40 protein-coding genes are annotated in these 42,469 nt (G+C 65.0%); 23 read left to right on the plus strand and 17 right to left on the minus strand.

Going from position 1 to position 42,469, the window contains the following annotated elements; all coding sequences use genetic code 11:
* Positions 1 to 133: 133 nt before the first annotated feature.
* On the minus strand, positions 134 to 505 hold the full coding sequence (locus QMG52_RS11590) for a hypothetical protein (protein WP_283560559.1): 372 nt from the start codon (positions 503 to 505) through the stop codon (positions 134 to 136).
* A gap of 1,084 nt (positions 506 to 1,589) precedes the next feature.
* On the opposite strand from QMG52_RS11590, the gene QMG52_RS11595 reads away from it, so the two are divergent.
* A complete protein-coding gene (locus tag QMG52_RS11595; RefSeq protein ID WP_283560560.1) occupies positions 1,590 to 3,155 on the plus strand; it encodes a class I adenylate-forming enzyme family protein in 1,566 nt (521 codons plus the stop codon).
* 1 nt (position 3,156) lies between these two features.
* Positions 3,157 to 4,320, plus strand: a complete 1,164-nt coding sequence (locus QMG52_RS11600) for a thiolase family protein (RefSeq protein ID WP_283560561.1) — start codon at positions 3,157 to 3,159, stop codon at positions 4,318 to 4,320.
* Here QMG52_RS11600 and QMG52_RS11605 read toward each other — a convergent pair.
* The 3 genes from QMG52_RS11605 to QMG52_RS11615 all read right to left on the minus strand — a co-directional run bounded on the left by QMG52_RS11605 (position 4,317) and on the right by QMG52_RS11615 (position 6,517).
* Entirely contained in the window at positions 4,317 to 4,964 is a 648-nt protein-coding gene (locus QMG52_RS11605) for an energy-coupling factor transporter transmembrane component T family protein (RefSeq protein ID WP_283560562.1), read from the minus strand. The two genes, QMG52_RS11600 and QMG52_RS11605, sit on opposite strands and share 4 nt — an antisense overlap.
* A gap of 78 nt (positions 4,965 to 5,042) precedes the next feature.
* Entirely contained in the window at positions 5,043 to 5,738 is a 696-nt protein-coding gene (locus QMG52_RS11610; protein WP_283560563.1) for an energy-coupling factor ABC transporter ATP-binding protein, read from the minus strand.
* The gene (locus QMG52_RS11615) at positions 5,735 to 6,517 is read right to left on the minus strand and encodes a biotin transporter BioY (protein WP_283560564.1); all 783 of its coding nucleotides are present in this window, start codon (positions 6,515 to 6,517) and stop codon (positions 5,735 to 5,737) included. Before QMG52_RS11615 ends, QMG52_RS11610 begins: the two co-directional genes overlap by 4 nt.
* 307 nt (positions 6,518 to 6,824) lie before the next feature.
* Between QMG52_RS11615 and QMG52_RS11620 the strand changes: the two genes are divergently transcribed.
* Positions 6,825 to 8,423, plus strand: coding sequence for an ABC-F family ATP-binding cassette domain-containing protein (locus tag QMG52_RS11620; protein WP_283560565.1), 1,599 nt, complete (start codon positions 6,825 to 6,827; stop codon positions 8,421 to 8,423).
* 33 nt (positions 8,424 to 8,456) lie between these two features.
* Here QMG52_RS11620 and QMG52_RS11625 read toward each other — a convergent pair whose 3' ends face one another.
* Genes QMG52_RS11625 through QMG52_RS11635 form a run of 3 tightly spaced genes read right to left on the minus strand, consistent with a single transcriptional unit; the run spans position 8,457 to position 10,123 of the window.
* The gene (locus QMG52_RS11625) at positions 8,457 to 9,353 is read right to left on the minus strand and encodes an SURF1 family cytochrome oxidase biogenesis protein (RefSeq protein WP_283560566.1); all 897 of its coding nucleotides are present in this window, start codon (positions 9,351 to 9,353) and stop codon (positions 8,457 to 8,459) included.
* Positions 9,354 to 9,362: 9 nt separating this feature from the next.
* The gene (locus QMG52_RS11630; RefSeq protein WP_283560567.1) at positions 9,363 to 9,635 is read right to left on the minus strand and encodes a hypothetical protein; all 273 of its coding nucleotides are present in this window, start codon (positions 9,633 to 9,635) and stop codon (positions 9,363 to 9,365) included.
* On the minus strand, positions 9,632 to 10,123 hold the full coding sequence (locus QMG52_RS11635; protein ID WP_283560568.1) for a DUF3099 domain-containing protein: 492 nt from the start codon (positions 10,121 to 10,123) through the stop codon (positions 9,632 to 9,634). The genes QMG52_RS11630 and QMG52_RS11635 overlap by 4 nt, the downstream gene beginning before the upstream one ends.
* A 172-nt stretch (positions 10,124 to 10,295) precedes the next feature.
* Between QMG52_RS11635 and QMG52_RS11640 the strand changes: the two genes are divergently transcribed.
* Together QMG52_RS11640 and QMG52_RS11645 are read left to right on the plus strand one after the other, a co-directional pair.
* A complete protein-coding gene (locus QMG52_RS11640; protein ID WP_283560569.1) occupies positions 10,296 to 11,060 on the plus strand; it encodes a beta-ketoacyl-ACP reductase in 765 nt (254 codons plus the stop codon).
* A 97-nt stretch (positions 11,061 to 11,157) separates the two neighbouring features.
* Positions 11,158 to 11,913 (plus strand): SDR family oxidoreductase, encoded by a 756-nt coding sequence (locus QMG52_RS11645; RefSeq protein WP_283560570.1) that lies wholly within the window; start codon positions 11,158 to 11,160, stop codon positions 11,911 to 11,913.
* Positions 11,914 to 12,074: 161 nt separating this feature from the next.
* On the opposite strand, the gene serB is transcribed toward QMG52_RS11645, so the two are convergent.
* Entirely contained in the window at positions 12,075 to 13,085 is a 1,011-nt protein-coding gene (serB, locus tag QMG52_RS11650; protein ID WP_283560571.1) for a phosphoserine phosphatase SerB, read from the minus strand.
* Positions 13,086 to 13,162: 77 nt separating this feature from the next.
* Here serB and QMG52_RS11655 point away from each other — a divergent pair, with 77 nt between their 5' ends.
* The 6 genes from QMG52_RS11655 to QMG52_RS11680 all read left to right on the plus strand — a co-directional run bounded on the left by QMG52_RS11655 (position 13,163) and on the right by QMG52_RS11680 (position 18,369).
* Complete coding sequence (locus QMG52_RS11655) at positions 13,163 to 13,945, plus strand: ABC transporter ATP-binding protein (RefSeq protein ID WP_283560572.1); 783 nt, start codon at positions 13,163 to 13,165, stop codon at positions 13,943 to 13,945.
* 115 nt (positions 13,946 to 14,060) lie between these two features.
* Positions 14,061 to 14,849, plus strand: a complete 789-nt coding sequence (locus tag QMG52_RS11660; protein ID WP_283560573.1) for a sulfite exporter TauE/SafE family protein — start codon at positions 14,061 to 14,063, stop codon at positions 14,847 to 14,849.
* A 25-nt stretch (positions 14,850 to 14,874) separates the two neighbouring features.
* Positions 14,875 to 15,681, plus strand: a complete 807-nt coding sequence (locus tag QMG52_RS11665) for a TrmH family RNA methyltransferase (RefSeq protein WP_283560574.1) — start codon at positions 14,875 to 14,877, stop codon at positions 15,679 to 15,681.
* Between the two features lie 109 nt (positions 15,682 to 15,790).
* Positions 15,791 to 16,045, plus strand: a complete 255-nt coding sequence (locus QMG52_RS11670; protein ID WP_196396553.1) for a type B 50S ribosomal protein L31 — start codon at positions 15,791 to 15,793, stop codon at positions 16,043 to 16,045.
* A 123-nt stretch (positions 16,046 to 16,168) separates the two neighbouring features.
* On the plus strand, positions 16,169 to 17,230 hold the full coding sequence (gene lplAB / locus QMG52_RS11675) for a lipoate-protein ligase LplAB (RefSeq protein ID WP_283560575.1): 1,062 nt from the start codon (positions 16,169 to 16,171) through the stop codon (positions 17,228 to 17,230).
* A 59-nt stretch (positions 17,231 to 17,289) separates the two neighbouring features.
* Positions 17,290 to 18,369, plus strand: a complete 1,080-nt coding sequence (locus QMG52_RS11680) for a tellurite resistance/C4-dicarboxylate transporter family protein (RefSeq protein WP_283560576.1) — start codon at positions 17,290 to 17,292, stop codon at positions 18,367 to 18,369.
* Here QMG52_RS11680 and pepN read toward each other — a convergent pair.
* From pepN to glgC, 4 genes are all read right to left on the minus strand, one after another.
* A complete protein-coding gene (pepN, locus tag QMG52_RS11685; RefSeq protein WP_283560577.1) occupies positions 18,293 to 21,007 on the minus strand; it encodes an aminopeptidase N in 2,715 nt (904 codons plus the stop codon). The genes QMG52_RS11680 and pepN overlap by 77 nt on opposite strands.
* Before the next feature lie 91 nt (positions 21,008 to 21,098).
* Positions 21,099 to 22,232 (minus strand): YeiH family protein, encoded by a 1,134-nt coding sequence (locus QMG52_RS11690; protein ID WP_283560578.1) that lies wholly within the window; start codon positions 22,230 to 22,232, stop codon positions 21,099 to 21,101.
* 145 nt (positions 22,233 to 22,377) lie between these two features.
* Positions 22,378 to 23,817 carry an SDR family NAD(P)-dependent oxidoreductase gene (locus QMG52_RS11695; RefSeq protein ID WP_283560579.1) on the minus strand — a complete coding sequence of 480 codons (1,440 nt, stop codon included), beginning with the start codon at positions 23,815 to 23,817 and terminating at the stop codon, positions 22,378 to 22,380.
* A gap of 10 nt (positions 23,818 to 23,827) precedes the next feature.
* Positions 23,828 to 25,240: a glucose-1-phosphate adenylyltransferase gene (gene glgC / locus QMG52_RS11700; protein ID WP_283560580.1), complete on the minus strand. Its 1,413-nt coding sequence runs from the start codon at positions 25,238 to 25,240 to the stop codon at positions 23,828 to 23,830.
* 109 nt (positions 25,241 to 25,349) lie between these two features.
* Between glgC and glgA the strand changes: the two genes are divergently transcribed.
* Complete coding sequence (gene glgA / locus QMG52_RS11705; RefSeq protein ID WP_283560649.1) at positions 25,350 to 26,543, plus strand: glycogen synthase; 1,194 nt, start codon at positions 25,350 to 25,352, stop codon at positions 26,541 to 26,543.
* A gap of 60 nt (positions 26,544 to 26,603) precedes the next feature.
* Here glgA and QMG52_RS11710 read toward each other — a convergent pair whose 3' ends face one another.
* On the minus strand, positions 26,604 to 28,700 hold the full coding sequence (locus QMG52_RS11710; RefSeq protein ID WP_283560581.1) for an acyl-CoA dehydrogenase family protein: 2,097 nt from the start codon (positions 28,698 to 28,700) through the stop codon (positions 26,604 to 26,606).
* A 9-nt stretch (positions 28,701 to 28,709) separates the two neighbouring features.
* On the minus strand, positions 28,710 to 29,462 hold the full coding sequence (locus QMG52_RS11715) for a TetR/AcrR family transcriptional regulator (RefSeq protein ID WP_283560582.1): 753 nt from the start codon (positions 29,460 to 29,462) through the stop codon (positions 28,710 to 28,712).
* A gap of 65 nt (positions 29,463 to 29,527) precedes the next feature.
* Here QMG52_RS11715 and QMG52_RS11720 point away from each other — a divergent pair, with 65 nt between their 5' ends.
* The 7 genes from QMG52_RS11720 to QMG52_RS11750 all read left to right on the plus strand — a co-directional run bounded on the left by QMG52_RS11720 (position 29,528) and on the right by QMG52_RS11750 (position 36,314).
* The gene (locus QMG52_RS11720; protein ID WP_283560583.1) at positions 29,528 to 30,904 is read left to right on the plus strand and encodes an acetyl-CoA C-acetyltransferase; all 1,377 of its coding nucleotides are present in this window, start codon (positions 29,528 to 29,530) and stop codon (positions 30,902 to 30,904) included.
* Positions 30,905 to 30,909: 5 nt separating this feature from the next.
* Entirely contained in the window at positions 30,910 to 32,280 is a 1,371-nt protein-coding gene (locus QMG52_RS11725; protein ID WP_283560584.1) for a 3-oxoacyl-ACP reductase, read from the plus strand.
* Entirely contained in the window at positions 32,277 to 33,203 is a 927-nt protein-coding gene (locus tag QMG52_RS11730; RefSeq protein WP_283560585.1) for a MaoC family dehydratase, read from the plus strand. The genes QMG52_RS11725 and QMG52_RS11730 overlap by 4 nt, the downstream gene beginning before the upstream one ends.
* 81 nt (positions 33,204 to 33,284) lie before the next feature.
* A complete protein-coding gene (locus QMG52_RS11735; protein ID WP_283560586.1) occupies positions 33,285 to 34,532 on the plus strand; it encodes a kynureninase in 1,248 nt (415 codons plus the stop codon).
* A 71-nt stretch (positions 34,533 to 34,603) separates the two neighbouring features.
* Positions 34,604 to 35,476, plus strand: coding sequence for a universal stress protein (locus QMG52_RS11740; RefSeq protein ID WP_283560587.1), 873 nt, complete (start codon positions 34,604 to 34,606; stop codon positions 35,474 to 35,476).
* A gap of 137 nt (positions 35,477 to 35,613) precedes the next feature.
* A complete protein-coding gene (locus QMG52_RS11745) occupies positions 35,614 to 36,060 on the plus strand; it encodes a universal stress protein (RefSeq protein ID WP_283560588.1) in 447 nt (148 codons plus the stop codon).
* Between the two features lie 8 nt (positions 36,061 to 36,068).
* Positions 36,069 to 36,314: a hypothetical protein gene (locus QMG52_RS11750; protein ID WP_283560589.1), complete on the plus strand. Its 246-nt coding sequence runs from the start codon at positions 36,069 to 36,071 to the stop codon at positions 36,312 to 36,314.
* A 77-nt stretch (positions 36,315 to 36,391) separates the two neighbouring features.
* Here the strand turns inward: QMG52_RS11750 and QMG52_RS11755 are convergent, their stop codons facing one another.
* On the minus strand, positions 36,392 to 36,901 hold the full coding sequence (locus QMG52_RS11755; protein WP_283560590.1) for a DUF6328 family protein: 510 nt from the start codon (positions 36,899 to 36,901) through the stop codon (positions 36,392 to 36,394).
* A 408-nt stretch (positions 36,902 to 37,309) separates the two neighbouring features.
* On the opposite strand from QMG52_RS11755, the gene QMG52_RS11760 reads away from it, so the two are divergent.
* The 4 genes from QMG52_RS11760 (at position 37,310) to QMG52_RS11775 (ending at position 41,595) form a co-directional block, all read left to right on the plus strand.
* Complete coding sequence (locus tag QMG52_RS11760) at positions 37,310 to 37,825, plus strand: MarR family winged helix-turn-helix transcriptional regulator (RefSeq protein ID WP_283560591.1); 516 nt, start codon at positions 37,310 to 37,312, stop codon at positions 37,823 to 37,825.
* Positions 37,826 to 37,896: 71 nt separating this feature from the next.
* Complete coding sequence (locus QMG52_RS11765; protein WP_283560650.1) at positions 37,897 to 39,963, plus strand: MDR family MFS transporter; 2,067 nt, start codon at positions 37,897 to 37,899, stop codon at positions 39,961 to 39,963.
* A gap of 421 nt (positions 39,964 to 40,384) precedes the next feature.
* Complete coding sequence (locus QMG52_RS11770; protein WP_283560592.1) at positions 40,385 to 40,783, plus strand: ferritin family protein; 399 nt, start codon at positions 40,385 to 40,387, stop codon at positions 40,781 to 40,783.
* Positions 40,780 to 41,595, plus strand: coding sequence for a family 1 encapsulin nanocompartment shell protein (locus QMG52_RS11775; RefSeq protein WP_283560593.1), 816 nt, complete (start codon positions 40,780 to 40,782; stop codon positions 41,593 to 41,595). The genes QMG52_RS11770 and QMG52_RS11775 overlap by 4 nt, the downstream gene beginning before the upstream one ends.
* A 99-nt stretch (positions 41,596 to 41,694) precedes the next feature.
* Here the strand turns inward: QMG52_RS11775 and QMG52_RS11780 are convergent, their stop codons facing one another.
* Together QMG52_RS11780 and QMG52_RS11785 are read right to left on the minus strand one after the other, a co-directional pair.
* Positions 41,695 to 41,898: a cold-shock protein gene (locus QMG52_RS11780; protein ID WP_196396538.1), complete on the minus strand. Its 204-nt coding sequence runs from the start codon at positions 41,896 to 41,898 to the stop codon at positions 41,695 to 41,697.
* Between the two features lie 365 nt (positions 41,899 to 42,263).
* The gene (locus QMG52_RS11785; RefSeq protein ID WP_196396538.1) at positions 42,264 to 42,467 is read right to left on the minus strand and encodes a cold-shock protein; all 204 of its coding nucleotides are present in this window, start codon (positions 42,465 to 42,467) and stop codon (positions 42,264 to 42,266) included.
* Positions 42,468 to 42,469: the final 2 nt, after the last annotated feature.

The following is a 42,469-nucleotide window of genomic DNA, read 5'->3' on the forward strand; positions in this document are numbered from 1 at the left end:
CGGCGGCACCAATTTTTCCCTTAAAGGTGATTTTTTCTTTAAGGAAGAACTATTTTTTGATGGTGAATCCATGGGTGGTGCAACTCCCGATTAGTCGGGGGTGTTGCAACGATCGCTAGAACTCGCCGAACGGTCAATCCAAATTGCCGTCTGCGGTCAGTTTAGAGTTGCCGCTAACAGTCGTGGTCCGGGTTGTTCCGGCACTGGTCTGAGTGACCCCGTTCAGCAGCCCGGTTTCCGGGACGTAGGTCAGTGACGCCGCCCTCGCCCCATCCACACCCTTCGACGACTGCACCGAGGTCGGGGTTGTGCCGGTGTCGGCGATAGTCGTGGTGTTCCCGTTCCGGTCCGCCACCGAGGTCGGTTTGCCGTCCGCGTCCAGGATGATGACCTGCGCCGTCGTCCGCGACGTCAGCTTGTACCCGGCGGACGTTTTCACCAGGTCGGCCTTCACCCCCGCCGGGGCCGTGAACGCCGTCGATGACCCGGCCACCGGGGTGAACAAGGCCGTGTAGCCGTCTCCGGAGTGTAGAACAACCCCGGGCCGGGGTTGTCGACAACCAGCCCGCACCGCCAAGAGCGAGTTTCCACCCCGAATACTCATACGCCGAAAATGATCCGGAGGAGAGGACGTCGGCGGCGCGGGGAATTGAACACCATCCCCACACCCGTATCGTCGCTGATTCCCGGCAGAGAAAGAGCCCTCACCGTGAGCATCAGATTCCCGGTGCCGACATCCACCGACCCGGACACCTGGTCACTGATACCAATCGGCAGCCTCGTTGCGCCGGGCCGGGATCCCACACCCCTATCGATGCGGGGTCACCGGTTGGGAGCGCCGCGAATGAGGGGGAGGCAAAACCCACACTCGCCGAGAGGACGAGACCCAGGGTGAGCACCCCGGTCAACGACTTCCTGACAACGAATCGACCCCGGGGGCCTCGCTTGGAGGGGACGTGATCGCCCCGTGCAGGCATGGAATTGCGTTCACGCACAACAGAAAAAGACATCTTCGTCCCCCAAACCGAACCGATGAGATAACCGAAACCTATGCGAGTTTTTCGGCGAAAGTAATGGGTAAAGTACGAGCCAATTCCACCCATCCTGTTCTCTGCGACGATGTGACAGGCGAGTATCGGCCATGTCGAGACCAAAATCCGCGGCCGACCCTGGAAATGAGACAGGCACCAACGGCAATCAAACTGACCGGGGTGAGAGTACCGGTGATGGCAACGAGCCAACACTGGCTGCCGCCCGCCACGCCGGCGGTGATGAGTGCATCGCCGTGCAGATAGAAGCCCTGGCAGAAGATAGCTCCGCAACCGGAACCCAGACATCGCACGAATACAGACCACTTGAATAGCGGTCACTACCAGTAAGCCACCCCTAGATCCGAAAAATTTCACCGTCCAACGCCGGAATCCGCACCGATGCGCCCTAACGTGAATTTCCGTACCGATCCTCCTCAGACCCCGTGACGGCGGGGCTCGCCGGCTGATCGTCTGGAGGCCGGGCGGAGCCGGTCGCAGCCACTCGACCGCCGGCATTGACACGGACGCCTACCGCACCATCACCTAAGATTGAACCCGATGCCTTTTCTCAATCAGTTCCGACGCTGGGCCCGGGAGCAACCGGACCTGACCGCCGTCGGCGTGGGCACTGAGCGCCTCAGCTACGCCGAATTGGCCGCTCAAGCGGCGGCGCTGGTGCCCGGCACCGCGGGGACGACGGCGCTGTGCCTCGCCAATTCCCTCGACCTCGTGACACGTTTCGCGGCCGCGGTCGCGGGGGAACGACGCTGCGCTGTGCTGGACCCCCGCTGGCCGGAAACCCAGCGCTCGGCGGTGCATCAGCTGATGGGAACGGCCGGAAGCACCGGTGGCAATGATCTGGCCGACGGGCCCGGTGACTCAGGCTTCCTGATCGGGCTCACGTCCGGAACCAGCGGAACGCCCAAGGGGTTCATCCGCAGCCGCCGGTCCTGGCAGCTGTCCTTCGAGCGCAGCACCGAGTACTTTCGGCTCACCCGGCAGGACGCGACACTCGCCCCGGGCCCGCTCTCGGCAAGTCTGAATCTTTATGCCCTCTCGGAGTGCCTCTATGCGGGCGCCCCCTTCTTCACACTGCCATCCTTCAACCTAGCGGGGGTATTCCAGGCCATCCGGGAGCACGGCATCACCCGCCTGGTGGTGGTGCCCGCCATGCTGCGGATGATTGCGGAGCGCGCCAACGCCGCGGGGACCTCCGCGTCAGGTATTACGTGCATCATCAGCGCGGGGGCCAAGCTCGACGCCGTTACCGTGGCGGCCGCACGGGTCTGGGCACCGAAGGCCGCTATCTATGAATATTTCGGCGCATCGGAGCTTGGTTTCGTCGCAGCGGTGCTGCTGCCCCGGGACGAGGACAACGAAAACGGCCGGGACAGCTACAGCCCCCGCGGCGGTGGCCGGGCCGGCGACAGCTACAGCGACGGTGGCCGGGCCAGCTACGGCCCCAGGGACAGCTACAGCGCCGGCGACAGCTACAGCGCCGACGACAGCGGCCTGCCCCCTACCGCAGTCGGGCGCGCCTTTCCCGGCGTCCGGCTGAGCATCCGGGACGACGCCGGCAAGGAGCAGTTGGCGGGCTCGCCGGGAAATATCTATGTGCACAGTGAGCTGGTCAGCGGCGGATATCTGTGGGGCGACGACGGCCGCGCCTTCCACCGCGACGGCCGATGGTGCACGGTGCATGACCAGGGTTTTCTGGACGCCGATGGAACCTTGCACTATCTTGGCCGGCGCTCAGACATGATGGTCACGTCCGGGCACAATGTCTACCCGCAGGAGGTCGAGTTGGCGCTGCAGTCGTCGCCAGCGGTCGCGACCGTCGTCGTCACCGGGGTGCCTGACGGTTACCGGGGGCACCGGATCGTCGCGGCGGTCCTGGGCCCCGGTGGCGCCGGTGCAGACGCCCCAGCAGACCCCAAAACTGCTGACGCTCGAACCGCGGGCGCCTTGCGCCGCGCCGCGGAGTCCGCACTGGTGGGGTATAAGCGGCCTTCCGGATACTTTGTCCTCACCGAGCTGCCGTTGACCGCCGGCGGGAAAGTCAGCCGCAGCATACTCGCGGCCTGGATCGTGGCGGGGGACCCGCGTGTCCGGCGGCTGCACTGATATGCGCGGAGACAACCAGCCGGTGGTGATTGCCGCCCGCCGCACACCCATCGGACGCGCGGGTGGCGCCTACCGGGACGTCCCGGCACATGATTTGCTGGCGCCGGTGCTCCAGGCGCTGTTGGCCGACGGCCGGCTGCCGGGCAACGGTGTGGCCGACGTCATCATCGGCAACGCCACCGGCGGCGGCGGCAACATTGCCCGACTCGCCGCCCTGACCGCGGGCCTGCCCGTGGACGTGCCCGGTCTGACCGTGGACCGGCAGTGCGGCTCCGGGCTGGAGGCGGTGGTGCTGGCGTCCAGGCTAGTGGCCGCGGGGGCCGGTCGGGCGTACCTGGCCGGTGGTGTGGAGAGCATCAGCACTGCGCCGGCACGTGCCCACCGACTGCCGGACGGGTCCCTGGAGTTCTTCGACCGGGCGCAGTTCGCGCCACCGTGGCTGGGGGACACGGATGTCGGCGTGGCGGCCGAGAACGTGGCCGGCCGGTACGGGATCAGCCGGGAACGCCAGGACGAGTATGCCCTGCGCAGCCACCGGCTCGCACTGGCGGCGCAGGACGCAGGGGAGTTTACCGCCGAGCTGGTGCCGTTCAGCCAGCTCGCGGCGGACCAGGGGCCGCGCCGGACGCTGACCGCGGCCATGCTGGCCCGCTTCCCGGCCGCCTTTGTACCCGGCGGGACGGTCACTGCGGGAAACTCCTGCCCGTTCAGTGATGGTGCCGCCGCCGTGCTCGTGACCAGCCGGGCCCGGGCACGGGAGCTTGGGGCGCAGGCCGGGCTCGTATTTCTGGATAGTGCCGTCACCGGCAACGAGCCGGCCTATCTGGGGGCCGGGGCGGAGTCTTCCACCCGGGAACTGTTGCGCCGGAGCGGCAGCAGTCTCGATGCGGTGCCGCTGATCGAGTTCAATGAGGCGTTCGCCTCGCAGGTGCTCGCCGTGCTGGACCGGCTGGAACTGGACCCCGGCAGAATCAACGCCGGGGGCGGGGCGCTGGCGCTGGGTCATCCCTATGGTGCATCGGGCGCGGTGTCCGTGACCAGGCTCTTCACCCAGGCCCGGCGCCGGGCAGGGAGCCACGGGCCGGAGGGCGAGTTGGCCCTGGCCATGATCAGCATCGCAGGCGGAATGGGCATCTCAGCCCTCTTCCGCTGGGAAACGCTCTAATCCCCTGCACCGCCGACGCGCCGGTCTTCCGCGTCGCCCAGACCGCGCGCGGCCAGAGCCTCGCCCGTCGCCCGGGCATAGGCGACGGTCCCGATCAGCACCGGCAGTGTGCGGGCCCGCAGGTTCCGCTCCAGCCCGCGCGCCCGGGCGGCGTCACGGACGTCATCGAAGGCGCCGATGATGAATGGAATACTTCGCAGCATCAGGGACACCGTCAGGGCGAACCGTTCCGGATCGGCCCCGAACCGGCGCAGTGGCCGTACGGCCTTCACCAATCCGTCCAGCAGCGCGGCCACCGTTGTCGTTGCGGTCAGCGCATTTGAGGCCAGCACGGCGGCGAGGATACCTGCCACGACGCGCCAGGCAGTCAGCGGCCCCGACTGCCAGTACTGGTAGGCACCGATCAGCAGCAAAAAGACCAGCATCAACCGCACTGGCCGCCAGAGCCGTCCCGGCGGCAGCCCGGCCACAAAATGCAGCACGACGACGGCGGCCAGGACCGCCGTCGTGACGTAGACATCCCCCGTGGCAAAGCAGAGCACGGTGACGATCAGGAGCAGGACGGCCTTAAGCCACAGCGGGGACCGGTGCAGCCAAGACGTTCCGGGGACGTAGCCGGCGATCAGATGGGCATGACCGCGCATCAGTGCACTGACCTTCTGCGGGGCACCATCGGCATCAGTTGTCCGCCCGGGAGAACCGCATGAGGGGCACCATCGGCATCAGCTGTACATCCTGCGGTACCGGGCCACAGCGTCGGCGGCGGGCCCGTCAAAGACAATTGCGCCGTCGTCGACCACCAATGCCCGGGTGCAGTCCTGCGCCAGCTCAAGGTCGTGCGTGGCCATAATGAGCTGCTGCGGCAGCGCGGCGAGCCGGGAACGCAGCAATCGGCTGTTGCGCAGATCCAGCAGCGTGGACGGCTCATCCAGGACGAGCAGTCTCGGCTGCACGGCCAGGACCGTTGCCAGCGCCACCAGCTGCCGTTCACCGCCGGAGAGTTCGTAAATACTGTTCGCCGCCAGCGCGCCCAGGCCGTATTGCTCCAGCACGCCTGCTGCCGCGGACCGGCGCTCCGGCGCCGACTTGTGCACGCGCCGCAGGGAGAGTTCTATATCCTCCAAGGGGGTTGGCATGACCAGCTGGGAGAGCGGATCGGTGAAAACGAAACCGACCTGCCGGCGCACCGCCCTGCCCTGCGTGCGGGTATCGAGCCCGTTGATGGTGACCGTGCCGGAGCTGGGCAGCATCAGTGAGTTCAGCAGGCGCAGCAGGGTGGACTTGCCCGAGCCGTTGGCCCCGATCACGGCGATCCGCTGCTCGGTCAGCTCCACGGTGGTGGGTTTGAGGATCGTCCGCAGGTTGCCATCAGCGGTTTCAACACTGACGCCGGCCCCGCAAAGGGCTACGTGGTTCACCGGCGGCGGCGCAGCAGAATGTCGGGGAAGGCCCGGTGCAGGGTCAGTGCGATGGCCACGGCCAGCACGTTCTTGATGATGTCGCCGGGGAAGTAGGCGGCATCCGCCACGATGGCCGGCCAAAGCCCCATCCCTTTGGTGACAAATCCCACAACACCGCTGGCGTGGATGACCAGCATGCCCAGGCAGGCGGCGCCGAACAGCCAGGCCGGCTTTGCGCGGCGGCGCAGCGCCCACGGGCTAAGAACCCCGATCACCGCTGCGCCGAGAATGAAGCCGACAATGTACCCGGCCGAGGGACCGGCCAGAATAGCAGGGCCGGCCCGGAAGCCGCTGAAGATCGGCAGTCCGATGAGACCAAGGAGAACATACAGGGCGACGGCGGCCGTGCCGCGACCGAGCCCGAGCACCAGTCCGCACAGCGCCACGGCGAGCGTTTGCAGGGTGATCGGCACCCCCAGCGGCCCCACCGGGATGCCGGGGATGGAGATGGAAGCCGCCATCAGCGCGGAAAAAACGGCAATCAGGGCCAGATCGGCTGCGTTCCAGCCGGCGCGGGGACGGGCGCTTACGCTCGGTGTCCTGGAGTTCAGCGGAGCCGTGTTCTGCGGCGCCGGTTGCAGGGGCGCCGGGTTCTGGGACGCCGGTCGCAGGAGCGCCGGGTTTAGGGGGGCGCGGGCGGTGTTGGCTGCCGCAGCGAGTGTCTGCGGTGCCCCGGCCGTCTCCGGGTGGGGAGCCCAAGCCTCCGCGCTCTTTTGGTGTGGTGCTGGATCTGTCATGGCTCTACTTTCATTGCGGCGGCACGTCGGGTGCCGACTAGGTTGCCCGGGTCAGTCATACTTGAACAGTGTTCAAGTATGACTGACCCGGGCCGAATTCTCCCAACGAAGAACAAAGTATGTGCAGCAGTAAGGCTCCTGGCGCCGGGGTCCGGGCGAAAGCGTCCGCTTGGCGCCCGCAAAACGTCGGTAGACTGGAGAGGCTGTCCGTTCACTCACGCGGCGCCGACCTACCGGCCCCCGGCCCGCATCTGTTCTGTTATGTACTCGACCGGGCCTGCATCCATTGAAGTGAAAGGCTACTACCTTGATTATCGTCCAAGACCTTGAGTTACGTGCGGGAGCGCGACTGCTCATGGACGAAGTGTCCTTCCGAGTCGACAAGGGCGATAAGATCGGCCTGGTCGGCCGCAACGGTGCGGGCAAGACCACACTGACAAAGGTCCTGGCCGGGGAGGCCCTTCCGGCCGCCGGCAAGGTGACCCGCAGCGGTGAAATCGGTTACCTGCCGCAGGATCCGCGGACGCCTGATATGGAGCAGATGGCCCGCGACCGCATACTCTCGGCACGCAACCTGGATATCGTGATCACCAAGCTTCGGGAGACCGAGGCGGACATGGCCAGCGAAGACGCCGCCGTGCAGGAAAAGGCGATGGCCCGGTATGACCGGATTGAACACGAATTCCTCAGCAACGGCGGCTACGCGGCAGAGGCTGAGGCCGCCTCCATTTCATCAAACCTCGCCTTACCGGACCGGCTCCTCAACCAGCCGCTGAAGACCCTCTCCGGCGGCCAGCGCCGGCGTGTTGAACTTGCACGGATTCTGTTTTCCGGCGCGCAGACCATGCTGCTCGATGAGCCGACCAACCACCTCGACGCGGATTCCATCGCGTGGCTGCGGGAATTCCTGAAAAACCATGCGGGTGGGCTGATTGTGATCAGCCACGACACCGACCTGCTGGAAGCAACGGTCAATAAGGTTTACAACCTGGATGCCAACCGGGCCACGATCGACCAGTACAACCTCGGCTGGAAGAAATATCTGGAGCAGCGCGAGACAGATGAACGCGCCCGCAAGCGGGAACGTGCCAATGCCGAGAAGAAGGCCGGTGTCCTGATGGACCAGGCCAATAAGATGCGGGCCAAGGCGTCCAAGGCCGTCGCCGCGCAGAACATGGCCAAGCGCGCCCAACGGCTGCTCAGCGGTCTGCAGGAGGTGCGCGCCAATGACCGCGTGGCCGCCCTGCGCTTCCCCGATCCGTCGCCCTGCGGGAAGACCCCGCTGACCGCGGAGGGTTTGAGCAAGTCCTATGGTTCACTGGAAATTTTCACCGATGTGGATCTGGCCATTGACAGGGGATCGAAGGTCGTCATCCTGGGCCTCAACGGTGCCGGTAAGACGACGTTGTTGCGCATGCTGGCCGGTGTGGACCAGCCGGACACCGGTGAGGTCATCGCCGGGCATGGTCTCAAGGTGGGCTACTACGCCCAGGAGCACGACACATTGGACACCTCCCGCACGGTGCTGGCGAACATGCGCAGCTCGGCCCCGGACATGGATGACGCGGAAGTCCGCAATATCCTCGGTTCATTCCTGTTCTCCGGTGACGATGTGGAGAAGCCCGCGGGCGTGCTCTCCGGTGGTGAGAAGACCAGGCTGGCGCTGGCTACGATCGTTGCCTCCTCGGCCAATGTGCTGCTCCTTGACGAACCGACCAACAACCTTGACCCTGCCAGCCGCGCAGAGATCCTCGGCGCGCTGCGCAACTACAGTGGCGCCGTCGTTCTGGTCAGCCACGATGAGGGCGCCGTTGAGGCCCTGAATCCGGAGCGTGTCGTGCTGCTCCCGGACGGTGTGGAGGATCACTGGAATGAGGACTACCTCGATCTGATCACGCTGGCCTAAAATGCGGTGCCGTGGCAGCCTTGTGGGGCAGCACTAGGAGCCTTGGAAGCCCTGGGCGTCCAGGACCGCGTCTTCTTCTTCCTCCGCGGTGGCGCGGCGGCCGGGCGTGGATGGCCGGACCGGCCGGCGCTTGGTAAAGGCGGATCCGCGGCCGTAGGCCTGCTCGGAATCGGCCATGTCCTCGGATTCCTGCTCTGCCGTGTATCTGTCCAACAGGGCCTGCTGTCGGGCTGCGTAACCATAGCCAATAAAGAAGAGAATTCCGAAGGCGAACCACTGCATCGAATAGCTCAGGTGCGGGCCTTCATCGATGGACGGCATCGGGAAACCGACCGGCTCGGTGGCTGCGGCTGGAGATTCCTGTGCCATCTGCGCGTAGGCACCGGTGAGCAGTGGGTAACCAAGGTCTTTCGCATAGGCGGTCAGATCGATCGATGCAAGCTGCCCGGATAGGGCGCCGCGCTGCAGAGCCGGCTCGGCAGGGCGCAGGCGGGCGACGACGGTCACGGTTCCGGTCACGGGTTCCGGGACCGTATCCGGGCGTCCGCCCTCATTGTTGCCGATCGGCAGCCAGCCGCGGTCGATGACGACCGTTTCGCCGGTGGTCAGTTTCAGCGGCACCACCACTTCATAGCCCGGCTGCCCGTTCAGCGGCCGGTTCCGGACCACCCGCTGGCCGGGGATGTCATAACTTCCGGTCAGCGAGACCTGGCTCCATTCCTTATCGGGGTCGAGTTTCCCGAACAGCGGCTTTGCCTGGTCGTAGCCGATCGGCGCGGCGGAGTAATTGTTGGTGATCTTCGCGATGTCGGCGAGCACTTCGGCTCGCCGGTCGAGCTGCCAGAACCCCAGTCCGACGCAGATGCTGGCGAAAACGGCGGCGATCAGCAGGTAGCCCAGCCACCGGCCGGTGAAAAGAAACTTGTACATGGGCCTTTCTTATCCGTCCGCTTCCGCTGCGGAATGCGTCCCGGGATCTGTCAATGCGCCGGGCAGCGGCAGCGTCTCCCGCCACAGAGCGCGGTTACGTAAATAGTCTTCCAGCCATTCGAGGTGCTCGTCACAGGCCAGCCAGATCTTACGCCGTTCAGCCGGATGGATCTTCGGGTTGTTCCACAACAGCTGGGCCGTGGCGGCGGTGCGGCAGCCGCGCCGGGAGCAGATGGTTTCCTGCGAAGCCGGGGATGCACCGAGCATATCGAGCAGATTCATGGCCTGTGCCCGCCATCCTCGGCGGCGCCGTTAGGCGCCTCGGGTTCCGGGGGAGCAGGTGGAATGACTTCGCCTTGGAGAAGCGGCGAGTCTCCGTCGCCGGGCGTCGAGGGCCCACCGGTTTGGTCTTGTTGGGCCGGGGCTTCCAGCTCGGCCAGCGGGGCCTGATCCAACAACGACACCGCGTGCTCATTGAGGGTGTCGCTGCCCCCATTGGCGATGATCACGGCGAACCACGGCAAGGCCACGGCGCCGACAACGGCAATGATTTTGAACCAGCCGGGGAGGATGAAAATCAGGAAAAGACAAACCAGCCGGATTCCCATCGCGACCGCATACCTGAACATCCGCTGTCGCATATCGTCGCTGTGGGCGGTGCGCGCGTCCGTGATGTTGTGGACATCGGCCGGAGCGGTGTGGGAACCGCCTGCCGGGCGGCCGGCTGCGCCGTCGGCGTAACCGGCCGGTTGTGCTGCTTTGTTTCTCATCACGCTCCAAGGGCCTCTCCCATTCTCGCACCGAGAGGGGCCGCATACCAAAGTTCCCCCGCGGCCGGCCGCTCTCCTATGGGTGCTTTAGGACGCACTTTACCGCCGGGCAGTTCCGGAAATTCCGCGGTCACAGCTAGGATTCATTGCGGGAACGATCACGGAGGAATGAATGACTGCAGTACGTACAGAGCCGAAATCCCATGGGCCGAAACCCACTGAGCCGGCGCCAAGTCGCAGCGTCCTGATAACGGGCGGAAACCGGGGCATCGGACTCGCCATTGCCAAGGCCTTCCTGGCCAATGGCGATCGGGTAGCCGTAACCTATCGGAGTGAATCCGCACTGCCGGCGGGCATTCTCGGGGTGCAGGCCGACGTCACTGACGAGGCCTCCCTGGACGCCGCTTTCACCTTGGTGGAAGCGGCCCACGGGCCGGTGGAAGTGCTGGTGGCCAACGCCGGCATCACCAAGGACACTCTGCTGCTGCGGATGAGCGAAGACGACTTCAGCTCGGTGATCGACACCAATCTGACCGGCGCGTTCCGCGTCATCAAGCGGGCCTCCCGCGGCATGATCCGGAAGCGCAAGGGCCGTGTGGTGTTGATTTCCTCTGTGTCAGGGCTGTACGGGGCGCCGGGGCAAATCAACTACTCGGCGTCGAAGGCCGGATTGATTGGCATCGCCCGTTCGTTGACCCGGGAACTAGGCTCGCGGGGGATTACCGCCAATGTGGTCGCGCCCGGTTTCATCAACACCGAAATGACCGCCGAGCTCCCGGAAGAAACCCAGAAGAAATATCTGGCCACCATTCCCGCCGGCCGTTTTGCCGACCCCGAGGAGGTTGCCAAGGTGGTGCGCTGGATTGCCAGTGACGAGGCGGCCTACATATCCGGCGCGGTCATCCCTGTAGATGGCGGTCTGGGAATGGGACACTAGACCTTTGCAGAACCGCCGCTACATCCGGCAGCCGGCAGCGGCACGGCGAAGCTGCCGGAGCACTTGAAAACCAACGCAGTCTCTTGGAGGTTTATAGATGGGCCAGTTTGAAGGCAAGACAGCGATTGTCACCGGATCCTCGCGCGGCATCGGCGCGGAAGTAGCAAAGCTGCTGGCCGCGCAGGGGGCCGCCGTGGTTGTCAATTACCGGCAGAAGGCACCTCGTGCCAACAAAGTCGTGGCCGAAATCGAAGCAGCCGGCGGCCGGGCGGTGGCCATCGGAGCGGATCTGACGACAGCGGAGGGCGTGCACGCACTCGTCAGCGCGGCGATGGAGAACTTCGGCTCCTTGGACCTGTTGGTGCTCAACGCCTCCGGCGGGATGGAGACCGGGATGGAGGAAAATTACGCGCTGAAGCTCAACCGCGATGCCCAGGTCAATATGCTCAATGCCGCCGTGCTGCTGATGCCCGAGGGCTCCCGCGTGGTCTTTGTGACCAGCCATCAGGCCCACTTCATTAACGCCGTCCCCACCATGGCAGATTACGAGCCGGTGGCCCGGAGCAAGCGGGCAGGCGAGGATGCCCTGCGCGAACTGATCCCGAGCCTGGCCAACCACGGCATATCGCTGGTGGTGGTCTCCGGAGACATGATCGAGGGAACGGTCACCGCCACCCTGTTGGACCGGGCCAACCCGGGCGCCATCGAGGCTCGGCGTGCCGAGGCCGGAAAACTGTACTCGGTGACCGAATTTGCCGCCGAGGTCGCGGCCATGGCGGGGGCGGACGTGGAATCGGGTCATACCGAATACGTCGGCGGCGCGGACTACGTGAGCTCCGCCGGGGAGCAGTAGCCCCCCGGACAGCCCCGGATCGTCCCACCGCTGCAGCAACCGCCGCGGTAGCCCGTGCAGTGCCTGGAGCAGCGGAGGAAGGCCCCCTCGTGAAGGCGAGGGGGCCTTCCCACGCCCGATACGCTGTGCTGGACGCGGTGGCGCCCGGGATCAACGGACGCTCAGATACCCGCCAGTTGCAGCGCAATATCCAGGTTCGGGAGATTGATCTGAGCGTCAGCGGCAGCCCGGACGGCCGGCTTGGCGTTGAAGGCCACGCTCAGGGCTGCCGCCGCCATCATGTCCAGATCATTGGCACCGTCGCCGATCGCCACCGTGTGCGCCGGGTCGATTCCTTCCGCCGTGCTCCAGCGGCGCAGCGCCGCCGCCTTGGCCGCCCTGTCCACCACGGCTCCCAGCACCCTGCCGGTCAGGACGCCGTCGACAATCTCAAGCTCGTTGGCCAGCGCAAAGTCCAGCTCCAAGGACGCTGCCAATGGGACCAGGATCTGGGCGAATCCGCCGGAGACGGCAGCCACGATGTGGCCCGCGGCACGTGCCTCACGGACCAAACGCTCGGCGCCAACGCTTAGCCTGATGCGGGCGCCTACGTCCGCCAGCACCGTATCCGGGAGACCGGCCAGGGTGGCGACGCGCGCGTGCAGGCTCTGGGCAAAATCGAGCTCGCCGCGCATGGCAGCTTCGGTGACCTCCGCGACCTCGGCTTCGGTGCCGGCGTGCGCGGCCAACAGCTCGATGACTTCCTGCTGAATGAGCGTCGAGTCCACATCCATGATGATCATCTTGCGCCGGGCCTGCCGCAGGGCCGCGGGCACGACAGCGGTATCGATGCCGGCGGCAGGAGCCACGGCGAGACTGTTGCGCAGGCGGGCCAGTGCGGACGACGTCGACGGCGGCGTCAGCTGCACCGCCGTCGACTGCTCTCCTGTCGAGTGACTCCCTGTCGAGGCAGGCGGGCCGGTTCCGTCCGGGACGCTGCCGGTTTCCGCCGGGGCACTGCCCGGTTCCTGGGCCAGTTCCAGATCCATCAGGCAGGCTTCGTAGCCGGGGCGGCTGTACCGCTGCTCGTCCAGAACGACCGCGCCGCTGTCGGCGAGGACGCCGCGGATATGGTTCAGGATGGTGTCGGGCAGTGAGAGACCATAGCTGACCGCGGTAAAGAGGGAGGGCATACCGGACATTCTACCGGCGCTGGGTCAGGCCGGTGCAGTTAGCGTTCGGGCCCGGATTTGGCCTAGTGTCATTCCTTATGAGCGATGTTCTTGAATTGGCCGGCGTCAGCGTTGTCCGCGGCAGTAAGAAGCTGCTGGACACGGTGGATTGGCAGGTCAGGGAGGGTGAGCGCTGGGTGGTGATGGGCCCCAACGGCGCGGGCAAGACCACACTGCTGCAGATCGCCGGCGCACGGATCCACCCCACCAGCGGTATTGCCGGCATTCTCGACGAGGTTCTGGGTGCCGTTGATGTCTTTGAACTGCGTCCACGGATCGGCCTGGCATCCGCGGCACTGGTGGCCCAGATTCCCGGGCATGAAAAGGTGCTGGACGTGGTGGTCACGGCCTCATACGGGGTCACCGGGCGCTGGCGTGAGCAGTATGAACGCGCGGACGAGCGCCGTGCATTCGCGCTGCTGGAGGCTTGGGGCATGTCCACGTTCATGAACCGCACATTTGCCTCGCTCAGCGAGGGTGAACGCAAACGCGTGCAGATAGCCCGGGCTCTGATGAGTGATCCGGAGCTGCTGCTGCTGGACGAGCCGGCAGCGGGACTGGACCTGGGCGGCCGGGAGGACCTCGTTTACCGGCTCAGCGGGCTCGCCGCAGACCGGGCTGCCCCCGCCGTCGTCCTGGTTACCCACCATCTGGAGGAAGTGCCTCCCGGGTTCACCCACGCGCTCCTGCTGCGTGATGGGACTGTGGTGGCGCAAGGTCCGCTGGCCCAGGTGCTGACCGAAGACAACCTGACTGCGACCTTCGGCCTGCCGCTAAAGGTCAGCAGCCAGGACGGGCGGTACTCCGCGACCGCCCGATAGGCGCCCTGCTCCGCCCCGCAATCCGCACTGCTCCGCCCGCCATCCGCACTGCTCCGCCCCGCAATCCGCACTGCTCCGCCCGCCAGCCCTGCTCCGCTCGATAGGACCCCTTCCCGTGGAACCTCTGCACGCCGTCTTCATTCTGCTCGGCGGGCTGTGGGCCGGCACCATCAATTCGGTGGTTGGTTCCGGGACACTGGTGACTTTCCCCATCCTGATAGCCCTTGGCTACGCGCCGGTGATGGCCACCGTCAGCAATGCCATGGGGCTGATCGCCGGCGGGGTCTCCGGCGTCCTCGGTTACCGCCGCGAACTGGCCGGCATGCGCACAAACCTCCTGCGGCTGCTGCCGGCCTCACTGTTGGGTGGCATCACCGGTGCTTTTCTGCTGTTGCACCTGCCCGAGAGCGTCTTCGGCGTCGTTGCGCCCTTTCTGATCGTGTTGGCGCTGGGGATGGTGATCCTGCAGCCGAATCTGCAGCGCTGGGTGAAGAGGCGCGCGGAAGCGAACGACGGCGTGCCGCACCGCTCGCACACGATCGTCATGACGGCGCTGGTCTACTTCGCCGGGGTGTACGGCGGATATTTTGTCGCGGCCCAGGGCATCCTGCTGGTGGGGATTCTGGGGATCTTCATGACCGGAACGCTGCAGAACGCCAATGCGGTGAAGAACGTTCTCTCCTTGGCGGTAAACCTTATTGCCGCCGTCTCCTATCTGCTCTTTGCCCCTGATCGGATCATCTGGGCGGTCGTCGGCCTGATCGCCGTCAGCTCACTGATCGGCGGTTTCGTCGGCTCGCGGATCGGGCGCCGACTCTCCCCGCTGGTGCTGAGGCTGGTCATCGTCACCCTGGGCACGGTGGCGCTGTATTTTATGGTCGCCAAACTCGTGGCGCCGCATTGATGGACGAGAACCCAGTGGCGCCACAATGATCATTGAACTTCACGACGCCGGGGATCCGCGCGTGGCCGACTACACCGAGCTGACCGACGTCCAGCTCCGCAGGCTCCGGGAACCTGCGGAGGGCCTGTACATCGCGGAGGGACCGCGCGTGCTCCGCCGCGCACTGGCGGCCGGGCACCGGCCGCGCTCGTTCCTTATGGCACGTAAATGGCTTTCTGACCTGAACGACCTTCTGACCGCCTATCCGGGCGTCCCGGCTTTTGTCGGTAGTCCGGAACTCTTGGCGGACATCATCGGATTCAATCTGCACCGCGGGGCGCTGGCGGCCATGCACCGCCCGGATCCGGTGCCGGTTGCCAAGCTGCTCGCCGGGGCACGTCGTATTGCCGTGCTCGAGGACATCGTGGACCACACCAACCTCGGTGCCATTTTCCGCTCCGCGGCGGCCCTCGACGTGGACGCGGTGCTGATCAGCCCGCGGTGCGGCGATCCGTTGTACCGCAGGAGCATCCGCGTCAGTATGGGCACCGTGTTCCAGATCCCGTGGGCGCGCCTGGAGGATTTGCCGGCAGCCATCGTGATGCTCCGTGGACAGGGATTCGCCACCGCGGCCCTGGCCCTGACGGATGACTCGCTGACCATCGATCGCCTGGCGGATCGCAAATACGAACGGTTGGCCCTGATTCTCGGCACCGAAGGGGAGGGGCTCAGCGCCGCGACACTTGCCGCCGCGGACTGCGCCGTGCGGATTCCGATGGGCCGCGGCGTCGACTCCCTCAACGTCGCCGCCGCCGGCGCCGTGGCATTCTGGGCCTGCCGGCCCGCGCAGTGACCGCATTTGGGGATACTTCGGTGCGGCGCTAGTATGGAGTGCTGGTCCTCGTGGCCACCTGTTCTCATTCCGGCTGGCAAAATCCAGTCGACTACGCAAAGGCAAAACCGTGAAGACTAACACCCACCCGAAGTACGAAGCAGTCGTTTTCAACGATCTTGCTTCCGGCACGAAGTTCCTGACCCGTTCAACGGTCGGCTCCAGCAAGACCATCGAGTGGGAAGACGGCAACACCTACCCCATCATCGATGTCGAGATCTCCTCTGAGTCGCACCCGTTCTACACGGGCAAGCAGCGCATCATGGACAGCGCCGGGCGCGTGGAGCGCTTCAACGCCCGCTTTGCCGGTTTCGGTAAGAAGTAGTCTGTTCACCAGCCATACAGTTTCAAAGAGGGTCCGTGCCAGGGGGTGCGGACCCTTTTTGGCACCCGGGCGCGGGTTTGCCCCCTTTTGGCAGAATATGCCCGCGCTTGGCAAGATGATTCCATGGCACCTCAATTCCACGGCGCGTACAAAGTGCATGGCGGCAAACTGGTGGTGGCGGATTTTGACGTGGCCGGTGGGGTGCTGGCCAATGTGTCCATCAGTGGTGATTTTTTCCTCGAACCCGACGAAGCACTGACAGACATCAATGGCGCACTGAATGGCCAGGACGCTGCTGCTCCCGCGGCAGCGCTGGCTGCCGCCATTGACGCTGGGCTGCCCGCCGGCGTCGTCCTTTTCGGTTTTTCGGCTCAGGCCGTGGCCATGGCGGTCCGGCGCGCACTGGCCTTGGCGACCAGCTGGTCCGATCACCAATGGGATGTGGTCGGGCCGACCGTGCTGCCGACGGAGGTCAATGTGGCCCTGGACGAGGTGCTGACCGCGGAGGTCGGCGCCGGAAGACGCAACCCCACGTTGCGGTTCTGGGACTGGCAGGAACCGTCCGTGGTGATCGGCAGCTTCCAGTCGCTGCGCAACGAAATTGATCCAGCCGGGGTGGAGGAATACGGTATCAAAGTGGTGCGCAGGATCAGCGGTGGCGGGGCGATGTTCATGGAAGCCGGAAACTGCATCACCTACTCGCTGTACCTCCCGCAGAGTCTGGTCGATGGGTTGAGTTTTGCCGACTCATATCCGTTCCTGGACAGCTGGGTGATGGCGGCTCTCGAATCCCTGGGCATTAGAGCGTTCTATGTTCCGCTGAACGATATTGCCACGGAGCAGGGAAAAATCGGCGGTGCTGCGCAGAAGCGTCTCGCCAACGGGGGTATGCTTCACCACGTGACCATGTCGTACGATATCGACGCCGACAAGATGGTCAAGGTGCTGCGGATCGGTAAGGAAAAGCTGTCCGATAAGGGCACGACGTCGGCAAAAAAGCGGGTGGATCCGCTGCGCCGCCAGACCGGGGTGACCCGCGAGGAAATCATCTCGCGCATGATGTCGACCTTCACCGAACGCTATGGAGCGAAGGCCTCGGAACTGACCAGTGAGGAACTCGCGGAGGCGCGCGCCCGGGTCGGCACCAAGTTCGGAACCGCGCAGTGGCTCGAGCGCGTCCCTTGACGAGCCGACCAGGACAGGCCCTGCCGGCACGAGGCAGACCAGGCGCCGGGAAGCCTGTCGTGGATGAGCCGCGTGGGACGGAAGCACTCGTCAGCACGGCGGTGCGGGATCTGCCGACCGGTTCCTTTGCGTTCGTGATGGCCACCGGAATCGTTTCGACAGCGTTCTCCATCGTTGGCTGGGCCTTGCCGTCGCTGATCCTGCTGATCATTGCCGTCGGTGCGTTGGTCATTCTAGCCATCATCGGCGTCTGGCGTTTCGCGGCGTACCGCGCGGAGGTTCTGCTCGATGCGCGGAACCCGGCCCGCGCCTTCGGCTTCTTCACGATGGTGGCCGCGATCAACGTCGTGGGCATCCGGATGTACTCACCGCAGGCACCGACCGCGACCGTCGTTTTGGCGGTGTTGAGTGTGCCCCTGTGGCTGCTGTTCACGTACGGGCTGCCGGGTAACCTCATGCTCCGCCCGCTGGCCGGTCCCGTGGCGACGAAAGTGGACGGCAGCTGGTTCCTCTGGGTCGTGGGCACCCAATCGGTCGCGACGGCCGCCGCCATCATCGGGGCAGGCGTCCGAAGCCACGCGTTGGCGGCGGTGGCCGTCGCGTTGTGGGGTATCGGCGTCCTGTTGTACCTGATGCTGGCAACCCTGGTCACCCTGCGGCTGTTGACCGTCCCCAGCAAGCCCAACAGTTTCACGCCGTCGTACTGGATCTACATGGGCGCCACCGCCATCACCGTTCTGGCCGGGTCCCGGATTCTGCTGCTGCCGCAGGATCTGCCGATCATGGCCGCGACGGCGGGCGTCGTCTCCGGCCTGACGTATATATTGTGGGCCTTCGGGGCATGGTGGGTACCGCTGCTGGTGCTCTTCGGCCTTTGGCGCCACGTCATCCACCGCGAACCGGCGCGTTACGAGGCGGGCCTATGGAGCATCGTCTTCCCGCTGGGCATGTATTCGGTGGCCAGCATGCATTTCGGCACGGTGGCCCGGCTGCCGTTGCTGGTGGGTATCGGCGAAGCCGGCACCTGGATCGCCGGGATCGCCTGGCTCGTCGTGGCGGCCGCTATGGTTTATGCCGGTTGCGCCCGGCTTCTTGGACGCGGAGGGCGCGCAGCAAATGATCGCGCTGCTCGAGGATGATCCGGCGCAGCGCCGCCGGGGCGTGGTCATTGGCCGTCAACCACCGATCGGTTCGCAGGACCACGGGGTGCTGCAGCGGGGCCTGGCTGCTGCCGGCATGCTGCTCCGCTGAATCCTGCACGGCCATGTCCTGCGCAGCGGGATACAGGCCGCGGACGATCCGGCTGGACAGTTCGATACTCCTGGCCGCCCAAACGTCCGCAATCATGTCAAAGTAGCGCTCCACAAAGGGTGCCAGCAGTTCCGGCGGTGCCAGCATGAACCCGTCGATGGCCGCACTCAGGAGCGTATTGGACAGCCCCGTTTCCAGCACCGCTTCGCGCCATACCTGCTCCTTGACCTCAGCCAGCGGGCGGGCGCTCATCGCCTTACGGTGACCGGCTTGGGCTGAGCTGGAAGGATCGCGGGCCAACTCGGCATCGAGCTCGGATGCGGTCGCATTCCCGGTGGCGGCCAGCGCCAGCCACAGGCTCCAGCGCAGCTCCGAGTCCGGCGTCGGCCCACTGACCGGGAGCCCGGTTCCGTCGACCCGGATTCCACTGACGGGGAGCCCACTGATGGGGACCGGATCTGCAGTGGCGTTGCCCTCGAGCAGCCCCCTGCTCAACGGACCGGCTTCCGGGATGTTCTCCCCGAGCGCGGCGAGGCTCCGCACCAAGACCAGCTGGTGGTCGGATCCGGGTACGGCCACCCGCAACCCATCGACGACGGCGGCGAGCAGTTCCCGGCGGCCGCCGTCGCGGTCCTCGGCTGGGAAGTAGCGCTGCACGGCAAAGCGGGCGTTCTCCAGCAGCGACGCCAGTACACCCACGTCCCCTTCCTCCGGCGCGAAACGTCGGACGGCGCCGACGTAGTCCATGGCCGGCAGGACGGCGTCCCGCGCCGCGTTCCACAGCGCCGACCAGCAGAGGGTCCGCGCCATGGGGTCCGTCAGTCTATCCAGCCGGGCGAGGACCATCGCTTCCGATACCGTGTCAAGACACACCTTGGCGTACGTCAGGTCTTCATCATTGATCAGCAGCAGTGCCGGCTGCGGTTTCCCGGCCAGACCGGGCACCTGCGTGACCGTACCGCAGACATCGAGCCGGACGCTGTCCGTGCGGACCAAGTTGCCGGAGTCGTCGAAGTTGTACAGACCGATTTTCAAGAGATGTGGGCGGGTCTGTTCGTCGCCGCTCACCGGGTCCACGGCATCCTGGACGATCCACACGTCCGTCAGCACGCCGTCGTCGGCCGTCACTTTGGCACTCAGGGTGGAAACCCCCGATGTCTGCAGCCACTGCCCGGCCCACGCGCGCAGATCCCTGCCGGAAGCGGCACTCAGCGCCACCAGCAGATCCGCCAGCGAGGTATTGGAGAACTCGTGGTCCCGGAAATACTGCCGCGCGCCGGCCGTGAACGCCGGGAAGCCGACATACGCCACGAGCTGTTTGAGCACGGAGGCACCCTTGGCATAGGTGATGCCGTCAAAATTCTGCTTCGCCGCTTCCAGATCCCGGATATCAGCCACGATCGGATGGGTGCTGGGCAACTGATCCTGCACATAGGCCCACCCCTTGCGCCGGTTGGCAAAAAGGATCCATGACTTGTCCCGCCACGGCGTTACCTCGGAAACCGCCAAGGTGCCCATAAAGTCGGCGAAGGATTCCTTGAGCCACAGGTCGTCCCACCAGAACATCGTGACCAGGTCGCCGAACCACATGTGCGCCATCTCATGCATGATCGTGTTGGCGCGCAGCTGATGCTGGGTGTCGGTGGCCCGGGAGGTGAAGACGTAGTTGTCCGTAAACGTCACCAGGCCTGGGTTTTCCATCGCGCCCAGGTTGTATTCCGGCACGAAGGCCTGGTCATATTTGCCGAACGGGTAGGGGTAGTCGAAGAGATCATTAAAATATGTCAGGCCGACTTTGGTGACGGCAAAGATTTCCGCGGTGTCGAAGCTGTCCGCGATGGAGGCCCGGCAATAGGCCGCGAGCGGGACCTCCAGGCCGAAACGCTCGTGGCGCCAGCTCTCCTGCGCCCTGAAGTACGGGCCCGCCAGAATGGTGGTGATGTAGGTGGAGATGGGCAACGTGGGGGCGAAGTCCCAGCGGCTGGCCGCGGGATCACCGCTGACCGGTGTGCGGGCCTGTTCCGTGCCGTTGGATGCCACTTTCCAGTCCGACGGCGCACTGACGTGAAATGTGAACGGCGCCTTGAGATCCGGCTGCTCAAAGTTGGCGAAGACGCGGCGGGCGTCGGCGGGCTCGTACTGCGTGTACAGATACGTCTTGCCGTCAACCGGGTCGACAAACCGGTGCAGGCCTTCACCGCTGCGCGAATACAGGGCCCTGGCGGTGACGATGACCTCATTGTCCGCGAGCAGGCCCGGGAGCCTGATCCGGGCCCCGTCGACGACGTCGACCGGCGGCAGTTCCGTGCCGTTGAGATTCACCGAGACCACCTCGGAGCCGATGAAATCCAGGAACGTTTCCGCACCCGCCGTCGCCGCGGTGAATCTGATGACACTGCGGGTGCCAAAACCTTGAGCAGCTGGGTCCTCGGCGTTTCTGAGGTCGACCTGGACATCGTAGCTGCGGACGGAGATCAGGGCAGAGCGCAGGGCCGCTTCATCGCGGCGCAGATTCTGGTTGGGCATCCGTCCATTCAATCATGGAGACCCGATCCGTCCCTTTGCACTGCTGCGGGAGACGGGACCGCCGTGCTGATCGTCCCCTGCCGAGGGTGCGTCAGTGAAAGCCGGCCATCAGCCGGACCGCGCCATACCCCAGCGCAGCGATCAGCAGCCAGGCGCACAGCGCCATGCCGGAGGCGCGGAGCCCGGTGTGCAGCAACTCGCGGATCCGCACCGAGGACCCCAGCCCGAACAGCGCCCCGCCCAGCGTCACGTCCTGGAGGAAATTGCCCAGCTCCAGGCCCGGGGGAGAGACCCAACCCAGGGTGCGCAAGGCGATGGTCAGCAGAAAGCCGAGGACGAACAACGGTACTACCGGCGGAAATTTCACCGCAGGGGCGGGACCGGCGGAGTCCGCATCGAGCGCGGCAGCTGCGGCGGGGCGGCTGGCACCGGTGGTCGTGTTTGAGTTGCGGGGAAGTGAGGCCCTGCGGTCCGCGGTGCTGATCCGTCGGTTGTGGGCACGGCGCTCGAGCACACCGGCCGTGGCCACCATCGGGGCCAGTAGCAGCACGCGCGTCAGTTTGATGACAATGGCGGCGCTGAGCGCAACGGTACCGGCCGTCTGGGCCGTGGCCACGACCTGGCCGACATCATGGACCGACGCTCCTACCCACCGGCCGAATCCGAGGGGGTCAAGCCCGAGCGGATTCATCAGCAGGGGAAGGACCCCGATGGCCAGTGTGCCGCAGAGGGTCACAAGGGCCACCGGGAGAACGGTCTCCTGATGCCTTGTACCCTTCACCGCGGCCATGGCGCCGATCGCGGATGCGCCGCAAATGGAGAATCCGGTGGCGATCAGCAGCGGTGCGTCCCCGGCAAGCCGGAAGAGTTTGCCCAGCCAGTACGTCCCCGCGAAGCTCAACAACACCACGGCCACCACCAGGGCCGCCGTAATCCAGCCCAGGGCGAGCACATCGCCGAGGCTCAGCTTCAGGCCCAGCAACACGATGCCGGCGCGCATCAGGTGCTTGCCGGCAAAATGCAGGCCCGGCCGCAGCACTCCGGACACGAGCGTTGAGCTGCCCGGCAGGTTTGCCGCCAGGATCCCGAGCACAACGGCAACTGTCATGGCGGGAAGGGAGGGCAACACGACGTGGACCAGGAGGGCCAGGCCAACAGCGGCCAGCGCGGCCACGAGTCCCGGTGCCAGCCGCTTCACTGTTGCGGCGGCGGCAGAGGAGGGCATGTATGCCACTTTGCCTTATACCGGGCCACCGAGCCAAAACCGTGCCGGCCGCCGCGCGGACCACCTGCCGGCGGCGGACCATATGCTCACCGCGGACCAGCTGCCGACCGCGCGGACCACCGCGGGCTGATCCGCGGAGTGCGGGCTACCAGCTGGCCGGTTTGTAGTCCTTCAGGAACACACCATACTGGTCGTCGCCGGATTCCCCGCGCACAATCGGGTCATAAACCCGCGCCGCCCCGTCCACCAGGTCCAGCGGGGCGTGGAAGCCTTCTTCCGCCAGCCTGACCTTGGTGTAATGCGGCCGCTCATCGGTGATCCACCCGGTATCCACCGCGGTCATCAGGATTCCGTCCGTATCCAGCATTTCCTGGGCGCTGGTGCGGGTCATCATGTTGAGGGCTGCCTTGGCCATGTTCGTGTGCGGATGGCCCGGTCCCTTGTAGGCCCGTGAAAACTGGCCCTCCATGGCCGACACATTCACGATGTATTTACGGTGCGCTTCCGAGCGGCGCATGGCCGGCCGGAGACGGGATACCAGCAGGAACGGGGCTGTAACATTGCACAACTGCACCTCCAGCATCTCCAATGGATCCACTTGGTCGACCACCTGCGTCCAGCTGTTGATGCTGTCCTTGTCCGGCACCAGACCACCGGCGTCGATTGCCGTGCCAGCCTCCATCCGTGCCAGTGAAGCCGATCCGACCGAGAGGGCAAGCGCACTGATTTCATCCCCGGCCAGCACCGGATGCTCCAGCACCTGGCTGGCCAGGGCCAGCGGATGTTTGTCGTGGGCATGGCCGAAGGTGACCAGTTCCGGCATCGGACGATCTGTTGGCAGAGGCTCCAGTTCGGCGTCGGTCAAGGGTTTGTAGGCGTTGCCTGACCGGCGGACGGTCTGTGCCGCGTTGTTGATAATAATGTCCATTGGGCCGGCTTCGTTCAGCGAATCGGTCAGGGCGATGACCTGCGCCGGATCGCGCAGATCGATGCCGACGATCCTGAGCCGGTGCAGCCAGTCCGCGCTGTCCTCCATCTCGGCAAAACGGCGTGCGGCATCCTTGGGGAACCGCGTCGTGATCGTGGTGTGGGCGCCGTCGCGGAGCAGCCGCAGGGCAATATACATACCGATCTTGGCCCGGCCGCCGGTCAGCAGTGCGCGGCGACCGGTCAGATCCGTGCGGGCGTCCCGCTTTCCGTGGCTGAACGCGGCGCACTCCGGACACAGCTGGTGATAGAACGCATCCACCCGCGTGTAATGCTGCTTACAGATGTAGCATGCACGGGAGCGGATCAGTGTGCCCGCCACTTCCCCGGTCGCCGAGGCCGTGAGCTTATTGCCGCGGGTTTCGTCGTCAATCCGGTCCGGAGCCGCCGTCGCCGTCTGTGCCAGCACGGCACGGTCCGCCTCGTTGACGGCGTCGCGCTTGACGACCCGGCGGTGCCGTTTGACCGCCTTGAACATCTTGCCCGTGGCGCGGCGCACCTGGACATAATCAGGGTGCTCCTCGTCGTAGACGTGGATGGCGTTCAGTACTTTCAGGCAGGACGCTATGTCTTGGGGAGTCAGGATGGGGGCAGTCACCCCAGCAATTTTACAGGCTTCGGCCTTTGTCCCCAGCACGGACGGCGTGCAGGTAGTTTTCCGAGACTTTTTCCACCGATTCCAGGACCTCGGGCCAACCTGCCGCCGCGATCTGGACCGCCTCCGGAATAGCGGCGGCTGCCTCCCGCGCCATCTCCCGCTCATGATCGTCCGGCTCGGGGACATGCTGACCCTTACTCAGGACCGTCAGGCCGGATTCGGTGACCGTGTAACCGCGGCTGCGGTCAAGCTCGTGATTCAGTCCGATCGTTGCCCCGGCGGGGACCCGGACGTTCTTGTCCAGAATGGCCCGTTTGACCACCGCACCGGCTCCGACGGATACCCTGTCCATCAGGACCGAATGGGCCACGCGGGCCCCGGTGCCGACGTACACCTCGTGCGCCAGCACGGAATGTTCCACAATGCCGCCCGAAATCACCACACCACTGGAGACGATGGAGTCCATGGCAAGGCCAACGGCGTTCTGCTCGCCCCGGACAAATTTCGCCGGCGGGGCAATGTTCTGCCGGGTATGGATGGGCCAGTCCATGTTGTACAGATTAAACACCGGCAGCGGCGAAATCAGGTCCATTTGCGCGTCGTAGTAGGAATCGAGGGTCCCCACATCGCGCCAGTAGGTGCGGTCACGGTCGGTAGCGCCGGGGATGTTATTGGTGGTGAAGTCGTAGACGAAGGCTTCCCCGCGGTCCACGAAGTACGGAACGATGTCGCCGCCCATATCGTGCTTCGTGTCCAGGCGTTGGGCGTCACGGTGCAAGGCTTCGACCAGTGCATCTGTGTCAAAGACGTAGTTGCCCATGGACGCCAGGAACTGCGTGGGATCATCGGCCAGTCCCGGCGTCGTCGCGGGCTTCTCCACGAAGGCGGAGATCCGATGGGCAGGGTTCCCTGCAGGGCTTTGGCCGTCCACTTCGATGACGCCGAACTGATCTGCCATGGAGAGCGGCTGGCGCACCGCCGCCACGGTCGCCTTGGCCCCCGATGCGATATGGCTGCGCACCATCTGCTCGAAGTCCATCCGGTACACGTGATCCGCACCGACCACGGCAACAATATCCGGTTCCGCATCGTAGATCAGGTTCAGCGACTGGTAGATGGCATTGGCGCTGCCCAGAAACCAGCTCTTGCCGACCCGCTGCTGCGCGGGCACTGACGCCACGTAATTGCCCAGTTGGGTGGACATCCGCCAAGTCTCGGAAATGTGCCGGTCAAGGCTGTGCGATTTGTACTGCGTGAGGACCACGATTTTCAAATACCCGGAATTGACCAGATTTGAAATCGCGAAGTCCACCAGCCGGAAGCTGCCAGCGAACGGCACGGCCGGCTTTGCCCGGTCGGCGGTCAGCGGCATCAACCTCTTGCCTTCGCCGCCGGCCAGAACAATTGCCAGAACCTTTTTCATTACCACTTCGCAACCCCCAACATTATCGCCAAAATGCAAATATGCCCCGGAACCAACCCGGTGATCTTCACACTAGATCAAAAGCTCCGTGACCGGCTACCTTGGGAGGGTGCGAATCGATATTGTCACTAAAGAGTTCCCGCCCGAGATCTATGGGGGAGCCGGCGTCCATGTTGCCGAGCTGAGCCGGGTGCTGGCCCGTGAGGTGGACCTTCGGGTCCATGCTTTCGGCGCCGCCCGGGCGCAGGATTACCACGGCGCCCGCGTCAGTTCCTATTCGACGCCGGACGGGCTGGCCGGCGCCAACGCCGCGGTTCAGACGCTCGGCGTGGATCTGCAGATTGTGCCGGACGTCGCCGGCGCGGATCTGGTGCATTCGCATACCTGGTATGCCAACATGGCCGGGCATCTGGCGTCCCTGCTGCACGGCATCCCGCATGTGCTCAGCGCACATTCGCTGGAACCGCTGCGTCCTTGGAAGGCCGAGCAGCTCGGCGGCGGATACGCGCTTTCGTCCTGGGTGGAGAAGACCGCCTATGAGGCCGCGGCGGCAATCATCGCTGTCTCGGACGGCATGCGGCAGGATATTCTGCGCTGTTATCCGCAGGTTGATCCGGCGAGGGTCAAGGTCGTGCACAATGGCATCGACGTGTCCAGGTGGCAGCGGGATGAGGACGACGACGCCGTAACCTCCTTGGGCATCGACCCGTCACGTCCCAGCGTGGTCTGGGTCGGCCGGGTCACCCGGCAGAAGGGGGTTCCCTATCTGCTCCAGGCCGCGGCCTTGCTGCCGCCCGAGGTCCAGCTGGTGCTCTGTGCCGGCGCGGCGGACACCCCCGAGCTCGGCGCCCAGGTCAACGATCTGATTGCCGGGCTCCGCAGCCAGCGTGACGGCGTCGTCGTGATTGAACGCATGCTGCCGCGGGCGGAACTGATTCAGGTACTCAGCCACGCCACGGTCTTCGCCTGCCCGTCCATCTATGAACCGCTCGGCATCGTGAATCTGGAGGCGATGGCGTGCGGTGCTGCCGTCGTCGCCAGCGCGACCGGGGGTATCCCGGAGGTGGTCGAGCACGGTGTCACGGGCCTGCTGGTGCCGCTGGATCAGGTGGGCGACGGGACCGGCACCCCGCTGGATCCGGACAGGTTTGTCAGGGACTTCGCCGACGCGCTGATCTCCGTGGTGACGGACCCGTCCCGCGCCCGGACCATGGGCGAAAAAGGGAGGGCCCGCGCGCAGGAGCACTTTTCCTGGGACTCCATCGCCGCGGCCACCCTGGAAGTCTACCGCTCGGTGCTTTAGGGACCGTCGCATGCGGAGCTCTGCCGCTCAAGACTGCCGCAGAGCGGCGGAGCCCCCCGCTCAGCTGTACTTGTAGCGGGTGGCTTTCGCGGCTGCCTTCTGCTTGAGCAGCAGCACCTTTTCATCCATCGGTGCCGAGCCGCTGGCCCGCTGCCGCCGGAAGTATTCGGCGGCCTCGTCCTGACGGGACTTCTCGATTCCGCTGGCAATGGTGGCCCGCAGGTGTTCCGGGCCGTAGCCAAAGGCATCCACCAGGTCCAGTGCGTGCGGACGGATTTTGACGAGCAGACGGTTCAAGTAGCCGCCTACGGTGCGCGCCCGCTGCATGGAGATCCTGCCGTTCATCAGGTACCAGGAGAGGTGCTTGTCGATCAGTCCCAGGCCGAACAGATCGCGGAGCCAGGTCAGGACCTCCTTGGTGCCGGCGTCCTCGATTTGGCCCAGTCCTTCCGTGAAGGCCTCCCACTGCAGCAGCTCGGCGTGGGCCTGTGCCGCCTCGATGAGTTCATGCTGGTGCTGATTGAAAATCCCGGCGGCCTTGGGCTGCGGAAGCTTGGCGGCATCCTTGAGGGAGCCGGCCACCTCCGCCACCATGGTCTGGATCCGGTCCGTCAGCAGGGCACGCTGTCCGTCCTCGTCGCGCAGCGCCAGAACGGATTTCTGCACCGAGCCGGTGTCCGCCACGAACTGCGCGACTTGGCGCAGACCCGTCTTGTGCAGCGTCAGATCGGCGGCCTGATTGAAGGCATAGCGGGCCAGCACGCCGAAGTCGACGTTACGGAACTCCTTGCCGTAGTCGGTCAGCAGGCGTTTGGCCACCAGCTGCAGCAGCACCGTGTTGTCCCCTTCGAAGGTGGTATACACGTCCAGATCCGCACGCAACGACGAGAAGCGGTTTTCGATCATGAATCCCGCTCCGCCGCACGCTTCGCGGCATTCCTGCAGGGTATCCAAGGCGTGCCAGGTGGACATGGACTTCAGCGCCGCGGCGAGCGTCTCCAGGTCCTGGCGGTCCGCATCGGTGTCGTTGGCTCCGGAAAAAACGCCGTCGAACTTTGCCAGCAGCTGCTCGTGCGCAAAGCTGGCCGCGTAGGTCGTGGCAAGGCGGGGGAGCAGACGACGCTGCTGGCGCTGGTAGTCGAGCAGGCACTCTTCCGCGGTGTCTGAGGAAGAGTTGAATTGGCGGCGCTCGGACGCATACTGTACAGCGATTTTCAGGGCCACCTTGCTGGCCGCAACGGCCGCACCGTCGAGGGAAACGCGGCCCTGGACCAGCGTTCCCAGCATGGTGAAGAAACGCCGCCCCGGGCTGGCGATGGGGGAGCTGTAGCTGCCGCCGGCGTCGACCCTTCCGTAGCGGTTCAGCAGGTTAGTGCGTGGAATGCGGACCCCGCTAAAGTGCAGGCGGCCGTTGTCGATGCCGTTCAGTCCGCCCTTAATCCCATCGTCCTTGCCTCCCACGCCGGGAAGGAATTCCTTCGTGGCCGGATCGCGCAGGTCAACGTAAAAGGCGTGCACGCCGTGGTTGACGCCCTTGGTGATCAGTTGGGCAAACACGACGGCGGCGAGCCCGTCCACGGCCGCGTTGCCAATGAACTCCTTCCAGGCGGCGCTAAACGGCGTGTTGATGACAAACTCGTCCGCCGCGGGATCGAAGGTGGCGGTGGTCGCTATGGAGGCAACGTCGGAGCCGTGGCCGATCTCCGTCATGGCGAAGCAGCCGGGGATTTCCAGGCTCATGATGCCGGGGAGCCACTTGTCCTGATGCTCCGCAGTGCCTAAATGCATGACGGCAGAGCCGAAGAGCCCCCATTGAACGCCCGCCTTGATCTGCAGTGACGGATCCGCGGTCACGAGCTCCTCAAATCCGGCAACGTTGCCCCCGTGGTCGTCCGATCCACCCGTCCGGGCGGGAAAGGCGCGGTGCACCGCCTTGTTTTCGACCAGGAACTTCAACTGACCGAAGGTGCGTTCACGGTGCTCGGTATGGTTCAGGCCTTCGACTTTATGCATCTCGGACCGGCCCGCCAACTCGCGGGCCTGACGGCGGATATCGGCCCATTGACCCAGCAGGATTTCGCCGAGCGCGGCAACATCGATGGCAGGATCGGCGATTGTGGTCTCTAATCTTCCGGCAGAAGTCAATACGTCAGTCATGATTTTCCTTTAGCGCTCGGCGTACGGGTTCGGATGCCGCATCGGTTGTCGTACCTGCTCGGTTGTTGTAGGTGGGGGACCGGTCCGGCGTCGGTCAAGGTCCGGCGAAATACCCAAAAACAGCCACTTGGTCAGCTGTTCGGCCATGGTCACATGATCGGGCTTTCCGGGCGCCGGCGGAGTGTTAAGCCAGAGCTCGCCCGCGGTCCGGACCAAGCCGATGGCCGCGGTGGGCCAGTACTCCGACAGCACCGGCTCGGTGTCCCGGAAATGCCCGCGCATCGGCTCTGCGATCATCGCAGTGATCGCTTCGAAGAATGTGCCGAGGGCACCGCGGACCTGCACGACCCCCTGGCCGGACGTTGCATCGGCGACGGAAAACTGTGTGACGAAGGCATAGACCCTGGGCGATGTTTCCGCCATTTCCAGATAGGCCGAGACCATGTTCAGCAGGCCCTGGCGGGGGGAGGTGGCGGACTTGGCCGCCTCAAGTATTTTTTGCTGCATCTGCGCGATGACCACCTCGCCCACGGCATGCTGCAGGCCGGCCTTATCGCCGAAGTATCGGTAAAAGACGGATTTGCTGGTGCCCGCGGCGGCGGCAATGTCGTCCATCGAGGCATCCGCTCCCAGCAGGTGGATCGCCCGCCGCGATTCCTTGATCAGGGATCGGCGCCGTTCACCGCGGTGCGCGTCCCAGCGCGCGCTTCGGCCGTCCACAACCGGCGGGCCGGACCGGGAACCGGGCATCGTGTTGTTCATGATACCCAGCGTATCAGGTACGCTTGGTATCAGTAACAATGAGTTTACCAAAGGGAGAGTGCACCATGACCGCTCACGATGCGAACCATTCCGGAACACAGCATCCCACGCAGAATCCCACGTCGCAGGGCGCAACACCGGTCGTCCGAACCCGCCGCGCCGTCGTCGTCGGCGGAAACCGCATCCCCTTTGCCCGCGCAGGCGAAGTGTACACGAAATCGTCGAACCAGGACATGCTGACCGCCGCGCTGGATGGCCTGGTCGCGCGGTTCGGCCTGCAGGACGAGCGGATAGGCGAGGTGGCCGCCGGCGCGGTCCTGAAACACTCCCGCGATTTTAATCTGACCCGCGAGGCCGTTCTCGGTTCGGCGCTGTCGCCGGAAACACCGGCCTACGATCTGCAGCAGGCCTGTGCCACCGGCCTGGAAACGGTGCTGGGTCTGGCCAATAAGATCAAGCTGGGCCAGATCGAATCAGGCATCGCCGGAGGTGTCGACTCCGCCTCGGATGCACCTATCGCGGTCAGCGAAGGTCTTCGGGAGGTCCTGCTGGATCTGAACCGGGCTAGGACACTGGGCCAAAAACTCGGCATCCTGGCGCGGATCCGGCCCAAGGATCTTTCCCCTGACGCTCCCTCCACCGGTGAACCCCGAACGGGCCTGTCCATGGGCGAGCACCAGGCCCTCACCACGGCCCAATGGAAGATCAGCCGGCAGGCGCAGGATGAACTGGCGCTGGCGAGCCATCAGAACCTTGCCGCCGCCTATGACCGCGGCTTCTTTGAGGACCTGCTGACGCCGTACCGCGGGCTAAGCCAGGACTCCAATCTCCGCCCGGATTCCTCGCTGGACAAGCTCGCAAAGCTCAAGCCCGCGTTCGGCAGGAACCTCGGGGCCGCGGCGACGATGACCGCGGGGAATTCGACGCCGCTGACCGATGGTGCGTCCACCGTGCTGCTGGGCTCGGAGGAGTGGGCCGCCTCCCATAACCTTCCGATGCTGGCCAACCTGATCGACGGCGAGACGGCGGCCGTCGACTTCGTGCACGGCAAGGACGGGCTGCTGATGGCCCCGGTCTTCGCCGTGCCGAGGCTGCTGGCGCGCAACGCACTGACGCTGGCCGATTTTGATTTCTTCGAAATCCACGAGGCGTTCGCCGGCACAGTGCTCAGCACCCTCGCGGCCTGGGAGGACGAAAGTTTCGGACGCACCCGGCTGGGCCTTGCCGGTGCCTTCGGCGCACTTGACCGCAGCAAACTCAATGTGAAGGGCTCCTCACTGGCGGCCGGGCACCCTTTCGCCGCCACCGGCGGTCGATTGGTTGCCACATTGGCCAAGATGCTGCACGATAGGGGCACCGTGGAAGGACGTCCGGCGCGCGGATTGATTTCCGTCTGTGCGGCCGGGGGCCAGGGCGTTGCGGCGATCCTGGAAGCGAGGTAGGAGTGATGACAAAGGACACGTGGTCTGCGGTCATACCGACGGACAGGTACACCCGGTTCGTTAGTGCGGGGCTGGGCAAGGACCTGGCGGCGCGGCTCGGGCTGCCGCAGCCGGCCATCCTGCGCCGTTACACCCCCGACGCGCCGCTGATCACGGGTCCGGTGCTGGTGCTCGGCTCCTCCGCCGGCGCCGATGAGCTGGCCGCCAGGCTGCTGGACTGGAACGTGGATGTCCGTCGGCACGGCGCCCCCAAGCTGAAGCTCGGCGCAATCATCTTGGTGCTCGATGAGCTCAGCCACCCGGACGAGCTTTCGGTACCCGTGCGCTCGGTGGGGTCTTCCCTGCGGGACCTGGCACCCAACGCGCGCGTCGTCACGATCTCGCGGCCGGCCGCTCCGGAGTTGGCGCCGGCTGCAGGCGCGGCCCGCCGTGCTGTCGACGGCATCCTTCGCTCCATCGCCAAGGAGCTGCGCAACGGCGCCACAGCGAACGGGATAGTGCTCGACGACGGCGCCCGCACCACGGCGCCGAGCGTTTTGGGCGCTTTACGGTTCTTTCTGTCCGGCCGTTCCGCCTTCGTGGACGGGCAGTTCCTCAGCGTCTCGAGTGAGCGCGGTGAGCTGCCGGCGGACTGGGCCAGTCCGCTGGCCGGCAAGGTTGCCGTGGTGACCGGGGCCGCCCGCGGCATCGGTGCGGCCATCGCCCGAACACTCAGCCGTGACGGGGCCGACGTCGTCGTCGTGGATGTGCCGGCCGCCGGCGACCATTTGGCCTCCGTCGCCAATGAGGTCCGCGGCACTGCGCTGCAGCTGGATATCACCGCGGCTGACGCAGCCGAGCGCATTCTGGCCCACGCCGCCCAGCGGCATGGTCGCTTGGACATCGTGGTGCACAACGCCGGCATTACCAGGGACAAGCTGCTGGCCAACATGGACGCCAGCCGGTGGGATGCCGTGATTGCCGTGAACATTTCGGCCCAGTTGCGGATGAATCAGGCGTTCCTGAGCTCGGACCTGTTCACGAACCACCCCAGGATAGTCAGCGTGGCCTCCACCAGCGGCATCGCCGGAAACCGCGGGCAGACCAACTACGCGGCGTCCAAGGCCGGCGTGATTGGCATGGTCACCGCGACTGCACGCTTGATGGAGCCGTTCGGCGGATCCATCAACGCCGTCGCCCCGGGGTTCATTGAAACCGAAATGACGGCCAAAATTCCGTTCGCCACCCGCGAGGTCGCCAGACGGTTGAACAGCCTGCAGCAGGGCGGGAAACCGGAGGACGTGGCGGAAACCGTTGCGTTCCTGGTGGCCGGCTCCGCGGGCGGTGTCAACGGCAAAGTGCTGCGCGTCTGCGGCCAGAATCTGGTGGGACAGTGAGCTACCCCGCTGCGAACGTGCTGGCGGGGATGCCGTCGCTCTCCAAGCTGTACGTCAATGCAGCGGCAACGGCGGCAAAATCCCGCGTCCTGGGGTTGAACTCGCCCATGACCCTGCCGGCGGACTGCAATGAAGTACGCGGCGTGCTGGCGGACCTGGCGAAGATGACCGAATACCAGCACCTGCTCGGAAAGGCCGCACGCGACGTGATGCCCTCGGGCTTTATCCACGCGCTGGCGTTCCCCGTGGCGATGAGCGTGATGGTACGGGAGGAATTCCCGCTCCCTTTGCTGGGCATGATCCATCTGAAAAACAGGGTGCAGCATCTGGCGCCGGTTCTCTTTACCCAGCCGGTGACCATCCGGTCCTGGGCCCGGAACCTGACATCCCACCGGGCGGGCACCCAGGTCGAACTCGTGGTGGAGGTCCGGGCGGAAGGTTCCCCGGAACTGCTCTGGCGGGGCGTCTCCACTTATCTGGCCAAGGGCATCTTCCTTCCGGGCGTAGACAAACCGGCGGTCGCCGGCACGGGGCCCGACGCCGCCCATGGGTCTTTCACTCCACCGGATCCCACCGGCCTCTGGCACTTGGGTGTGGATACCGGACGGGCCTACGCTGCCGTGTCCGGCGATTTCAATCCCATCCACCTGAGTGTCCTTTCCGCTAAGGCGCTGGGCATGAGGCGCTCGTTGGCGCACGGGATGTATCTGGCCGCACGGGTGTTGGCCGACGTCGGGTCTCCCAAGCCAGACGCCTTTTCCTGGGAGATCGCTTTTGACGCACCGGTCTTCTTGCCGGCCGCCGTGGCGGTGCATATTGCTGATACCCAGACGGACGACGGCGTCTGGGTCTCGTCCCAGTTCGTGGGCTGGAACGCACGTACCGGAAGGAAGCATTTTTCCGGGACGGCGGCCGTGCTCTAAATTCCCGCGTTCGCGTGTCCCGCCACGGCCGCGGGGACGCAGTGCCGTGGCCGGGACCGGCCGGCACCGTATGCTGGGCAGATGACTCAGGTCCATGACGGCGTGGAGAACGCACACACCTTCGACGACGCGCAATGCCTCGATCTGAAGGATCCGCTGGCCGCCTACCGCGAGGGTTTCATCGGCAGCGATGATCCGGGCGTCGTAGCCTACCTGGACGGCAATTCGCTCGGCCGTCCACTGAAGGCCAGCGCTGATCGTATTGCCGGCTTCCTGCGGAAACAGTGGGGCGGCAGGCTGATCCGGGGCTGGGACGAGGGCTGGCTTTCCCTTCCCGGGGAAATCGGCGACGAACTCGGACTGGTGGCGCTCGGCGCCGCCGCCGGCCAAACGATCGTCGGGGATTCCACCACTGTCATGCTCTACAAGCTCTGCCGGGCCGCGGTGGCCGCACGTCCCGGACGTACCGAAGTGATTCTGGACACCGATAACTTCCCCACGGACCGCTTTGTCTTGCAGGGCATAGCGGCCGAATGCGGCCTGACCCTGCGGTGGATCCGCCCAGCCTACGATGCCGGCGTGACCGCGAGGGATCTCGGTGCGGTGCTCAGCGAGCAGACCGCGCTGGTCGTCCTCAGCCATGTCGCCTACCGTTCAGGCTATCTGGCGGACATGCACACTTTGACCTCCCAGGCCCACGAGGCGGGCGCGCTGATTCTCTGGGACCTGTGTCACTCCGCGGGTGTGGTGCCCACCGAATTGGATGCCTGGGGCGTGGACCTGGCGGTTGGCTGCAGCTACAAATACCTCAACGGAGGTCCCGGCTCCCCGGCCTTTGGCTACGTGCGCCGAGAGCATCAGGCAGTGCTACGGCAACCCATCCAGGGCTGGCTGGGCAGCGCGGATCCTTTTGGTATGGGTGAGCTGTACGAGGCCGCGGCAGGCATTCGGGCATACACGAGCGGCACCCCTCCCATCGTGGGCATGTTGGCTATGCAGGACATGATTTCCCTGATCGGCGAGGTGGGGATTGGGTCGGTCCGGGCAAAGTCCGTAGCGCTGACGGAGTTTGCGCTGCGTCTTTACCGTGACATCCTGGCGCCGCTGGGTGTTACGCTGGCATCGCCTTCCGAGGCCCGGTGGCGCGGCGGGCACATCACACTCGATCACCCGTCATTCCGTGAGGTCACCACGGCGTTGTGGGAGCGCGGCGTCATTCCCGATTTCCGAAACCCGAACGGGATCCGGCTGGGCCTTTCACCGCTGTCGACCAGCTTTGCGGAAGTATGGTTGGGTGTTGACGCCATTCGGGAGGAGCTCGCCGGATAGCCCGTCCGGGAGGTCGAATGGACCGTCCAGCCGGTGTCCGTAATAATGGTGGATGCGTGAAGGAGCTTACGGTGCCAAAGCCGATAGTGGTAGGTCTGGACGATTCTGAACCCAGTCGGGTCGCCTTGGACTGGGCCCTGAACAGGGCCAGGGCACTGGGGCTTCCCATCGTGCTGGTGCACTCCGTTCCGCAATACTGGGCGACGCCGGAGACCGGGTATACCGACACCATGCAGCTGGCAGCCCGGGAACTCCTCGCGGCCGAGGCGGCGCGGGCCGCGCAGATCACGCCCACGGTGACGGTAAGCACCTCTGTGCATCAGGGCGAGGCCGCCAACGTGCTCAGTGACCTTTCGACCGATGCCAGTCTCGTGGTCATCGGCACGGACAAAACCGGCAGCACCCGCGGGGAAGGCTTCGGTGTGCTGAGCCTGCAGATCGCCACCTTGAGTCTCTCGCCCGTCGCCGTCGTCCCGCTCCTGCCGATGACAGGACGGTCCGGCATCGTGGTGGGCATTGACGGATCCGCGGAGGCCGCCGCTGCCATTGACCTGGCTGCGGACGAGGCTTCCCGGCTGGAACAGGAACTGCACACAGTGTATGCGGGCAGGATTCCTGCTCCCTGGCTGCGCAGAAATATCCCCCAAGCGATCGTCAGCGAAGCGGTGGAGCAGGAGGGCCGGACGCTGCTGGCGGGAGCGGCAGCCCGGGTCCGCGCGAGTCATCCGGAGTTAACGGTGCACCAGCATCTTCAGGCGGCCGAGTTCCCTGCCGAGGCCCTGGTGCTGGCCGCCGCCAACGCCCGCCTGCTGGTGGTCGGTGGCAAGGGCCGTGGAGCACTGAAGAACGTGCTGATAGGTTCGGTCGGGCAGGACGTCCTGATGCACATTCCGTGCCCCACGATTATTGCCAGGGTGCCGCAGCGGGAGCAGCCACGGGGCTGACAGAACCTCCCGCAGGGCCGCCACTATCGCCAGATGAAGATGTACGTCAAGATGGAGTTGAGAACGGACCGCTGCGACGACGCGCTTTCCGCCGAGCTACCGGGCGTGTTTCATTGCGCCTACAAGGAGTCAGACGCATGGACGGGACGTCAAAAACTGCGAAGATTATCGTCGGAGTCGACGGATCGGAGGAATCACTGGAGGCGTTGCGGCATGCTGCCCGGTTGGCCCAAACCTCGGAAGTCGCACTGGAAGTCCTAGCCTGCTGGGAGTATCCCCGGATGTACACTGGCTTCGTTGCTGCCGGGGTTGAGGGCTTTGCGGAGGCGGCGGAAAAAGTCCTGCAGGACTCCGTCACCAAGACCCTCGGAGCAGAGAGGCCAGCCTTTGTCTCGACGAAGTTGATTCACGGACCCGCGCCGCTGACGCTGATCAACGCTAGTAGTGATGCCAGCATGCTGGTGCTCGGCCGCCGTGGTCATGGTGGCTTCGGCGGCCTGTTGGTGGGCTCAGTCAGCTCTGCCTGCGTCGCCCACGCCCATTGCCCCGTGTTGGTCGTTCACACGCAGCGCAAGCAGAACTGAGAAGGGCGATGGTGGAAATGGACACGACGTATACAGCGACCGCGCAGGCTTCAAGCCTGCGTCCGCAGGACTGGGGTCGGGCGATGGCCCAGGCCATGAAAAGCCTTGCCGCGCAGGTGGCTGCCGAGGGCGCTGAAAACATTCACGAGGAACTATTCGGCCAAGACCTGCTGCTGCACATTGCGGAAGCGGCGGAGATGGTTGAGATCACGCTGACGTGGACTCCCCAGGAGCGGACCCGTCAGGAACCCTGATCTCCGCGTGCGGCGCCGCCGCGGGCAAAGCTGTGCTGGTCCGCCCACCGGACGTCCCCGGGGTTGTTGGTCCCGGATCATAAATCCCGGCCGCGATGCCGACGTCCCACGACCAGCGGGAACACCAGCAGAAGCAGAATTATCACCGCCAGGAGCGCGGCACCGGCTGCGTTGCCTGCCGTCGGACCCACCACGACCGAAAAGACCAGCCAGCCTGTTCCGGCGATCAGCAGCGCGACACAGCCGAGCACAATCTTGACGATCCGGTCGCCGCTGGCCACCAGCGTCTCCCTGACATGGTGCCTGAACAAACGCCGATGCAGACTTACCGGAGCGAGCATGAGCGCAGTGGCCACGGCCGAGACCACCACAAGGAACAAAAACACACCCCGCTGTGGTGTGTCCAAGGTGGTGAATCGCTGCTGGAAGGGCAGTGTCAGCAGAAATCCCGCGATGATCTGCACACCGGTCTGCATCACACGCAGCTCCTGCAGCAGTTCGGACCAGTTCCGGTCCAACTGCTCGTCACGGGTCTCGTGCCGGCCGTCCCCGGCGCGCGGAGCTTCGATCGATTTCTCCGGGTTCATGAAGTGCCCCTCCTGGTGCGTTTCCTGTCGTAGGCCAATCAGCCCGTGGCCGTCAGCCCGAGCCCGTTAACTGAGCCCGTTAGCTGAGCCCGTTAACTGAGCCCGTTAACTAAGCCAACCAACTGGGCCCGCTAACTGGGCCCGCTAAACCATGCGGCACGGCGGTTTCGGACAGGCCCTGAGGCCGTTTGATGTAGCGGATCATCAGCGGGCCCGATTTACGGTTCCAGGTTCCGGATCCACGAAACCCGGCTGGAGTGGCCCATCAGGCTGGCGCAGCCCGTCCGGGTCAAGAACCAGTCTACTGAGGCGGGGACGTTGCCTGCGACGCGGAACACGTTCTACTTAGTTGCCCTAATCAATTGAACAGGTTATAGTTGTTAAAGGCAACCAATCAACGGAGGCGACATGACGGTTCGTCAGCACACAGCAACCGAGCTGGTGTACTGCATTTTTGATCTGCAGCGCGCCCTTCGCTGCGCCACGGCAGCCTCGGCCCGACCGGCGGATCTGGGCGTGGCACTCGAGGGCGTTCTGCGCTTCATAGCCGACGGCGGCGGACAGTCCCGGGCCTCGGACATCGCGGCACGTCTGGGCGTTGGCCCATCGGCGTTGAGCCGGCAGGTCGCGGAGCTGGAAGAACACGCCATGATCAAACGCGAGCCGGACCCGGCCGACGGACGGGCGCATCTGCTGTCGATCTCTGACAGCGGCCGGTCATACCTCGCGGAAATTCAGCACCGCCGAGCTTCTACCGTGCAGCAGATGCTCGCGGGCTGGAGCGAAGAGGATGCCGCCCACACGGCCGGCACGGTGCAGCAGCTCACGGCGACACTTCGCGCCGCCGTCGTACCAACACCCCGGGCACACAAAACCGGAACCACCCAGGACCACCAGTCCCAGACGCTCGCAGGAGTGAATTAATGGCACATCACGCAGCAACCGCACCGGCGGTCCCGGTAGGTACGCCCCATGCGGTGCAGGAAAACACGCCGATGAACCACCGGCAAATCCTAGAGGCGCTGACCGGACTGCTGGCCGCGCTCTTTACCGCTATTCTCAGCAGCACCATCGTGGCCAATGCCCTGCCGACCATCATGTCGGAGCTGCACGGCTCACAGACGGACTTCGCGTGGGTCATCACCGCTGCGCTGCTGGCAAACGCCGCCACCACCCCCATCTGGGGCAAGCTCTCCGATCTTTTTGACAAGAAGCTGCTGGTCCAGCTCTCCATCATCATCTTTGTGGCCGGATCCGTCCTGGCAGGCCTGTCCGAGACCATCCCGCTGCTGCTCACCGCCCGCGTCATCCAGGGTGTGGCCATGGGTGGATTGACCGCCTTGGCGCAGTCGATCATCGGCACCATCATCCCGCCCCGTGAGCGCGGCCGCTACTCCGGCTACATGGGTGCGGTCATGGCCGTCGCCACAGCCGGCGGCCCGCTGCTGGGCGGGTTCATCGTGGACAGCCCGCTCGGCTGGCGCTGGACCTTCTATGTCTGCGTACCGCTGGCCATCATCGCGCTGATCCTGCTGCAGAAGACCCTCAAGCTCCAGCACATCAAACGCAAGGTCAAGATCGACTACGTGGGATCGATCCTGCTCACCGCCGGCGTCAGCCTGCTGCTCATTTGGGTTTCCTTCGCGGGTCAGGCGGGGTACTACGACTGGATCTCCTGGCAGAGTGGTGTGATGGTAGGCGCCAGCGTGGTCATGCTGGCACTGCTCGTGTTGGTCGAATCCAAGGTCGCACAGCCGATCATCCCGTTGAAGATCATCGCCCAGCGCACTCCGGCACTGGCCATCATCGCCTCCATCGCCGTCGGCGTCGCCATGTTCGCTTCGTCCAGCTACCTTGGACAGTATTATCAGGTTTCCCGCGGCGCCACCCCCACCGAGGCCGGTCTGCTGACCATGCCAATGATCGCCGGGAACCTGATCGGTTCGGTCGTCGCGGGTCTGCTGGTCAGTACATTCGGTAAATGGAAGGGGTATCTGGTGGGCGGTGCGGTGCTGCTGATCGTGGGCCTGGGCCTTGCCGGAACCATCGATCACTCCACCAGCTTGTTCCTGGTCGGCGTCTACACGTTCGTCTTCGGCCTCGGCCTCGGCATGATGATGCAGAACCTGGTTCTCGCCGTGCAGAACACCGTCGCCGCGAAGGACATCGGTGCCGCGAGCGGTTCCGTAGCCTTCTTCCGGACAGTCGGTGGCGCCGCCGGGGTTTCCGTACTGGGAGCAATCCTGGGCACCCGGGTCACCGATCTGGTCAGCACCGGACTGAAGAACATCGGCGTGACGGGTGCCGGCTCCGGGGTTTCCCTGGACGTCAAGGATCTGCCGGCCCCCATAGCGGAGGTTGTCCGCGCCGCATACGGCGACGGAACCGCACTGATCTTCACGATCGCGGCCTTTATGTCGGTCGTGGCACTCATCGCTGTGCTGTTGATCAAGGAAGTCCCGCTTCGCCGCACGGTCGACATCGTCCCTATCAGTAAGACGGCCGGCGGTGGCGACACGGTTTCAGCGGACGCAATGGCGGTCAGCAGTACTGCCGATGGCGCGGGGGTCACCGGAGCGCAGACGGACGACGGCGGCGGGCCGGCCGAGGAGCCGGGGCGCGCGTTCCGCACGCCGTCCGATCTTGACCGTGAATTTGCCGATGTCCTCAGCGAGGGAGTTGGCCGGACCGCGGAACGTCACCAAAGGTACGGGCACGAAGCCGGCATAGTTCAGCCGCAGAAGCATTCGGCCGCTCCGCCGTCGGCAGCCGCGCAGCTTGCCGAGGCGGAAGCGCAGCTGGAGCTCGCCGCCCAGATCCAGGTGACCCAGCGGCTCCTTGCGGAACAGCAGCTGCAGCTGAGCTCGGCTCTGACCGCCGTGGGCGAACAATCCGCCCGGCTACGGGGGATCGCAGGACAACAGGCAGCAACCGCCGCACGGCTGACCGAGCTGGAAGCCCAGTTGGCGAAGGAACGGGAGCTGCAGAAAGCCGCGGCCCGTTATCTCGCGGAACAGCACGGTGCGCTTGACAGGGCGAAGGCCGGGCAGGCCGGTATGTAAACAGCACGGCCGACCGGGACGGTAGCCCGCGCGGTGCCCGTCCAGCAAAGAGCCGGCGTGGTCAGTGGAGGTATCATCTCCGCAGACCACGCCGGCTCTTTGCCGTATACCGAACGCGTCCGGTATACGGCTGCGCCGCTGCTGCGGTCCGAGCGGGCCTCTGATCCGGCGCTGGCTGAACCACGTATACCCCGCCGGTACCCGCTCCAACACATCGACGGCAGCGGTGGCAGCTGCACCGAGCGGACATTGGTGGCGGCTGGGCTGGCGGCAACGGCGCGGCACTGGGTAGGGACCTGGCCGCGGTACTGGGTGGGGACCTGGCCCCAAGGCGCGGTACTGGCCAATTGCCGTCCCGCGTGTATACGCTGGCAGCAGAGCACGTATCGAGGATTCATCCGCCTTCCATGAGGAGATTCCGTTGGGCTTTGATCAATATCATGAACCACCCGAGGAGCTGTCCGCCCAGACGCGGACCTTCGCCAGGATGTGCGCCAACCTGACCGAGGAAGCCGAGGCAATTGGCTGGTATGAGCAGCGAATTTCCGTGGAGCCGGACCCAGCCTCCCGCGCCATCATGAATAACTCGCTCGGGGAGGAATTCAAACACTTCAGTATGGAACTGGAATACCTGTTCCGTGCCAAGCCTGAGTGGCGCGAAACCGCACGGGGCATTCTGTTCCAAGATGGCGACATTGTTGCAAACGGTGAGGCGTCTGAGGCTGCCGTGGACTCCGGAACCGCACCGGCAGATGCCCCACAGGCGGCCGCGGTGGATACGTCGCTGGGAATCGGCAGTCTGAAGGGACCGACGCTATGACCATGAACCATTTGCTGCGTGAACATGCCCCGATCTCCGACGCCGGTTGGAAAGCCCTGGACGACGAAGCACGCGACCGGCTGAGCGTCGCTTTGGGCGCGCGGAAGCTCATCGATTTCGCCGGGCCCCTTGGCTGGGACTATTCGGCGACCAATCTTGGCCGGGTCTCCCCGGTGAGCGGGTCCCCCACGGAGGGCATCACGGCAGCCAAGCGACAGGTGCTGCCGCTGGTGGAAGTCCGGGCCGACTTCACCGTGTCCCGCAACGAGCTGTTGGATAACGACCGCGGCGCGGCCGACATGGACCTGTCGGAACTGGACGAAGCGGCCCTGCGCGTCGCCAGCGCGGAGAACGTAGCCGTGTTCCACGGCTGGGAGCAAGCCGGTATCACCGGGATCACCGGGGCCGCCCCGCACACGCCCGTTCCCCGGGTGGACGACTTCAGCGATTATCCCAAACGAGTGGCCAAAGCCGTCTCCGTGCTGCTGAAGAGTGGAATCAGCGGGCCCTTTGGATTGGCACTGGGGCCGGGCCACTACACGGCGGTGATTGAGTCTGCTGAACGGGGTGGATATCTGCTGGCGGAGCATCTGCGCAAAATACTTGGCGGCCCTATCGTCTGGGCGCCGGGAGTAAAGGGTGCTGTGGTGATGAGTCTGCGCGGCGGTGATTTCCTGTTCGAATCCGGGCAGGATCTCTCGATCGGATACAGCCATCACGACGCCGAAGACGTCCACCTGTATATAGAGCAGTCTTTCAGTTTTCGCGTCGCCACTCCTGAAGCTGCCATTCATCTCACCAGCAGCTACTGAGGTCTCCCACTGAGGGATTCCACCGCAAGCCTTAAACAAGAGTAGGGCAGGAGTTTCCTCCTGCCCTACTCTTAGGTCCGAGGACCCAAGGTCAGAAAATCAGCCGACCTGGATGTTGACGGCCTGGGGACCCTTGGGGCCCTGCTCGGTCTCAAACGTAACAACCTGGTTCTCTTCGAGAGAGCGGTAGCCACCGGAGTTGATAGCCGAGTAGTGAGCGAAAACGTCGGCGCTGCCGTCTTCGGGAGCAATGAAACCAAAGCCCTTTTCGGAGTTAAACCATTTGACGGTACCTGTAGCCATTTTTGTTAATCTTTCTGTAATACAGACTCTCCGACTGCCGGAGAGTCCCAGTTGCGGTGTTCATTTTGCCGCTTTTACAGAAAAAGCGGCTGGCCCGTTTGGGTTTCGCCGCTTGAAATTCAAAATGCGCAAACACTACAACTTCCATCAGTATACCCAGATTACGGGCCGTGGCACAAATCCGGGTACCTGCCCCGCCAACGGCGGCAGGGCCACGTCGGCACGATCAGCTGGCCGGATTTAGTCAAGCGCCGTTCGCACGATCACGTTGACAGGACTGGCAGGGAGGCTCGCGGTTAACGACAAGTGGGGCGGGAGTTTCGTCCCGCCCCACTTGTTCGGTCCTAAGACCTCAGATCAGAAAATCAGCCGACCTGGATGTTGACAGCCTGGGGACCCTTGGGGCCCTGCTCGGTCTCAAACGTAACAACCTGGTTCTCTTCAAGAGAGCGGTAGCCACCGGAGTTGATAGCCGAGTAGTGAGCGAAAACGTCGGCGCTGCCGTCTTCGGGAGCAATGAAACCAAAGCCCTTTTCGGAGTTAAACCATTTGACGGTACCTGTAGCCATTT

Origin of the sequence: Paenarthrobacter sp. PH39-S1, from assembly GCF_030063245.1 — a bacterium.
In the GTDB taxonomy this organism is placed as follows: Bacteria; Actinomycetota; Actinomycetes; order Actinomycetales; family Micrococcaceae; genus Arthrobacter_M.

Bases quoted from the DNA above. Each gene is read 5' to 3' on its own strand.
- QMG52_RS11720 (WP_283560583.1), top strand. From the start codon at position 29,528: ATGACCGCTCACGATGCGAACCATTCCGGAACACAGCATCCCACGCAG.
- QMG52_RS11605 (WP_283560562.1), bottom strand. From the start codon at position 4,964: ATGCGCGGTCATGCCCATCTGATCGCCGGCTACGTCCCCGGAACGTCT.
- lplAB (WP_283560575.1), top strand. From the start codon at position 16,169: ATGGCACCTCAATTCCACGGCGCGTACAAAGTGCATGGCGGCAAACTG.
- QMG52_RS11690 (WP_283560578.1), bottom strand. From the start codon at position 22,232: ATGCCCTCCTCTGCCGCCGCCGCAACAGTGAAGCGGCTGGCACCGGGA.
- QMG52_RS11785 (WP_196396538.1), bottom strand. From the start codon at position 42,467: ATGGCTACAGGTACCGTCAAATGGTTTAACTCCGAAAAGGGCTTTGGT.
- QMG52_RS11765 (WP_283560650.1), top strand. From the start codon at position 37,897: ATGAACCACCGGCAAATCCTAGAGGCGCTGACCGGACTGCTGGCCGCG.
- QMG52_RS11645 (WP_283560570.1), top strand. From the start codon at position 11,158: ATGGGCCAGTTTGAAGGCAAGACAGCGATTGTCACCGGATCCTCGCGC.
- serB (WP_283560571.1), bottom strand. From the start codon at position 13,085: ATGCCCTCCCTCTTTACCGCGGTCAGCTATGGTCTCTCACTGCCCGAC.
- QMG52_RS11775 (WP_283560593.1), top strand. From the start codon at position 40,780: ATGACCATGAACCATTTGCTGCGTGAACATGCCCCGATCTCCGACGCC.
- QMG52_RS11760 (WP_283560591.1), top strand. From the start codon at position 37,310: ATGACGGTTCGTCAGCACACAGCAACCGAGCTGGTGTACTGCATTTTT.
- QMG52_RS11595 (WP_283560560.1), top strand. From the start codon at position 1,590: ATGCCTTTTCTCAATCAGTTCCGACGCTGGGCCCGGGAGCAACCGGAC.
- QMG52_RS11710 (WP_283560581.1), bottom strand. From the start codon at position 28,700: ATGACTGACGTATTGACTTCTGCCGGAAGATTAGAGACCACAATCGCC.
- pepN (WP_283560577.1), bottom strand. From the start codon at position 21,007: ATGCCCAACCAGAATCTGCGCCGCGATGAAGCGGCCCTGCGCTCTGCC.
- QMG52_RS11640 (WP_283560569.1), top strand. From the start codon at position 10,296: ATGACTGCAGTACGTACAGAGCCGAAATCCCATGGGCCGAAACCCACT.
- QMG52_RS11745 (WP_283560588.1), top strand. From the start codon at position 35,614: ATGGACGGGACGTCAAAAACTGCGAAGATTATCGTCGGAGTCGACGGA.
- QMG52_RS11600 (WP_283560561.1), top strand. From the start codon at position 3,157: ATGCGCGGAGACAACCAGCCGGTGGTGATTGCCGCCCGCCGCACACCC.
- QMG52_RS11780 (WP_196396538.1), bottom strand. From the start codon at position 41,898: ATGGCTACAGGTACCGTCAAATGGTTTAACTCCGAAAAGGGCTTTGGT.
- QMG52_RS11735 (WP_283560586.1), top strand. From the start codon at position 33,285: ATGACTCAGGTCCATGACGGCGTGGAGAACGCACACACCTTCGACGAC.
- QMG52_RS11630 (WP_283560567.1), bottom strand. From the start codon at position 9,635: ATGAATCTGCTCGATATGCTCGGTGCATCCCCGGCTTCGCAGGAAACC.
- glgC (WP_283560580.1), bottom strand. From the start codon at position 25,240: ATGAAAAAGGTTCTGGCAATTGTTCTGGCCGGCGGCGAAGGCAAGAGG.
- QMG52_RS11725 (WP_283560584.1), top strand. From the start codon at position 30,910: ATGACAAAGGACACGTGGTCTGCGGTCATACCGACGGACAGGTACACC.
- QMG52_RS11755 (WP_283560590.1), bottom strand. From the start codon at position 36,901: ATGAACCCGGAGAAATCGATCGAAGCTCCGCGCGCCGGGGACGGCCGG.
- QMG52_RS11635 (WP_283560568.1), bottom strand. From the start codon at position 10,123: ATGAGAAACAAAGCAGCACAACCGGCCGGTTACGCCGACGGCGCAGCC.
- QMG52_RS11750 (WP_283560589.1), top strand. From the start codon at position 36,069: ATGGTGGAAATGGACACGACGTATACAGCGACCGCGCAGGCTTCAAGC.
- QMG52_RS11615 (WP_283560564.1), bottom strand. From the start codon at position 6,517: ATGACAGATCCAGCACCACACCAAAAGAGCGCGGAGGCTTGGGCTCCC.
- QMG52_RS11655 (WP_283560572.1), top strand. From the start codon at position 13,163: ATGAGCGATGTTCTTGAATTGGCCGGCGTCAGCGTTGTCCGCGGCAGT.
- QMG52_RS11625 (WP_283560566.1), bottom strand. From the start codon at position 9,353: ATGTACAAGTTTCTTTTCACCGGCCGGTGGCTGGGCTACCTGCTGATC.
- QMG52_RS11665 (WP_283560574.1), top strand. From the start codon at position 14,875: ATGATCATTGAACTTCACGACGCCGGGGATCCGCGCGTGGCCGACTAC.
- QMG52_RS11715 (WP_283560582.1), bottom strand. From the start codon at position 29,462: ATGAACAACACGATGCCCGGTTCCCGGTCCGGCCCGCCGGTTGTGGAC.